The following is a 55,642-nucleotide window of genomic DNA, read 5'->3' as shown; positions in this document are numbered from 1 at the left end:
TATTTGATCGTGAGCATCCGGATACCTATGCTTGCCCGGTTGGCGAAAAATAAATGACTTGTAGTGAGGCTCTGATGAAGAAGTTAAAAGTTGTCACGGTAGTAGGTACGCGCCCCGAGATCATTCGCCTCTCTCGTGTAATGGCGAAGCTCGACGAGTATTGTGACCATGTTCTCGTCCATACCGGGCAGAATTATGACTATGAGCTCAACGAGATATTCTTTCAAGACCTGGGCATTCGAAAGCCAGATCATTTCCTGAATGCTGCTGGTGCATCCGGAGCGGAAACCATTGGTAATGTAATTATTGCTGTCGATCGAGTGCTCTCGGTAGAGCAGCCAGACGCCTTGCTGGTACTGGGAGATACGAATAGCTGTATGGCGGTACTACCCGCTAAGCGTCGAAAGATCCCAACTTTCCATATGGAAGCTGGCAATCGTTGCTTTGATATGCGTGTTCCCGAAGAAATAAATCGACGAATTGTGGATCACACTGCTGATATCAACCTCACTTATAGCACCATCGCTCGGGATTACTTGCTGCGGGAAGGTTTACCGCCCGACATGGTTATCAAAACCGGTAGTCCTATGTTTGAGGTTTTGAACTACTATAGGGACGGTATTGAGAGTTCTGATGTGCTGGCGCGGCTGGGCCTGGAAGAGAATAGGTTCTTTGTGGTGAGTGCGCATCGGGAAGAGAATGTCGACTCTGAAAGAAACTTCCTTTCGTTGGTCGAGACCCTGAATGAAATTTCGGAAAAGTATGACTTTCCTGTAATTGTTTCCACGCATCCGAGAACGATGAAGCGTGTGGAAGCAATGGGTGTCAAGTTTCATGCCAATGTGCGCTTGCTAAAGCCGTTGGGTTTCAAGGACTACAATAAGCTGCAATTGTCGGCCAAGGCGGTTCTTTCCGACAGCGGTACGATCAACGAAGAATCCTCGATCCTGAACTTCCCCGCCTTGAATATACGTCAGGCTCATGAGCGGCCGGAAGGCATGGAGGAAGCAGCGGTGATGATGGTCGGGCTCGGTCGCGAGCGCGTGATGCAGGGGCTAGAGATTCTCGAGAGCCAGTCTCGTGGAGCTAACCGGCTGCTTTATCTTGTGCATGACTATAGCTGTGATAACGTTTCGGAGAAGGTAGTGCGGATTCTCGTAAGCTATCGAGACTACGTTATGCGTACCGTTTGGAAAAAGTACTAAGTTCTCGTTATGGATAAGGCGAAGCTCAAGGTTCTAGTTGTTACGCAGTATTTTTGGCCAGAAAATATGCGTATTAACGACTTGGTCTCCGACTTTGTCGGGAGAGGGCACGAAGTTACGGTTTTGACGGGGTGCCCAAACTATCCCGAGGGTCGGGTCTTTTCCGGTTTCAAAGAGAACCCGGCCAGCTATTCCTGCTATCTTGGCGCTTCGGTGATCAGAGTTCCCATGCTCCCACGCGGGCTGCGTAGTATACAGCTTGCCTTGAACTACTTGTCGTTCTTCATGAGTGCGTCTTTTTTCGGGGCGTTCAGGCTAAGAAGAAGGAAGTTTGATGTAGTCTTTGTTTACGCTGTTTCACCAATAATGGTAGCCATACCTGCGATTATCATTGGACGTCTAAAAAGAGCGCCAGTATTTGTCTGGGTGCTGGACCTGTGGCCAGAGACATTAAGGGCCGTGGGCGTCCTCAACAGTGATCGGGCTCTTTCTATAGTAGGTAAGATGGTATCTTGGATCTACAACAGAACGGACTATGTATTGGTACAGTCAAAAGCCTTCATGGATAGTGTGGCGAAGTATTGTACCAGGACCATACCCGAAGGCAGGATTATCTACTTCCCGAGTTGGGCCGAGGATGATTTCTCCAATAGTGAATCGGCGAACTCTGCCCTTTTGGAAAGAGATGATTCCGTTTTTACCCTTCTGTTTGCGGGAAATGTTGGAGAGGCGCAGGACTTTCCCTCCATTCTAGATGCCGCGGAGCGTCTACGCCAAGATGTTCCCATGCGTTGGGTGATCGTTGGCGATGGCCGCGCAAGTGCATGGCTTAAGGCCGAGGTTGCAGCCAGGGGATTGGATAATGTCCTGCTGCTGGGCCGGCATCCTCTTGAGGAGATGCCGCCGCTCTTTGCCTTGGCGGACGCTCTATTTGTGTCGCTGAAGACTAATGAAGTATTCGAAAAGACCATCCCTGGGAAGGTTCAAGCCTACCTGGCTTCCGGCAAACCGGTGATCGCGATGATAGATGGAGAGGCATCCAGGGTGATCTCCGAGGCTGGTGCTGGCTACGCATGCGCTTCCGGCGACGTGGAGGCTCTGGTGGACATCATTCGTCGAGCCGCGGCGCTAACTGGGGAGCAGCGAGAAGGGCTTGGTAGAGCCGGGCGAGAATACTATGAATGCAATTTTTCGAAGCAAGCACTTTTGAGTCGCCTGGAGGGGCTCTTCATTGACGCACGCTTGAGAAGGGATGAAAAATGAACAAGGTTTTATTGACCGGTGCCTCAGGGTTCGTGGGTAAAGCATTGGCAGGTGAGCTTCTTCGGCAGGGATATGCATTGAACATGGCTTTCCGACAGATTCCTTCAAAGGTGCTAGATGGGGCTGTCGCTATTCCGGTAGGGAATATCGAGGGTGGCACCCTTTGGAGTGACGCTCTTGCAGGCGTCGATACCGTCATTCATAGCGCTGCTCGTGTTCATGTGATGAATGACCAGGCTCTCGATCCTTTGGCTGAGTTCAGAAAAGTGAATGTCGAGGGAACACTGAATCTCGCTCGGCAGGCGGCAGCAGCGGGGGTCAAACGTTTCGTTTTCGTCAGCTCTATCAAGGTGAACGGCGAGTCTACGACCACGGGTAGTCCATTCAAGCCCGACGATGTTCCAGCTCCTTCCGATCCCTATGGGATCTCCAAGCTCGAAGCTGAAACCGGTCTGCGGCAGGTGTGTGAAGAGGCAGGGATGGAATATGCTATTGTTCGTCCTGTTCTGGTCTACGGCCCTGGAGTGAAAGCCAATTTCCTCAATATGATGAAGTGGTTGGACAAAGGTATTCCTTTGCCTCTGGGGGCCATAAACAATCGCCGTAGTCTGGTGTCGCTGACAAACTTGGTGGATATGCTGGTTACCGTAGCGAGCCATCCTGCTGCTGCTAATCAGGTATTTCTTGTAAGTGATGGAGAGGACCTGTCTACCACTGGTCTTTTGCGAAGAATGGCGGTAGCAATGGGAAAAAGAGCGAATCTGCTGCCAGTCCCTGAATCGTTGCTGAAGACTGCTGCTCTCTTGTTAGGGAAGAAGTCTGTAGGTCAGAGACTCTGCGGGTCTTTGCAGGTCGACATCTCTAAGAATAAGCAGTTGTTGGATTGGAATCCGCCGCTTTCTGTGGACCAAGGACTGCAACGGGCCGCTGAATATTATTTGGAATATCGCTGAAATGTCGATCTGGTGGATTTTATTTCCTGTGGTTTTAGTATCGGCAGGACTTACAGGATTATTGAGATTCTACGCCATCTCAAAAAAAGTCATGGATGTTCCTAACGCCCGCAGTTCTCACACCGTGCCTACGCCGAGAGGCGGTGGGGTGGCTATCGTTCTGACTTTTCTCCTAGTGGCTTTTCTTCTACCCCTATTTTCCATTCTGGAGTGGCGCCAGGCGTTACTTTTCCTACTGGGAGGAGGCGGTGTCGCTCTGCTTGGTTTCCTTGACGACCATGGTCACGTGGCTGCTCGTTGGCGCCTGCTTGGGCATTTCATGGCTGCACTGGTTTCACTCTTTCTTCTGGCTGGTGTGCCGCCGTTCAAGCTACTGGGTTATCAATGGGATTTGGGCTGGGTTGGGGTCGTACTTTTTGCTTTCTATCTCGTCTGGTTGCTCAATCTTTATAATTTCATGGATGGCATAGACGGCCTTGCATGTCTTGAAGCTATCTTTGTCTGTTTGGGAGGAGCACTGGTGTATTGGATGAATGGCAAGACAGCGCTTTCCTTGATCCCCCTGTTGCTGGCTTTTGCTGTTCTCGGTTTCTTGTTTTGGAACTTTCCTCCCGCGAAGATCTTCATGGGTGATGCTGGTAGTGGGTTCCTTGGACTGACTCTGGGAGTCCTATCGATTCAGGCAATGTGGGTCGAGCCAGAGTTCTTCTGGGCATGGCTGATTCTGCTGGGGGTCTTCATCGTGGATGCGACCTACACGCTGGCACGACGCTTGTTGCGTGGCGACAAGGTGTATGAAGCCCATCGGAGCCATGCCTATCAGTATGCCTCCAGGCATTTCGGCAAGCATGCTCCTGTTACACTCGGCGTAACCGGACTGAATTTGGTTTGGCTTCTACCCATGGCGCTTTGGGTGGCAAGTGGCCATCTTGAGCCTGCTCTGGGTATCCTCATAGCTTATACCCCCCTCGTTTTCCTGGCTGTGAAGTTCAAGGCTGGTAAGCTAGAGTCGGTTGGATAGAGCTCTTCAGCTATAGCTATTGAGGGAGTAGGGAATGCTAGATCGCTTTAGAGTAAAACTGTTGTCGATGCCTCGTCGGTGGAAGCGCTTGCTTCAAGTGGCGACAGATATCCTGCTGGTGTGGTTATCGCTGTGGTTGGCATTTGTCGTGCGTCTTGGTACGGACGACATGATTGATATTTTCGGCGAGCATGCGTGGCTCTTCATTGCCGCTCCGCTTATCGCCATTCCATTGTTCATTCGCTTCGGCATGTATCGCGCGGTGATGCGCTATCTCGGTAACGACGCATTGATCGCCATCGCCAAGGCGGTGACCATCTCGGCTCTGGTGCTGTCGCTGGTGGTGTACTGGTATCGTGGCGCGCCGGCGCCGGTGCCGCGTTCCCTGGTGTTCAACTACTGGTGGTTGAGCATGCTGCTGATCGGCGGCTTGCGTCTGGCCATGCGCCAGTATTTCATGGGCGACTGGTACTCTGCTGTGCAGTCGGTACCATTTCTCAATCGCCAGGATGGCCTGCCCAGGGTGGCCATCTATGGCGCGGGGGCGGCCGGCAACCAGTTGGTTGCGGCATTGCGTCTCGGTCGGGCGATGCGTCCGGTGGCGTTCATCGATGACGACAAGCAGATCGCCAACCGGGTCATCGCCGGTCTGCGGGTCTATACCGCCAAGCATATCCGCCAGATGATCGACGAGACGGGCGCGCAGGAGGTTCTCCTGGCGATTCCTTCCGCCACTCGGGCCCGGCGCCGAGAGATTCTCGAGTCCCTGGAGCCGTTCCCGCTGCACGTGCGTAGCATGCCTGGCTTCATGGACCTGGCCAGCGGTCGGGTCAAGGTGGACGACCTGCAGGAGGTGGACATCGCTGACCTGCTGGGGCGCGACAGCGTCGCACCGCGCAAGGAGCTGCTGGAACGGTGCATCCGCGGTCAGGTGGTGATGGTGACCGGGGCGGGCGGTTCTATCGGTTCGGAACTCTGTCGGCAGATCATGAGTTGTTCGCCTAGCGTGCTGATCCTGTTCGAGCACAGCGAATACAACCTCTACAGCATCCATCAGGAACTGGAGCGTCGGATCAAGCGCGAGTCGCTTTCGGTGAACCTGTTGCCGATCCTCGGTTCGGTGCGCAATCCCGAGCGCCTGGTGGACGTGATGCGTACCTGGAAGGTCAATACCGTCTACCATGCGGCGGCCTACAAGCATGTGCCGATCGTCGAGCACAACATCGCCGAGGGCGTTCTCAACAACGTGATAGGCACCTTGCATGCGGTGCAGGCCGCGGTGCAGGTCGGCGTGCAGAACTTCGTGCTGATTTCCACCGACAAGGCGGTGCGGCCGACCAATGTGATGGGCAGCACCAAGCGCCTGGCGGAGATGGTCCTTCAGGCGCTCAGCAACGAATCGGCACCGGTGCTGTTCGGCGATCGGAAGGACGTGCATCACGTCAACAAGACCCGTTTCACCATGGTCCGCTTCGGCAACGTCCTCGGTTCGTCCGGCTCGGTCATTCCGCTGTTCCGCGAGCAGATCAAGCGCGGCGGCCCGGTGACGGTCACCCACCCGAGCATCACCCGTTACTTCATGACCATTCCCGAGGCGGCGCAGTTGGTCATCCAGGCCGGTTCGATGGGGCAGGGCGGAGATGTATTCGTGCTGGACATGGGGCCGCCGGTGAAGATCCTGGAGCTCGCCGAGAAGATGATCCACCTGTCCGGCCTGAGCGTGCGTTCCGAGCGTTCGCCCCATGGTGACATCGCCATCGAGTTCAGTGGCCTGCGTCCTGGCGAGAAGCTCTACGAAGAGCTGCTGATCGGTGACAACGTGAATCCCACCGACCATCCGATGATCATGCGGGCCAACGAGGAACACCTGAGCTGGGAGGCCTTCAAGGTCGTGCTGGAGCAGTTGCTGGCCGCCGTGGAGAAGGACGACTACTCGCGGGTTCGCCAGTTGCTGCGGGAAACCGTCAGCGGCTATGCGCCTGACGGTGAAATCGTCGACTGGATCTATCGCCAGAGGCGGCGAGAACCCTGAGTCATCGTTCTCCGGAAAAGGCCGCCTAGCGGCCTTTTTTGTTTTCTCCGTACGATGTTTCCGGTGCCGGACCAGGAAGCGACTGCTTTGCTGGGGCTGTCGATCCAGGTGCGTTCCACGGCGATAAGGTGGTTTCGTGGATGGGCATGAAGCCCTCTACGTGGTCATTCATCTCTGAAGGAGTGCACCCATGCACCTAATCAAATCCGCTCTGCTTCTCATCCTGTTCGCCTGTCTTCCGTTTTCGGCTTCCGCCGCACCGGTCGCCGTCGCCAAGAATCCGCTGGCCGCAACGACACCTGCGACGACCGTGTCGCCGGGGGAGCAGGTCAATATCAATACGGTCGATGAGGCCGCCCTGATACGGGGGCTCAACGGTGTCGGCGAGGCCAAGGCCAGGGCGATCCTCGAGTATCGTGCGGCCCATGGTCCGTTCGTCTCGGTGGATCAACTGCTGGAAGTGAAAGGGGTAGGCCCGGCGTTGCTGGAGAAGAACCGGTCGCGGATCGTCATCGAGTGAGGTGCGACTGAAGGGGCGAACTTTCGTCACGATAACGAAAAAGCCCCCGGCATGTGCCGAGGGCTTTGAATTTGGCTCCGCGACCTGGACTCGAACCAGGGACCCAATGATTAACAGTCATTTGCTCTACCGACTGAGCTATCGCGGAACAGCGAGGCGTATGTTACTGATTAAAAAGGGGAAGTCAAGCCTCTCCAGATGACTTCCCCTTTTTCCCTACAGGACCTGGACGATGGCCTTGGTGATGGTCTCCAGGTTCGATTTGTTCAGCGCGGCGACGCAGATACGGCCGGTGCTGACGGCATAGATACCGAACTCGGTCTTCAGGCGCTCGACCTGGTCGGCGGTCAGGCCGGAATAGGAGAACATGCCACGCTGGCGACCGACGAAGCTGAAGTCGCGCTTGGCGCCGTGGGCTGCCAGTTGCTCGACCAACGCCAGGCGCATGTCGCGGATGCGGTCGCGCATCTCGCCCAGTTCCTGCTCCCAGAGGGCCCGCAGTTCCGGGCTGTTGAGCACGGAGGAGACGACGCTGGCGCCGTGGGTCGGTGGGTTCGAATAGTTGGTGCGGATCACCCGCTTCACCTGGGACAGCACGCGGGCCGATTCATCGCGGCTTTCGGTCACGATCGAGAGGGCGCCGACGCGTTCGCCATAGAGCGAGAAGGATTTGGAGAACGAGCTGGAAACGAAGAAGCTCAGGCCCGACTGGGCGAACAGGCGCACCGCGGCGGCGTCTTCCTCGATGCCGTTGCCGAAGCCCTGGTAGGCGATGTCGAGGAACGGCACGTGGCCCTTGGCCTTGAGCACGTCCAGCACCTGTCTCCAGTCGTCCAGCTCGAGATCGACGCCGGTCGGATTATGGCAGCAGGCGTGCAGGACCACGATCGAACGGGCCGGCAGGGCATTCAGGTCTTCCAGCAGGCCGGCGCGGTTCACGCCATTGCTGGTGGCGTCGTAATAGCGGTAGTTCTGCACCGGGAAGCCGGCGGCTTCGAACAGTGCGCGGTGGTTTTCCCAGCTCGGGTCGCTGATGGCCACGGTGGCGTCGGGCAGCAGGCGCTTGAGGAAGTCGGCGCCGAGCTTGAGGGCGCCGGTGCCGCCGACGGCCTGGGTCGTGACCACGCGGCCGGCGGCCAGCAGCTCGGATTCGTTACCGAACAGCAGTTTCTGTACGCCCTGGTCGTAGGCGGCGATCCCTTCGATCGGCAGGTAGCCGCGCGGCGCGTGGGCCTCGATGCGGGCCTTCTCGGCAGCCTGCACGGCACGCAACAGCGGAATGCGCCCCTCCTCGTTGTAGTACACGCCCACGCCCAGGTTGATCTTGCCCGGACGGGTATCGGCGTTGAAGGCTTCGTTCAGGCCAAGGATGGGATCACGCGGTGCCATTTCGACGGCAGAAAACAGACTCATTTTGCGGCTGCTCGGAGTGTGAAGAGAGGAGGGCAACGCAACCCGTTATGCGGGGGCGCAAAGGGTTGCGCAAACGGGGGGTTATTATAGACACCCCTTGATGCATGCGGCGACATTTAGGTGCATGCTTTCAGCTATTTCTGACGCCGGATTTTCCTTGGCGTCACAGCTCCCTGCGAGGTTTTTCATGGATACGTTCCAACTCGACTCGCGCTTCAAGCCCGCCGGCGACCAGCCGGAAGCCATCCGGCAGATGGTCGAGGGGCTGGAGGCGGGGCTTTCGCACCAGACCCTGTTGGGGGTGACGGGCTCTGGCAAGACTTTCAGCATCGCCAACGTGATTGCCCAGGTGCAGCGCCCGACCCTGGTCCTGGCGCCAAACAAGACCCTGGCGGCCCAGCTCTACGGGGAGTTCAAGACGTTCTTCCCGCACAATTCCGTGGAGTACTTCGTTTCCTACTACGACTACTACCAGCCGGAGGCCTACGTACCGTCTTCCGATACCTATATCGAGAAGGACTCCTCGATCAACGACCATATCGAGCAGATGCGCCTGTCGGCGACCAAGGCGCTGCTCGAGCGTCCGGATGCGATCATCGTCGCCACCGTGTCGTCCATCTACGGCCTCGGTGATCCCGCGTCCTACCTGAAGATGGTCCTGCACCTGGACCGCGGCGACCGCATCGACCAGCGCGAACTGCTGCGGCGACTGACCAGCCTGCAGTACACCCGCAACGACATGGATTTCGCCCGTGCGACTTTCCGTGTGCGTGGCGATGTGATCGACATCTTCCCGGCCGAATCCGATCTCGAGGCGATTCGTGTCGAGTTGTTCGACGACGAGGTGGAAAGCCTCTCGGCCTTCGATCCGCTCACCGGCGAGGTGATCCGCAAGCTGCCGCGCTTCACCTTCTACCCCAAGAGCCACTACGTGACTCCGCGCGAGACGCTGCTGGAGGCGGTCGACCAGATCAAGGCCGAACTCAAGGAACGCCTGGACTACCTGCGCAACAGCAACAAGCTGGTGGAAGCGCAGCGCCTGGAGCAGCGCACCCGTTTCGACCTGGAGATGATCCTCGAACTGGGCTACTGCAACGGCATCGAGAACTACTCGCGCTATCTTTCCGGGCGGGCCCCCGGCGAGCCGCCGCCGACGCTCTACGACTACCTGCCGGCCAACTCGCTGCTGGTTATCGACGAATCGCACGTCAGCGTTCCGCAGGTCGGTGCGATGTTCAAGGGCGACCGCTCGCGCAAGGAGACCCTGGTGGAATACGGTTTCCGCCTGCCTTCGGCGCTGGACAACCGGCCGCTGCGCTTCGAAGAGTGGGAGGCGGTGAGTCCGCAGACCATCTTCGTCTCCGCCACCCCGGGCCCCTACGAGGCGGAACATGCCGGGCGGATCATCGAGCAGGTGGTGCGTCCCACCGGGCTGGTCGATCCGGAGATCGAGGTACGCCCGGCGATGACCCAGGTGGATGACCTGCTCTCGCAGATCCGCCAGCGGGTGGCCAAGGACGAGCGGGTGCTGGTGACTACCCTGACCAAGCGCATGGCCGAGGACCTCACCGATTATCTCGGCGATCACGACGTGCGGGTGCGCTACCTGCACTCGGACATCGATACCGTCGAGCGAGTGGAGATCATCCGCGACCTGCGCGCCGGTGCGTTCGACGTGCTGGTGGGGATCAACCTGCTGCGCGAAGGCCTGGACATGCCCGAGGTGTCGCTGGTGGCGATCCTCGACGCGGACAAGGAAGGCTTCCTGCGCTCGGAGCGCTCGCTGATCCAGACCATCGGTCGTGCCGCGCGCAACCTGCACGGCAAGGCGATCCTCTACGCCGACAACGTCACCGGCTCGATGCAGCGTGCGATCGACGAGACCGAGCGGCGTCGGGCCAAGCAGATCGCGTTCAACCAAGCCCATGGCATCGTGCCCAAGGGGGTGCGCAAGGATATCAAGGACATTCTCGAAGGCGCCGTGGTGCCCGGCGCGCGCGGCAAGCGCAAGGGCGTGGCCAAGGTGGCGGAGGAGAGCGGGCGCTACGAGAACGAACTGCGCTCGCCGAGCGAGATCAGCAAGCGCATCCGCCAACTGGAGGAAAAGATGTACCAGTTGGCCCGCGACCTGGAGTTCGAGGCGGCGGCGCAACTGCGCGACGAGATCCAGACGCTGCGCGAGCGCCTGGTCAACGTCTGATCCTCAGTGAGCCCCGGCGTCGGCGCGGGTGCCGATGCCGGCCGGCAGCGAGCGGGTCAGCAGCACCGCGAGCATGCTCACTGCGAGCACCATGCCGATGACATGGAAAGCATCGTTGTAGGCCATGATCATCGCCTGCTGGTGGGTGATCTCGCTGAGTTTGCCCAGCGCCGCCTGCTGGCTGCCCAGTTGCGCGGCGAGTTGCGCGAGGCGTTCGTCGACCTGCGGGTTGGTCGGCACCAGGGCTTCGCGCAGATAGTCGAAGTACACCTTGGCGCGACTGTCGAGCAGGGTCGCGAGCAGGGCGATGCCGATGGCGCCGCCGAGGTTGCGCAGGATGTTGAACAGGCTCGAGGCCGAGCCGGCATCCTGTGGCTGCAGGTAGGCGGTGGCGATCAGCGAAATGGTCACCATGATCATCGGCTGGCCGAGGGCGCGCAGTAGCTGGATCTGGTTGAACTGCGGTCCGGCGAAGTCCGGGTTGAGCACCCCGGAGAAGAAGCTGGCAAGGCCGAACAGGCCGAAGCCGGCGGCGCAGAGCAGGCGCGGCGAGACCAGCTTCATCAACTTCGGGACCAGCGGGATCAGGAACAGCTGGGGAATGCCCATCCACATGATCACCTCGCCGATCTGCATGGCGTTGTAGCCCTGGATTTGTGCCAGGTACAGCGGCAGTACGTAGATCGAGCCGTACAGGCCCATGCCCAGACCGATGCTGGAAATGCTCGCGAGGCCGAAGCTGCGGTTGCGCAGGATGCCCAGGTCGATCAGCGGGTTTGGCCGCGACAGTTGCAGGATGACGAACAGGACCAGGCTGAACAGGGCGACGCTGCCGAGGCTGACGATCAGTTGCGACTCCAGCCAGTCCTTGCGGTGACCTTCCTCGAGGAAAACCTGCAGGCAGCCCAGGCCGATGCCGAGGGTGACGATGCCGGCGTAGTCGGTACTCTTCAGCAGTTCCCAATGCGGCGCCTTTTTCTCCAGGCCGTAGAGCAGCCCGGCGATCATCAACAGGCCCGGCGGCACGTTGATATAGAAGATGTATTCCCAGCCGAAGTTTTCCGTCAGCCAGCCTCCCAGGGTCGGTCCGATGGAGGGCGCGAAGGTGGCGGTGATGGCGAACAGCGCCATGCCCTTCGGACGGTGGTGTTCCGGCAACTTGACCAGGGCCAGGGTGAACGCCAGCGGAATCAGCGCGCCGCCGGTGAAACCCTGCATGGCGCGGAACACGATCATGCTTTCCAGGTTCCAGGCGAACGAGCAGAGCAGCGAGGACACCAGGAAGCCCACCGAGATCATCACCGCCAGGCGGCGTGCCGAGAGCAGCTGCACCAGCCAGGCGGTCATCGGGATCATGATGATCTCCGCCACCAGGTAGGAGGTGGAGATCCACGAGCCTTCCTCGAGGGTCGCCGCCAGCGCGCCCTGGATGTCCTTCAGCGAGGAGTTGGTGATCTGGATGTCGAGCACCGCCATGAATGCGCCGAGCATGGCGCTGAGCACCGCGATCCAGTCGCGCCGGGTCGGTTCGCCAAGCGGCCGGGCCAGCGCCTCAGCGGTCACGGAGCTCGACCTCGGCTTCGACGGACATGCCGGGGCGGATGCGGCCATGCAGCGGGTTGTCGGCCTCGAACACGATCTTCACCGGGATGCGTTGCACCACCTTGGTGAAGTTTCCGGTGGCGTTGTCCGGTGGCAGCAGGCTGAACTGCGCGCCGGAAGCGGCGAACAGGCTATCGATGCGGCCGTCGATAGGCGTGTCGGGGAAGGCGTCGAAGGTCAGGCGCGCCTTCTGCCCGTCGCGCATGCGGCCTACCTGGGTCTCCTTGAAGTTGGCCTGGACCCAGATGTCTTCGTCCGGCACCAGCGACAGCAAATGGGTGCCGACCTGCACGTACTGGCCGTTGCGTGCGCTGCGCTGGCCGACCAGGCCGCTGATCGGCGAATGGATCAGGGTGCGTGACAGGTTGATTTCGGCTTGCGCCAGTTCGGTGCGGGCGCTGGCGATCTGCGCTTCCAGGCGCTTGATCTCGGCGCCCAGGGTGTCGCGCTGGACGCGTTGTGCCTCGAGGTCGGCGCGGGCCTTGGCCAGTTGCGAGCGAGCCACATGGTTGTCGGCGGTGAGGGTGGTGACCCGTTCCTCGGAAACGTAGCCGGGCTTGCGCAGGGCTTCGGCGCGGTTCAGGTCGATCTGTGCGCGACCGAGGGTTGCCTGGCTGGCGTTGACGTCGGCGGCGCTGGCGGCGATCAGGCTGCCCTGCTGCACCAGCTTGCTGCGCGCCTGGGCCAGTTCCGCCTCGCGGGTGGCCAGCGCGGCCTGGGCGCGCTCGACGGCGAGCTTGAAGTCGGCGTCTTCCAGGCGTACCAGTAGCTGCCCCTTGTCCACGTGCTGGTTGTCGCGCACCAGGACTTCCTCGACCCGCGCGCCCAACTGGCTGGCCACCCGCGTGATCTCGCCCTGGACGTAGGCGTTGTCGGTGCTTTCCACGTGGCGGCCGATGAACCACCAGTGCAGGAAGAAGGCCAGGGCGATCAGGCCGACGGCCACCAGGAAGACGGTCAGGCGACGTTTGAGTTGGGCGGGCATGGGTGGAGTGTTCCGTCGGCAAAATTCGGCCAATCTAGCAGTGTTCCGCCGGACGTTATAGGCGCTACACTTCGGACTCTTTGTTGCTTATAGGGAACAATAATGGGGCTTGATGATGCGCTGATCTTCACCCGCGTGGTGGAGTACCACAGCTTCACCCAGGCCGCGCAGAGCCTGGGCATGCAGAAGTCCACGGTGAGCCGGCGCATCGCCCTGCTGGAGGAGCGCCTGGGCGTGCGCCTGCTCAATCGCACTACCCGCAAGTTGCGCCTGACCGAAGTAGGGCAGGCCTACTACGAGCGCTGCCGGCAGATCATGCACGATTTCGCCGAGGCCGAGCAGGCGGTCATGCAGTTGCAACAGGCGCCGTCGGGATTGCTGCGGATCACCTCGCCGATAGAGTTCGGCCAGATGTTCCTCGCCAGCCTGCTGGGCGACTTCATGCGCCAGTACCCGCAGATCACCGCCGAGGTCGAGCTGGCCTCGCGCAGCGTCGATCCGCTGCAGGAGGGCGTCGACATCGTGATCATGGTCGGCCAGCCGGAGGATTCCACCCTGGTGGCCCGTCGCCTGCTCTCTACCAGCCGCTGGCTCTGCGCCAGCCCCGACTACCTGGCGGCGCACGGCACGCCGACATCGGTGGCCGAGCTTGCCGGGCATCGCGCGGTCCTTCTGTCCACCGACTCCCAGCGCTACTGGCCGCTTTCCGGAGACAGCCTGCCCTGCCAGCGGGTGCTGTCCTGCAACAACATCACCTTCGCCCGCGAGGCGGTGGTCGCCGGTGCCGGCATTGCCGCGCTACCGGCGCTGATCTGTGCGGAGAGCGTGCACAGCGGGCGTCTGGTGCGTTTGCTGGCGGACGTGCCGTTGCCGGTCGGCGAACTGTATGCGGTCTATCCTTCGCGGCGTTTCCAGGCGATGAAGGTCAAGGCCTTCCTCGATTTCCTGATCAGCCGCCTGCCGGCCGACACCGGTCGTTTACTGGAGCCGGAGGCGGCCCGCCTGATAACATCGCGCCCCTGAATTTCCGTTTTAACTTCCGCTTGGCAAGAGAGTCTCCATGACCACTGTTCGTACTCGCATCGCCCCGTCGCCGACGGGCGACCCGCACGTCGGTACCGCATACATCGCGCTGTTCAACCTGTGCTTCGCGCGTCAGCACGGCGGTCAGTTCATCCTGCGCATCGAGGACACCGACCAGCTGCGTTCGACGCGGGAGTCCGAGCAGCAGATCTACGACGCCCTGCGCTGGCTCGGCATCGAATGGGACGAGGGCCCGGACGTCGGCGGCCCGCATGGCCCGTACCGGCAGAGCGAGCGCGGGCATATCTACAAGAAGTATTCGGACGAGCTGGTCGAGAAGGGCCATGCCTTCACCTGCTTCTGCACGCCCGAGCGCCTCGATGCGGTTCGCGCCGAGCAGATGGCGCGCAAGGAAACCCCGCGCTACGACGGCCACTGCATGCATCTGCCGAAGGATGAGGTGCAGCGCCGCCTCGCCGCCGGCGAGTCCCACGTCACCCGCATGAAGGTGCCGACTGAGGGCGTCTGCGTGGTGCCGGACATGCTCCGCGGCGATGTCGAGATTCCGTGGGATCGCATGGACATGCAGGTGCTGATGAAGGCCGACGGCCTGCCCACCTACTTCCTCGCCAACGTGGTCGACGACCACCTGATGGGCATCACCCACGTCCTGCGCGGCGAAGAGTGGCTGCCGTCGGCGCCCAAGCTGATCAAGCTCTACGAGTATTTCGGCTGGGAGCAGCCGCAGCTGTGCTACATGCCACTGCTGCGCAACCCGGACAAGAGCAAGCTGTCCAAGCGCAAGAACCCGACCTCTATAACCTTCTACGAGCGCATGGGCTACCTGCCGCAGGCGCTGCTCAACTACCTCGGGCGGATGGGCTGGTCGATGCCGGACGAGCGCGAGAAATTCACCCTCGCCGAGATGATCGAGCATTTCGACCTGTCGCGCGTCTCCCTGGGCGGACCGATCTTCGACCTGGAGAAGCTCTCCTGGCTGAACGGGCAGTGGATCCGCGAGCAGTCCGTGGAGGAGTTCGCCCGTGAGGTGCAGAAGTGGGCGTTGAATCCCGAATACCTGATGAAGATCGCTCCGCACGTGCAGGGACGGGTGGAGAACTTCAGCCAGATCGCGCCGCTGGCCGGATTCTTCTTCAGCGGCGGGGTGCCGCTGGACGCTTCGCTGTTCGAACACAAGAAGCTCGATCCGACCCAGGTCCGCCAGGTCCTGCAACTGGTGCTGTGGAAACTCGAATCCCTGCGCCAGTGGGAGAAGGAACGCATCACCGGCTGCATCCAGGCTGTCGCCGAACACCTCCAGCTCAAGCTGCGCGACGTGATGCCGCTGATGTTCCCGGCCATCACCGGGCATGCCAGCTCGGTTTCGGTGCTGGACGCCATGGAGATCCTTGGCGCCGACCTGTCGCGTTATCGCTTGCGCCAGGCCCTGGAGCTGCTGGGCGGGGCGTCGAAAAAGGAAACCAAGGAGTGGGAGAAGATCCGCGACGCCATTCCCGGCTGACCGGCTTTCTTCCACAGTCGATGACGAGGCTCGCCCAGTTGCGGGCCTCGTTTTTGGGGGAGGGGAGGTAAGTGATTGTTCTTCCGGTAAAATTTTTTAGGTTTCGATGAAAAATAATGTTGACAGCCTCAAGCCTCGCCCTTAGTATGCGCCCCGTCTTCACGACGAACTCAACGAAGTGAAGCGATCCAGCGGTACTTTGGGGCTATAGCTCAGCTGGGAGAGCGCTTGCATGGCATGCAAGAGGTCGACGGTTCGATCCCGTCTAGCTCCACCAAATTGCCGGGAATACGCGGTTGGTTTTGCGGATTCCTACGAAGGTTTCGTCCCCTTCGTCTAGTGGCCTAGGACACCGCCCTTTCACGGCGGTAACAGGGGTTCGAGTCCCCTAGGGGACGCCACTTCATGTTCATCCGTCCCAGCAATGGATGAACGTGTCGACGACCGGAAGGTTGTCGAAGCGATCGGAAGATCGCCCGCCTGATGGCGAATTCGGGGCTATAGCTCAGCTGGGAGAGCGCTTGCATGGCATGCAAGAGGTCGACGGTTCGATCCCGTCTAGCTCCACCACATTCCAAGGCCAGCATCGCTGGCCTTACTTTTCGAAGGTTTCATTGTCCCCTTCGTCTAGTGGCCTAGGACACCGCCCTTTCACGGCGGTAACAGGGGTTCGAGTCCCCTAGGGGACGCCACTTTTTCCCGCTCTGCGGGGCTCTATAGGGCCATTCCGAATTGGAATGGCCCTTTTGTTTTTTCCCTTTTCGAATTTCCTGACAGACGGCCCGGCCGTACGCTTGCCGATTTTTATTATGAATATAATATTTCATCCATAATATTTTCGGAGGTCGTCATGAGCGACAAGAAAACCCAGACCCGTGCCCGCATCCTCGGTGCCGCCACCCAGGCCCTGCTCGAGCGGGGCGCCGTCGAACCTAGCGTCGGGGAAGTGATGGGCGCGGCGGGGCTCACCGTCGGCGGCTTCTATGCCCACTTCCAGAGCAAGGATGCGCTGATGCTCGAGGCGTTCGAGCAATTGCTCGGCAAGCGCCGCGAACTGCTCGGCGAACTCGATCCCGGATTGTCGGGAAAGGAGCGTCGTGCCTTGGCGGCCGCCTTCTACCTGTCGCGCAAGCATCGGGACGCACAGGTCGACGCCGGTTGTCCGCTGCCGGCGACCCTAGCCGAGGTGGCGCGCCTGCCGGAGGGGTTTCGCGAGGTCTTGAGCAGACATGTCGAGATCATGGTCGCCAGCCTGGCGGAAAGTCCCGAGGAAACCGACGTCGCCCTGGCCGACCTGGTGTTGATGATTGGCGGTTTGGCGCTGGCCCGGGCATTGGGGCCGGGGGAGCTGTCCGACCGGGTTCTGCGTGCCGCCAAGCAGGCGGTGAACTGAGGAGGTGCGAGATGAGCAGCCTGACCTGGATTCGCGGTTTCAACGGGACGATCGGCCGCATCGCGCCGCGTTGGACGGCCGAGCGTATGCGTCGGACGTTCATGGTGCCTGGCGAGTGGCCGCCGAAGGATTGGGAGCTGCCGCTGCTGGCCAGTTCGGAGCGCGTCACTCTGCGCTTCGGGCTGTCGGTGTTGCGCTGGGGCGAGGGGCCGGCAGTCCTGCTGCTGCATGGCTGGGCCGGCAGGCCGACACAGTTCGCCCATCTGATCGAGCAACTGGTCGGCGCGGGTTATTCGGTGTATGCCCTCGATGCGCCGGCCCATGGCCGCTCGCCGGGCAGGGAGGCGAACGTGGTGCTGTTCGCCCATGCCTTGCTGGAGGCCGCTGGCGAGTTGCCGCCGCTGCGTGCGGTGGTCGGTCATTCCCTGGGTGGCGCGGCGGCGTTGCTGGCGGCCCAGATGGGGCTGCGCAGCGAAGCGCTGGTGACGGTCTCGGCGCCGTCGCGGATTCTCGAACAGTTGCGCCTGTTCGCTCGTTTCGTCGGTTTGCCGGCCCTGGCTCGCTCGCATTTCATCCGCCTGGTCGAGCGTCAGGCTGGCATATCCGCGGCGTGCCTGGATGTGGCGCGCTACCGTCTGGAAATGCCCGGGCTGGTGGTGCATGCCGACGACGACACGCGCGTAGCGGTGGAAAATGCCGAGCGCATCCATGCCGCCTGGCCGGCCAGTCGCTTGCTGCGTCTGCCGGGCGGCGGCCACCACCGACTGCTCGGCGAGCGCAGGCTGAGCGAGTCGCTGCTGGCGCTGCTCGAGGAGCGCCCGGCGATGCGCGCTTGCCGGCGCGTGGAAAAGACGGCGAGCGCTTCCTGAGGCGCGTAGCAGAGGGGTTGTCGTTGTCCTGACCTCGGTTCTTCGGTAAAAAGCGCTGTGGCCCGCGCGGAGCGATCCGGCGGGGCGAACCGTTTCGAATCGAGGAGTGCCCATGACATTGCCGCTGGATCGGGTCCTGCAGCAGGCCAGCCCGGTATTGCCGGTGCTGGTGATCGAGGACGTGGCGCTGGCGCCCGACCTGGCGCGCGCGTTGTATGCGGGCGGCGTCACGGTGCTGGAAGTGACGCTGCGCACGCCGCAGGCGCTGGACGCGATCGCCGCCATCCATCGCGAGGTGCCCGAGGTCCTGCTGGGGGCGGGTACCCTGATCCACACCGAGCAGTTTCTCGAGGCGCGCGACGCAGGCGCACAGTTCGCCGTCAGCCCCGGATGCACGCCGCGTCTTGCCGCCGCCGCGGAGGATGCCGGCTTGCCATACCTACCCGGGGTGATGACGCCTTCGGAAGTGTTGCTGGCGCTGGAGTACGGTTATCGCTCGCTGAAGCTGTTCCCGGCCGATGGCACTGCCAGCGTGAAAATGCTGAAAAGCCTGAAGGGGCCGTTCACCGGCATCCGCTTCTGCCCGACCGGCGGGGTGAACCTGGACAACCTGCTGAATTTCCTCCGCCTGCCCAATGTCGCCTGTGTCGGCGGCACCTGGTTGGCGCCGCCGAGCCTGATCCGGGCGCGGGCCTGGGATCAGATCACACAACTGGCCAGGGAAGCGCGCGAACTGGCCGGCAGCCTGGAGCAGCATTGATGAATTGGGACTACGCCGATCCGTTCGTGATCGACCTCAGGGTCCTCACCGAGGACATCGACGGGCTCGGCCACGCGAACAACGCCGTCTACGTCAGTTGGTTGGAGCGCTGCGCCTGGCGCCACTCGCAGCGGCTGGGCCTGGACCTGGCCGAGTACCGCCGGCTGGACCGGGCGATGGCGGTGCTGCGCCACGAGATCGACTACCTGGCCGCGGCCTACGAGGGCGACGAACTGCAACTGGCGACCTGGATCGTCGAGTCCGACCAGCGCCTGCGGATGAACCGGCGCTTCCAGTTGGTACGCCCGGCGGATGGTGCCACGCTGCTGCGGGCGCAGACCACCTTCGTCTGCATCGAACTGTCCAGCGGCAAGCCGAAGCGGATGCCGGCGGAGTTCATCGACGGCTACGGCCAGGCTCTGCTCGCCGGGGCCTGACCCGTCGCGCGTCGGCCGGCAGGCATTCGCACTTTGTTCCGGGCGGCGGATTCTCTAGAATCCGCCGCCTGTCATTTTCGAGGTAGTGGTTCGTGCAAATCGCCCTGGCGCCGATGGAAGGTCTGGTGGATGAAATCCTCCGCGACGTGCTGACCCGCGTCGGCGGCATCGATTGGTGCGTCACCGAATTCATCCGCATCACCGATCGCCTGCTGCCGGCCACGGCTTTCCACAAGCTGGCGCCGGAGCTGCGCGACGGCAGCCGGACCTGCGCCGGGACGCCGATGCGTGTGCAGTTGCTCGGCTCCGATCCTGCGTGCCTGGCGGATAACGCCGCGTTCGCCTGTGAGCTGGGTGCCCCGGTGATCGACCTGAACTTCGGTTGTCCGGCCAAGACCGTGAACCGCTCGCGCGGCGGCGCGGTATTGCTCAAGGAGCCGGAGCTGATGCACGACATCGTCGCCGCCGTGCGTCGCGCGGTGCCGAGCGAGATTGCGGTGACCTCGAAGATGCGCCTGGGCTACGACAGTCCCGACGGCGCCCTGGATTGTGCGCGGGCCCTGGCCGACGGCGGCTCGGCCCATGTAGTGGTGCATGCCCGGACCAAGGTCGATGGCTACAGGCCGCCGGCGCACTGGGAATGGGTGGCGCGGGTGGCCGAGGCGGTGCGCGTGCCGGTGTTCGCCAACGGCGAAGTGTGGACGCTCGACGACTACCTGCGTTGTCGCGAGGTCAGCGGGGTGGAGGACATCATGCTCGGTCGCGGCCTGGTCTCGCGTCCTGGCCTGGCTCGGCAGATCGCCGCCTGGCGCGATGGCGGCGAAATCCGCGAGATGCCCTGGAGCGAGCTGTTGCCGCTGCTGCGCGACTTCTGGCTACAGGCCCGGCGCAAGCTCGCCCCGCGCTATGCCCCGGGCCGTCTCAAGCAGTGGCTGGGCATGCTCACCCGCACCTATCCCGAAGCCGTCGAGCTGTTCGCACGGATACGCCGGGAAAGCGATTGCGAAACCATCGACCGGCTGTTGCAGGTGTCGTTCAGCCAGGCGGCCTAGCTTGCGTACCAGGCCTAGCGGCCGCCGCTGACATCGATGAAGGTGCCGGTGCTGTAGCTGGCTTCGTCCGACGCCAGCCAGAGAATCGCCCGCGCGACTTCCTCCGCCGTACCGCCGCGTCCTAGCGGTATGCCGCCCTTCAGGCGTTCGATACGGCCTGGCTCGCCGCCGCTGGCGTGGATCTCGGTATCGATCAGTCCGGGCCGCACCGCGTTGACCCGGATACCCTCCGCCGCCACTTCCCTGGCCAGACCGATGGTCATGCTGTCGATGGCGCCCTTGGCGGCGGCATAGTCGATGTATTCGTTGGGCGATCCCAGCCGCGAGGCCATCGAGGACACGTTGACGATGCTGCCGCCGCGCCCGCCGTGGCGGGTCGACAGGCGCTTCACCGCCTCGCGGGCGCAGAGGAAGCTGCCGGTCACGTTGGTCGCGAATACCCTGTGCAGGCGCGCCGCGTCGATGTTTTCCAGGCGCGTCTGCGCTTCCAGCATGCCGGCGTTGTTGACCAGCACGTCGAGGCGGCCGAAACGTTCGTCGATGGCGGCGAACAGCCGCTCGACATCGCCTTCCTCGGCTACGTCGGCCGCCACCGCCAGGGCTTCGCCGCCCTGGCGCTCGATGCGCTGGCGCAGCGCTTCGGCGGCCTCGCGGTTGCGCAGATAGTTGAGGACGACCGCATAGCCGCGTTCGGCGGCGAGCAGAGCGGTGGCGGCGCCGATGCCGCGGCTGGCTCCGGTGATCAGCATGACGTTGCGCATGATGATGCTCCCCAGGTCAGTAGCGAGTGAAGGTCAGGTAGTCGGCGTCCCAGCCCAGGCCCTGCCAGAACAGGTTGGACAGCGGCGCGTCAAGGGCCGATTGCGCGCGGATCAGGCCGGCGCCGCGCGAGCGCAGGGCCTCCTCGGCGCTGCCCACCAGTTCCCGGGCCAGGCCCTGGCGGCGGGCCTGCGGCAATACGTAGAGCTCTGCGATCTCTCCGACCCGTGCCTGACCGTCCTCGATCTGCCACAAGTGGGCGAGGACGAAACCGCGGGGATGCTGCTGGGCCTCCGCCAGCCAGAGCAAGCGGTTGCGCGAGGCGGCCAGGAGCAGTGCCTGGATCGCCTGTTGGTCGCCGGCATCCAGGGTTTCCCCGGCTTCGCGGACATTGGCTTGCCAGAGCGCGGCCACTGCGGGGACGTCGTCGGCGCTGGCCAGGCGAACCCGGTGCTGCTCTGGCGTCGCATCGAGCTCCTGGCCGACCCGCAGCAGGTTGCCATCGGGATCGATCAGGGCGAATTCGCGCATGCCCCAGGGCTGGTCTTCCAGGGCCGTGATGCGTGGAATCCCCTGGCCGCCCAGGCCGAGGGCCGCGGCCTGGCGATGCAGCGCCTGGGCGTCCTCCAGGCGCAGGTAGGCAGCGCTGCAATTGGTCTTCGGTTCGAGCGCCTCGAACAGCGACAGGTGCAGCTCCAGGGCGCCGCGCTGGAGGATGGCGTAGGTCGGATAGCGAGCGCCAAGGTGGAAGCCGAGGGACTGGTAGAAGGCGCTGGCGCTGTCCAGATCGCGGCAGGGGAAGGTCGGGATTGCGCGTTCCATGGCGACGGTTCTCGAAAGGATGAGTTTCGATCTGAGCACGACGAACGGTCGTTCTCAAGGCTCTTGAAATACTTCCGACGATCCCTATCTAGTTCGTGCGGGATGCCGAAGACGGGTTCCGCACCAGAGTACTTGCTGATAATTCAGGAGATTCGCAATGAGCAACGCTTTTTCCCTCGCCCCGCTGTTCCGTCATTCCGTAGGCTTCGATCGCTTCAACGATCTGTTCGAGTCGGCCCTGCGCAATGAGGCCGGGAGCACCTACCCGCCCTACAACGTCGAAAAGCACGGTGACGACGAGTATCGCATCGTCATCGCCGCCGCCGGCTTCCAAGAAGAAGACCTGGACCTGCAGGTCGAGCGCGGCGTGCTGACCGTCAGTGGCGGCAAGCGCGAGAAGTCCACGGACAACGTGACCTACCTGCACCAGGGCATCGCCCAGCGCGCCTTCAAGCTGTCGTTCCGCCTCGCCGATCATATCGAGGTCAAGGCGGCTTCGCTGGCCAACGGCCTGCTGAACATCGACCTGGTGCGGCTGGTTCCGGAAGAAGCCAAGCCGAAGCGTATCGCCATCAATGGCCAGCGCCCGGCACTGGACAACCAGTAACCGTCAGCGGTGATCGAAAAAAGGCGCCTTCGGGCGCCTTTTTTCATTTCGTTGCGCTATCGGCCCGGGGCTCTGCCGGTGTGCCGTCAGGCACCTCGTCCAGCAGGACGTCGAGGTCGACGGCGGCCGCCATCGCCCGGTTGCCTTCGTCGCTGGGGTGCAGATGGTCGCCGGAGTCGTAGCGCGCGGCGAGCCGCGACGGCTGCTCCGGATCGCGCAATGCCGCGTCGAAGTCGATCACCGCATCGAAGGCGCCGGCATGACGGATCCACTCGTTAACCTGCCTGCGCAGGGCTTCCTTGGCGGGATGGTAATAATCGCTCAACGGCGTGCCGGGCAGTGCGCCCTCGAACGGCGTGAGGGTCGCGCCGACGACCCGGATACCCCGGTTGTGCGCCCGTTCGATCAATTGCCGGTAGCCGGCGATCAGCGCTTCCAGGGTGGGCGGTGCGGCATTCCGGGCGAAAGCGGTACCGGGCCAGGCAATGTCGTTGATGCCGAGCATCACCACCATGCTGCTTGCGCCTGGCTGGGCCAGTACGTCGCGGTCCAGACGTGCCAGCGCGCTCGCGCCCATGCCGTCGCTCAGCAGACGGGCGCCGGAAATCCCCGCATTGACCACGGCGACGCCATGCGGGGCCAGGCGTTCGGCGAGGAAGTCCGGCCAACGGCTGTTCCGGTCGAGGCTGGCGCTGGCTCCGTCGGTGATCGAGTCGCCGAGCGTCACCAGCGTCCGCGTTGCCGTTTCGGTTTCGACCAGGATACCTGTCAACAGCAGGCGCGCGCTGGTGCTCTGGCTGTCCGCCGCGTCCAGCTGCAATGCGTGGCTTTGGGTCTGCTCGCCGGCGACGATCCAGCCCGTCTGGCGGCCGTCCCAGTGGAAGGTTTCCATGGGCGTGGCGGCCGGCAGGTAGAGACTCACCAGCACCTGCGAGAGCGCGGCCACCGGCATCGCCACCGGATCGCTGAGTAGCGTGGCGCCGGGCGCGATGGTCGCCGTCCGGCGTCCGCCAAAGGTCACGTCATGCAGGCTGCCGGTGGCGACCGCGGCGCGCTCGGAACCCGGTTTGGCCAGGGTGGCCCGGCCGATCCGGATCGGGCGCCTTCCATAGGTATTTGCCAGGACGATGCGCACGCGCGTTCCTCCCAGGCTGATTCGCACCAGTTGCCGCACCGTCTGGTCGTGCAGTTCGGCCGGCACGTTGCTGGGAAACAGGAAGTCCTCAGCCCAGACCGGCTGCGGGCTGGCCTGCCAGCTGGCGGTCCAGGAAGCGGCCGGCGCGGCGCAGGCGTACAACAGGCTCGTCGTGAGCGCGAAGGCCCGGGTTGCGCTGGAGGTCGCGGCGGGAAGTCTTTCGATGGGTCGTTTCATGTCGTTGAATTCAGTGGTTATCCTGTAGCTGATGATGAATTCAAAGATTTAAGGGGAAAAGGCCGTAGCGGGGAACATCATTTATGAAGCGAAATCATCAGGCAGGGCGCCATGGCCCGGCTTGAAGTCAACCGTTCCGGCGAACTGGAGGTGTTTGCCCGGGTCGTCGAGTCGGGGGGCTTTTCCGCCGCCGCTCGACGTTGCGGCATGACGCCCTCGGCAGTCAGCAAGCTGATCACCCGGCTCGAACAGCGCCTGGGAACCCGCTTGCTGAACCGCTCCACCCGTCAATTGCAACTGACGCCCGAGGGATGCACGTTCTACGAGCGCGGGGTGCGTATCCTGGCCGACCTGGAGGAAGCCGAGCGGTGTGCGAGCGAAAACGCGGCGCCGCGCGGGCGCTTGCGAGTCAACGCCAACGTGCCTTTCGGACATCACTTCCTGCTGCCGCTGGTGCCCGAGTTCCTCGCGCAGCATCCCGAGGTGACGCTGGATATCGTGCTGACCGATGAGGTCGTCGACATCCTCGAGCAGCGCACCGACGTGGCCGTGCGCGCGGGGCCGCTGAAAAGCTCGAGCCTGGTGGCGCGCAAGCTGGGGAGCACGCGCATGCTGATCGTCGGTGCGCCGGCCTACCTGGCCCGACATGGCATGCCGGCCACGCCGCAGGCGCTGCTGGGGCACAACCGCCTCGGCGCCAACTATGTGCGAACGCGCTCCGGCTGGCCGCTGCGGGACGCCGGCGAGGAACTCGTGGTGCCGTTGTCGGGCAACGCCCAGGCCAGCGATGGCGAGGCGCTGCGCCGTCTGGCCGTGGCCGGCCTGGGCCTGGCGCGGCTGGCCGCGTTCCAGGTACGCGAGGACATAGCCGCCGGCCGCCTGATTCCCGTGCTCGAGGCATACAACCCGGGCGACCTGGAGGAAGTCCACGCCGTCTACGTCGGCCAGGGCGGCTATCTGCCGCTGCGCGTGCGGGCGTTCCTGGACTTTCTGGCGGAGCGCGTCGATATGAGCCAGGTTGATCGCAGTGCTACATGAATACGCCGATTCCGCGGCCGAAAGCTTTTCTTCCTAGCGCTTCATCCACAGGAGGCAATCCAGATGAGCGATGACATCCAGCGTTACCCCAGCAGCCTGCCGTTTCCCTTTTCCCGCGCGGTGCGGGCCGGCGGCTTCCTGTTTCTTTCCGGGCAGGTGCCGATGAGTCCGAGCGGCGAGGTGGTGCGTGGCGATATCCAGACCCAGACCGAAGCGGTGATGGCACGCATCGGCGAGACGCTGGAGAACTGTGGCGCGCGTTTCGACCAACTGGTGAAGGTCACCGTCTGGCTGTCGGACATGGCCCACTTCGCCGGTTTCAACGAGGTCTACCAGCGTCATGTGCAGGGGGCCTTGCCGGTACGCTCGACGGTGACCGCCGGGCTGGCGCTGGGGGTCGACGTGGAGGTCGAGGTGCAGGCGTGGGTCGGCGAGGGCTGAGTCGCGAGGGCATTGGCATGCAGGTCGGGTGAGCGCTGGCCGCGGACGGCGAAGAGGGGAGGGCCTACCCGTGGCGTCCGACCTGAATCGCTTCAGGCCGCTGGAGTGCCGTTGCCGAATGCCTGTTCGTCGAGCAGGCGCATGAAGGCGCGCGCGGCGTTCGACAGGGTCCGCTCGGTGTGCAGGATATAGCCGAGCTGGCGGCTGAGCTGGATGTCCTGCAGCGGCAGGCGCACCACCTGGTCGTCGAGCATGGTCCGCGGCAGCACGCTCCAGGCCAGGCCGATGGAGACCATCATCTTGATGGTCTCCAGGTAGTTGGTGCTCATGGCGATGTTCGGCGTCAGCCCTTCGGCTTCGAACATGCGCCGCACGATGTGGTGGGTGAAGGTGTTGCCGCCGGGGAATACCGCGGGGTGCTTGGCGACGTCGGCGAGGAACACCGTGCCCTGTCGGGCCAGCGGGTGCTCCGGGGCGGCGACGAAGTCCAGCGGGTCGTCCCACACCGGGACTGCGCGCACCGGTTCGGCGGTTTCCGGGGCCAGGGTGATCACCGCCAGTTCCGCACGACCATGAAGGATCTCCTCGTAGGCCACTTCCGAATCCAGGAACTGGATATCCAGCGCCACCTGCGGATGCGCCCGGGTGAAGGCGCGCAGCAGCGGCGGCAGGCGATGCAGGCCGATGTGGTGGCTGGTGGCCAGGACCAGCCGGCCGCTGACCTCGCCGGTGAGGTTGTTCAGCGCCCGGCGGGTGTCGTCGAGCACGTTGAGCAACTGGTAGGCGCGCGGCAGCAGGGCGCGGCCGGCCTCGGTGAGGTTGACCTCGCGGCCGACCCGGTCGAACAGCCGGGCATTGAGCTGCTGTTCGAGGGCGGCGATGCGCTTGCTCACCGCCGGTTGGGTCAGGTGCAGGCGCTCGCCGGCTTCGGAGAAGCTGCCGGTCTCGGCAATGGCGATGAAGGTGTTGAGGCTGTTCAGGTCCATTGCGGGCCTCCGCTGGTTTCGGCTGCCCGGAGCTTAGCGCCAATGGATTCCTGTTGGGAATGCTTTGGATGAAAAATATGAATTTGAGTTATTCGTAGACAAGCCATAGGATCATCCTCACAAGCCCTGTGGGCATAGAAATGAGCTGATGAGGAAATCCCGATGGCCGGCAAGACCCTCTACGACAAACTCTGGGACATGCACCTGGTCAAGCAGCGCGACGACGGTTCGGCGCTGATCTACATCGACCGCCATATCCTGCACGAAGTGACCTCGCCGCAGGCCTTCGAGGGTCTTCGCCTGGCCGGGCGCAAGCCGTGGCGGATCGACGCCAACATCGCCACCCCGGACCACAACGTGCCGACCACCCGCACCGAGCGCAAGGGCGGCATCGCCGCCATCGCCGACGAGGTCTCGCGCCTGCAGGTGCAGACCCTCGACGAGAACTGCGACGACTTCGGCATCACCGAATTCAAGATGAACGACGTGCGCCAGGGCATCGTCCATGTGGTCGGTCCGGAGCAGGGCGCGACCCTCCCGGGGATGACCGTGGTCTGCGGCGACTCGCACACTTCCACCCACGGCGCCTTCGGCGCGCTGGCCCACGGCATCGGCACTTCCGAGGTAGAGCATGTGCTGGCGACCCAGTGCCTGGTGGCGAAGAAGATGAAGAACATGCTGGTCAAGGTCGAAGGCAGGCTGCCGGCCGGCGTCACGGCGAAGGATATCGTCCTCGCGGTGATCGGCAGGATCGGCACCGCCGGCGGCAACGGCCACGCCATCGAGTTCGCCGGCAGCGCCATCCGCGACCTGTCCATCGAAGGGCGGATGACCATCTGCAACATGTCGATCGAGGCGGGCGCCCGCGTCGGCCTGGTCGCCGTCGACCAGAAGACCATCGACTACGTGAAGGGCCGGCCCTTCGCGCCGAGCGCCGAGCAATGGGACCAGGCCGTCGCCTGCTGGCAGGGGCTGGTGTCGGACGCCGATGCCCGCTTCGATACCGTGGTCGAGCTGGACGCCGCGCAGATCAAGCCGCAGGTCAGCTGGGGCACGTCGCCGGAAATGGTCCTGGCGGTGGACCAGAACGTGCCGGACCCGGCCCGCGAGAGCGACCCGATCAAGCGCGGTTCGATCGAGCGCGCCTTGAAGTACATGGGCCTGCGGCCGAACCAGGCGATCACCGACATCCAGCTGGACCGGGTATTCATCGGTTCCTGCACCAACTCGCGGATCGAGGACCTGCGCGCTGCCGCCGAAGTGGCCAGGGGCCGCAAGGTCGCCGCGACCATCAAGCAGGCGCTGGTGGTGCCGGGTTCCGGGTTGGTCAAGGAGCAGGCCGAGAAGGAAGGCCTGGACCGGATCTTCATCGAGGCCGGCTTCGAATGGCGCGAGCCGGGCTGTTCCATGTGCCTGGCGATGAACCCGGACCGGCTAGAGAGCGGCGAACACTGCGCCTCGACCTCCAACCGCAACTTCGAGGGCCGTCAGGGCGCCGGTGGCCGTACCCACCTGGTCAGCCCGGCGATGGCCGCCGCCGCGGCCGTCAACGGCCGCTTCATCGATGTCCGCGAATTGCTCGCCTGAGGAGAACCGAGATGAAACCCTATACCCAGACGACCGGTCTCGTCGCTCCGCTGGATCGCGCCAACGTCGATACCGATCAGATCATTCCCAAGCAATTCCTCAAGTCGATCAAGCGCACCGGCTTCGGCCCCAACCTGTTCGACGAATGGCGCTACCTGGATGTCGGGCAGCCGGGACAGGACAACTCGAAGCGTCCGCTGAACCCGGACTTCGTCCTCAACCAGCCGCGCTACCAGGGTGCCAGCGTACTGCTGGCGCGGGAGAACTTCGGCTGCGGCTCGTCCCGCGAGCACGCGCCCTGGGCGCTGGACGAGTACGGTTTCCGCACGGTGATCGCACCGAGCTATGCCGACATCTTCTTCAACAACAGTTTCAAGAACGGCTTGCTGCCGATCATCCTGCCCGAGGCCGAGGTGGACGAACTGTTCCGCCAGGTCGAGGCGAACGAAGGCTACCAGTTGTCCATCGACCTGGCGGCGCAGACCGTTACCCGTCCTGATGGCAAGGTGCTGGGTTTCGAGGTCGACCCGTTCCGCAAGCATTGCCTGCTCAACGGCCTCGACGACATCGGCCTGACGCTGCAGGACGCCGATGCGATCCGTGCCTTCGAGGACGGCTACCGCCAGCAGCAGCCCTGGCTGTTCCGCTGAGCGCCACGTGAGTCCCCTTGCCGGGCGCATCCTGGGTAGGGTGCGCCCGGTTTTTCTCCCGGAGTAGGTTCATGAGCGACCACGATGACGTTGTCCAGCGCCAGTTCGGCGCCCAGGCTTCGGCCTACCTGAGCAGCGCCGTGCATGCCCAGGGCGAGGAATTCGCCTTGCTGCGCGACGCCCTGGCCGGGCGCCCGGAAGCGCGGGTCCTCGACCTGGGCTGCGGCGCCGGCCACGTGAGCTTCCAGGTCGCCGCCCTGGCAGGGGAGGTGGTGGCCTACGATCTTTCCGCCGAGATGCTCGCCGTGGTGGCGCAGAGCGCCGCGGAACGGGGCATGGCGAACATCCGTACCGAACAGGGCAAGGCGGAGAGCCTGCCCTTCGCCGACGGCGAGTTCGATTTCGTCTTCAGTCGCTATTCCACCCATCACTGGCGCGATGTCGGCCTGGCCCTGCGCGAGGTGCGGCGGGTGCTCAAGCCCGGCGGGGTGGCGATCTTCGTCGACGTGGCGGCGCCCGGGCAGGCCTTGCCGGACACCTTCCTGCAGACCGTCGAGCTGCTCCGCGACACCAGCCATGTGCGCAACTACTCGCCGGCCGAGTGGGCGCGCCTGAGCGGCGAGGCGGGCCTGCTGGTAACCGGAAGCCGGCGCCAGCGCCTGCGCCTGGAGTTCCAGTCGTGGGTCGAGCGGATGCGTACGCCGGAGGTGTTCCGCCAGGCGATCCGCACCCTGCAGCTGGCGGTGGGCGAGGAAGTCAGGGAGTATTTCGAGATTGCCGACGACGGCTCGTTCAGCACCGACGTGCTGGTGCTGTGGCTGCGTCGGGAGTGACGGTTCGATCGCGGCGGCGCATGCCCGCCGTTCAATGAATGAAGGACAAGAGGGTGTTATGAGCAAGCAGATCCTGGTTCTCCCCGGTGACGGTATCGGCCCGGAAATCATGGCGGAAGCGGTCAAGGTGCTGGAACTGGCCAACGACAGGTTCCAGCTCGGCTTCGAACTGGCCGAGGACGTCATCGGTGGCGCGGCCATCGACAAGCACGGCGTGCCGCTGGCCGACCAGACCCTGCAGCGCGCGCGCCAGGCCGATGCGGTGCTGCTGGGCGCGGTAGGGGGGCCGAAGTGGGACAGGATCGAACGCGATATCCGTCCCGAGCGCGGTCTGCTGAAGATTCGCTCGCAACTGGGCCTGTTCGCCAACCTGCGTCCGGCCATCCTCTATCCGCAACTGGCCGCGGCCTCCAGCCTGAAGCCGGAAGTGGTCGCCGGGCTGGACATCCTCATCGTCCGCGAACTGACCGGCGGCATCTACTTCGGCCAGCCCCGCGAGCAGCGCGTGCTGGAGAACGGCGAGCGCCAAGCCTACGACACCCTGCCGTACAGCGAGAGCGAAATCCGTCGTATCGCCCGCGTCGGTTTCGACATGGCCCGCGTACGCAACAACAGGCTCTGCTCGGTGGACAAGGCCAACGTCCTCGCCTCCAGCCAACTGTGGCGGGAAGTGGTGGAAGAGGTGGCGAAGGACTACCCGGACGTCGAGCTTTCCCATATGTACGTGGATAACGCCGCCATGCAACTGGTGCGCGCGCCCAAGCAGTTCGACGTGATGGTCACCGACAACATGTTCGGCGACATCCTGTCGGATGAGGCTTCCATGCTGACCGGTTCCATCGGCATGCTGCCTTCTGCCTCGCTCGACGCGAACAACAAGGGCATGTACGAACCCTGCCACGGTTCCGCCCCGGACATCGCCGGTCAGGGCATCGCCAACCCGTTGGCGACCATCCTCTCGGTCTCGATGATGTTGCGCTACAGCTTCAGCCAGGCGACCGCCGCCGACGCCATCGAGCAGGCGGTGAGCAAGGTCCTCGACCAGGGGCTGCGCACCGGCGACATCTGGTCCGAAGGCTGCCGCAAGGTCGGCACCCGGGAAATGGGCGATGCCGTAGTCGCGGCACTCAAGAATCTGTAATCTGACGGGCTTGGCCGGCGCCATGATGGCTGCCGGCCAGCTCACTTCTCTCATATAGGTGTAGTTGCGATGAAGCGTGTAGGTCTGATCGGTTGGCGCGGGATGGTGGGTTCCGTACTCATGCAGCGGATGCTGGAAGAGCGGGACTTCGACCTGATCGAGCCGGTGTTCTTCACCACGTCGAACGTCGGTGGCCAGGGCCCGGAAGTGGGCAAGGACATCGCTCCGCTGAAGGACGCCTACAGCATCGACGAGCTGAAGACCCTCGACGTGATCCTGACCTGCCAGGGCGGCGACTACACCAGCGAAGTATTCCCCAAGCTGCGCGAGGCCGGCTGGCAGGGCTACTGGATCGATGCCGCCTCCAGCCTGCGCATGGAAGACGACGCGGTGATCGTCCTCGACCCGGTCAACCGCAAGGTCATCGACCAGGCTCTGGACGCCGGCACCCGCAACTACATCGGCGGCAACTGCACCGTCAGCCTGATGCTGATGGCCCTGGGTGGGCTGTTCGACGCCGGCCTGGTCGAGTGGATGAGTGCCATGACCTACCAGGCCGCCTCCGGCGCCGGCGCGCAGAACATGCGTGAACTGCTCAAGCAGATGGGCGCCGCCCATGCATCGGTGGCGGATGACCTGGCCAACCCGGCCAGCGCGATCCTCGACATCGACCGCAAGGTGGCGGAGACCCTGCGCAGCGAAGCCTTCCCCACCGAGCATTTCGGCGCGCCGCTGGGCGGCAGCCTGATCCCCTGGATCGACAAGGAACTGCCCAACGGGCAGAGCCGCGAAGAGTGGAAGGCCCAGGCGGAGACCAACAAGATCCTCGCCCGCTTCAAGAACCCGATCCCGGTCGACGGTATCTGCGTGCGCGTCGGCGCCATGCGTTGCCACAGCCAGGCGCTGACCATCAAGTTGAACAAGGATGTGCCGCTGACCGACATCGAGGGCCTGATCAGCCAGCACAATCCCTGGGTCAAGCTGGTGCCGAACCACCGCGAGGTAAGCGTGCGCGAGCTGACCCCGGCCGCCGTCACCGGCACCCTGAGCGTTCCGGTCGGGCGCCTGCGCAAGCTGAACATGGGCTCCCAGTATCTCGGCGCCTTCACCGTCGGCGACCAGTTGCTGTGGGGCGCTGCCGAGCCGCTGCGGCGCATGCTGCGCATCCTGCTGGAGCGCTGATCGATCCGGTGCCGCCCGCAATGGGCGGCGCCTCGATTGCCTGGGCGAAGGTGGGCAAGTAAAGTGCCACGCCTATTTCGCAGACCGCCGAGGCTTTTCCCATGTCCCAGCCCCTCAATGTCGCAGTCGTAGGCGCCACCGGATCGGTTGGCGAGGCTCTGGTCGGTCTCCTCGACGAACGCGACTTCCCGCTTCATCGTCTGCACCTGCTGGCCAGCGCCGAGTCGGCCGGGCAGCGCATGGGTTTCGCCGAAAGCAGCCTGCGCGTCGGCGATGTCGATAGCTTCGATTTTTCCAGTGTCGGCCTGGCCTTCTTCGCCGCGGCAGCCGAGGTGTCGCGTGCCCATGCCGAGCGCGCCCGCGCGGCGGGTTGTTCGGTGATCGACCTGAGCGGCGCCCTGGAACCGAGCGTCGCACCGCCGGTCATGGTTTCGGTGAATGCCGAACGCCTGGCCTCCCAAGCGGCGCCGTTCCTTTTGTCCAGTCCTTGCGCCGTAGCCGCCGAACTGTGCGAAGTGCTGGCGCCACTCCTGGCCACGCTGGATTGCCGGCAACTGAACCTGACAGCCTGCCTCTCCGTCTCCAGCCTGGGGCGCGAAGGGGTCAAGGAACTCGCCCGGCAGACCGCCGAACTGCTCAATGCGCGCCCCCTGGAGCCGCGTCTCTTCGACCGCCAGATCGCCTTCAACCTGCTCGCGCAGGTCGGCGCGGTGGATGCCGAGGGGCACAGCGCGATCGAGCGGCGCATCTTCGCGGAGGTGCAGGCCTTGCTTGGCGAGCGTATCGGACCGTTGAACGTTACCTGCATCCAGGCGCCGGTATTCTTCGGCGATAGCCTCAGCGTGACCCTGCAGTGCGCGGAACCGGTGGACCTGGCCGCGGTGACGCGGGGCCTCGATGCGACGAAAGGTATCGAATGGGTCGGCGAGGGCGATTATCCGACGGTGGTCGGCGATGCCCTCGGCCAGGACGAGACCTATGTCGGCCGGGTGAGGGCGGGGCAGGCTGATCCCTGTCAGGTCAATTTGTGGATTGTGTCTGATAATGTGCGAAAAGGTGCCGCGCTGAATGCCGTGCTCCTGGGTGAGTTGTTGATAAAACACTATCTGTAAAAGATACTTACCCACAGATTTGTAGAATTATTCGAGCTTGTTAATACTGGTTCGATCCGCTGCTGCCGGGGAGCGTCCGTCCATGCATGGCTGGGCGAGCGGACAGCAAGCACCGACGCACTCCCTCTCGTGAAACGAGAAAAGATATTAAAACCAAGGGATTACACTATGGTTCGGCTTCGTACACTGGTTCGGGCAATCGCGGCGGCCTCGGTCCTGACTTCCGGCATGGCGCATGGATTGGGACTGGGGGAAATCACCCTGAAGTCGGCGTTGAACCAACCGTTGGATGCCGAGATCGAGCTGCTCGAAGTTCGTGACCTGGGTTCGGGCGAGGTGATCCCGAGCCTGGCGTCGCCGGAAGAGTTCAGCAAGGCGGGCGTCGATCGCCTGTACTACCTCACCGACCTGAAGTTCACGCCGGTGGTGAAGCCCAACGGCAAGAGCGTCATTCGCGTGACCTCGTCGAAGCCGGTGCAGGAGCCCTACCTGAACTTCCTGCTCCAGGTGCTCTGGCCGAACGGCCGCCTGCTGCGCGAGTACACCGTCCTGCTGGATCCGCCGCTGTACTCCCCGCAGGCCGCGGCAAGCGCTCCGCAAGCGCCGGTCAGCGCGCCGCGCGCGACCGGCGCCCCGCGAGCCCCGCAGGCTCCGGCTCCGGTGCGTACCACCGCGCCGGCAGGCAGCGACACCTATCGCACCGTTTCCAACGACACGCTCTGGGAGATCGCCCAGCGCAACCGTACCGATCGCGTTTCCGTACCCCAGGCGATGCTCGCGTTCCAGGAGCTGAATCCGGGCGCCTTCGTCGATGGCAACATCAACCGGCTGAAGAGCGGCCAGGTCCTGCGCATTCCCACCGAACAGCAGATGCTGGAGCGCTCGCCGCGCGAGGCGCTGTCCCAGGTGCAGGCGCAGAACCAGAGCTGGCGCGGCAGCCGCAATCCGGCTGCGGGCAGCGCTGGCGCCAGGCAGTTGGATGCGACCCAGCGCAATGCCGCCGGGTCGGCGCCATCCAAGGTCGACGCCACGGACAACCTGCGCCTGGTGTCTGGCGAGGGCAAGGCCAGCAAGGGTGCCGACAAGGGCGGGAAGGGCGACAGCAAGGCGATCGCCGATACCCTGGCGGTGACCAAGGAAAGCCTCGACAGCACTCGCCGCGAGAACGAAGAACTGCAGAGTCGCATGCAGGATCTGCAGAGCCAGCTGGACAAGCTGCAGAAGTTGATCCAGCTGAAGGACGCCCAGTTGGCCAAGCTGCAAGGGCAGTTGGGCGCCGAAGGCCAGGGCGCAGCCCAGCCGAACGCAGCCCTGCCGGATGCGTCCCAGCCCAATGCAGCCGCGCAGGCACCGGCTCAGCCCGGGACTCCCGCTGCGGCAGCGCCGACTCCTGCTCCGGCCGGAGACGCACCCGCCGCTCCGGCGCAACCTCCGGTGGCGCCGCCGCCCGCGCCAGCTGCCGAGAAGCCTCCGGCACCTGCCGTTCCGGCGCCCGCTCCGGTACAGGCGGCAGAGCAGCCGGCACCGAGCTTCCTCGACGAACTGCTGGCCAACCCGCTGTGGTTGGCGGTGATCGGCGGTAGCGCACTGCTGGCGTTGCTGGTGCTGCTGATGATCCTGTCGCGGCGCAATGCGCAGAAAGAGAAGGAAGAAGCCCAGGCTTTCGCCGCGGATGCCGGCGAGGAACAGGAGGATGCGCTGGACCTGGGAAAGGACGGCTTCGACGACCTGACCCTCGACGAGCCTGAGCCGCAGGTCGCAGCCGCTGCGCCGCAGGTCGAGAAGACCACCGCGCAGACTTCCGATGCTCTGGGCGAGGCCGACATCTATATCGCCTACGGGCGTTTCAACCAGGCCGCCGAACTGTTGCAGAACGCCATCTACGACGAGCCGCAGCGCACCGACCTGCGCCTCAAGCTGATGGAAGTCTATGCCGAGATGGGCGATCGCGAAGGTTTCGCTCGCCAGGAAAACGAGCTGCGCGAAATCGGCGGCGCACAGCCGCAGGTCGAGCAGCTCAAGTCGCGCTATCCGGCAATGGTCGCGGTCGCCGCGGTTGCCGGCCTGGCCGGCGCCAAGCTGGCGCAGGACGAGCTGGATAGCTTCAGCCTTGACGACCTGTCGCTCGACGACAGCGGTCACGCGGCCAAGCCGGATGCGGCAGGACAGGATCTCGACGACGCCTTCGACCTGAGCCTGGACGACCTGGGCGGCGACGACGTGCAGGCCGACCTCAAGTCCGACAGCGGGGCGCTGGACGACCTGACCCTGGACAGCGATCTGGACCTGGCGGCCTCGACCCCGGCGGACAAGCCTGTCGACGATCTCGACTTCGGCCTGGATTTCGCGGAGTTGGCAGAGACTCCGAGCCAACCCAAGCATGACGACCTGGGCGATTTCTCCCTGGATCTCGACGCGCCGGAAGACAAGCTTTCGGACGACGACTTCCTGCTTTCGCTGAACGACGAAGTGCCCGCCGCGGCGCCTGCCGACAACGAATTCACCCTCGATACCGAGGCTGCCGAAGAGCCGGCGTTGTCCCTGCCGGACGACTTCGACCTGTCGCTGGCCGACGAGCCGACGGAGCCGGCCGCTCCGGAGAAGGGCGAGGACAGTTTCGCCGCCCAGTTGGACGAGGTGAGTGCGCAGTTGGACGAGTTGGCCAGCAACCTTGACGAGCCGAAGAGCGCGACGCCGAGTTTCTCCGCCGAGGATGCAGCGGTCGCCTCCGCCCTGGACGGAGACGCCGACGATGACTTCGACTTCCTCTCCGGTGCCGACGAAGCGGCGACCAAGCTGGATCTGGCTCGCGCCTACATCGACATGGGCGATAGCGAAGGCGCGCGCGATATCCTCGACGAAGTCCTGGCCGAAGGTAACGACAGCCAGCAGGCGGAAGCCCGCGAGTTGCTGGAGCGCCTGGCCTGATCCGGAAATGAAGCGACCCTCATGAACGATGTTGTTCCGCCAGCGGCAGCCGAATCGGCTGCCGCTGGCGTTTCCAGAATCGCCCTCGGCATCGAGTACAAGGGCTCCCGCTATCGTGGCTGGCAGCGCCAGGAAGCCGGCGTGCCTTCCGTGCAGGAAGCGCTGGAGCGCGCCTTGTCGAAGGTTGCCGCCGAGCCGGTCGGGGTGATCTGCGCCGGCCGTACCGACGCTGCCGTTCATGCCAGCGGCCAGGTGGTGCATTTCGACACCGCGGTGGAGCGCCCGTTGAAAGCATGGGTGATGGGCACCAACGCCAACCTGCCCGCGGATATCAGTGTGACCTGGGCGAGGGTGATGCCGGCGCATTTCCACGCGCGCTTCTCGGCCATGGCCCGGCGCTATCGCTACGCCATCTACAACGATCCGATCCGCCCGGCGCACCTGGCCGAGGAGGTCACCTGGAACCATCGGCCGCTGGATATCGGGCGGATGCGCGAGGCGGCCCAGGTACTGGTCGGCACCCATGACTTCACCTCGTTCCGGGCGGTGCAGTGCCAGGCCAAGTCGCCGGTCAAGACCATGCATCACGTGCGCTTGCTGGAGCATGGTCGGTTGATCGTGCTGGACATCCGCGGTAACGCTTTCCTTCACCATATGGTGCGCAACATCGCTGGCGTCCTGATGACCATCGGTGCCGGCGAGCGGCCGATCGAATGGGCGAAGGAGGTGCTCGAGGCGCGCGACCGGCGCGCCGGTGGGGTCACCGCTCACCCCTACGGACTCTATCTGGTGCGGGTGGAGTACCCCGGGGAGTTCGAGTTGCCCGAGCGCTACCTGGGGCCGCATTTCCTTTCCGGATTGCCCGATATCGTCGGCTGACGTCGAATCGGGCTTTTGCTACCATCGAGAATTCCCGCCGGACCGGCCGTCCGGCGGTTCGTCGCTCACTCGCCGAGGATTCTCCGTCGTTGCCAGCCGTTCGCATCAAGATCTGCGGTATCACCCGAGTCGAGGACGCCCTGGCCGCTGCCGCGGCGGGCGCCGATGCCATCGGCCTGGTGTTCTATGCGAAGAGCCCGCGGGCGGTGGATATCCATCGGGCGCGGGAGATCGTTCGTGCCCTGCCGCCGTTCGTGACCAGCGTCGGCCTGTTCGTCAACGCCAGCCGCTGCGAACTGGGCGAGATTCTCGATGCGGTGCCGCTGGACCTGCTGCAATTCCATGGCGACGAGCGCGCCGAGGACTGCGAGGGACATCGGCGACCCTACCTGAAGGCCCTGCGAGTGAAGCCCGGCGACGACATCGTCGGGCGCGCGGCGGCATATCCGGGAGCTGCCGGGATTCTCCTGGATACCTATGTGGAAGGCGTGCCCGGCGGCACGGGGGCGGCGTTCGACTGGTCGCTGGTGCCGACCGACCTGGGCAAACCCCTGGTGCTGGCCGGCGGTCTGACGCCGGATAACGTCGGCAGGGCAGTCGAGCAGGTCAAGCCCTACGCGGTGGACGTCAGCGGTGGCGTCGAGGCGAGCAAGGGAATCAAGGATGCGGCGAGGGTCCGCGCGTTCGTGGACGCGGTGCGTTCGCGGCGCCGCGACGAGACATGATGTGACGACGGGCGGCCCGCCGCCGTCCACTAGCGTGTCGCCGTTTCCGCGACAACGCCCGGCCGCCGATAGGGAGGCCAGATATTTCGCGATAGCCGCTCGCCGGGTATCGCCCAGGTGACCGCGCAGGCGGGGGATGGGACAGGCCGCGAAACGTTTCGCAGCCGTGGGGCCCACCGCTGCCGGCGGTCACGAAGATGAATTTGCTCAGGGACGCCGTCACCGGATCGGTGCGGCCATCCCGACCTTGCACTGGAGAACAAAGAGCATGAGCAACTGGCTGGTAGACAAGCTGATCCCTTCCATCATGCGTTCCGAGTCCCAGAAGAGTTCGGTACCGGAAGGCCTGTGGCACAAATGCCCGTCCTGCGAAGCCGTGCTGTACCGTCCGGAGCTGGAAAAGACCCTGGATGTCTGCCCGAAGTGCGATCACCACATGCGCATCAACGCGCGTACCCGCCTGGACATCTTCCTCGATGAGGACGGTCGCGAGGAGCTGGGCGCCGACCTCGAGCCGGTGGACCGCCTGAAATTCCGCGACAGCAAGAAGTACAAGGATCGCCTCGCCGCGGCACAGAAGGACACCGGCGAGAAGGACGCGCTGATCGCCATGAGCGGCAAGCTGCAGGGCATGCCGGTGGTCGCCTGCGCCTTCGAGTTCTCCTTCATGGGCGGTTCGATGGGCGCCATCGTCGGCGAGCGCTTCGTTCGCGCAGCCAACGTCGCCCTTGAGAAGCGCTGCCCGCTGATCTGCTTCTCCGCCTCCGGCGGCGCGCGCATGCAGGAAGCGCTGATCTCGCTGATGCAGATGGCCAAGACCTCGGCGGTTCTGGCGCGCCTGCGCGAAGAAGGCATCCCGTTCGTCTCGGTATTGACCGACCCGGTCTACGGCGGCGTTTCCGCCAGCCTGGCGATGCTCGGCGACGTGATCGTCGGCGAACCCAAGGCGCTGATCGGCTTCGCCGGTCCTCGCGTGATCGAGCAGACCGTCCGCGAGAAGCTTCCGGAAGGCTTCCAGCGTAGCGAGTTCCTCCTTGAGCATGGCGCCATCGACATGATCGTGCATCGTGCCGAGTTGCGGCCGCGCCTGGCCAATCTGCTGTCGGCCTTCACTCATTCGCCGAGCCCCGTATCCGCATGACCCAGCGTTCCCTGGCCGATTGGCTGAGCTATCTCGAACAACTCCATCCGACGGCCATCGACATGGGCCTGGAGCGTTCCCGCGAGGTAGCGCGCCGGCTCGGCCTGGGAAGGCCGGCGAAACGCGTGGTCACCGTTACCGGGACCAACGGCAAGGGCTCCACCTGCGCCCTGCTCGCCGAACTGCTGCGTGAGCAGGGGTTGTCGGTCGGGGTCTACAGCTCGCCGCACCTGCTGCGCTACAACGAGCGGGTGCGGATCGACGGCATCGAGGCCGGCGATGCGCAACTGTGCGACGCCTTCTCCGCGGTGGAGGCCGCACGTGGCGAGATTTCCCTGACCTATTTCGAAATGGGCACGCTGGCCGCCTTCTGGCTGTTCGAGCGCGCCGGGCTGGACTTCGCGGTGCTGGAAGTCGGCCTTGGCGGGCGCCTGGATGCGGTCAACCTGATCGACGCCGACCTGGCGCTGATCACCAGCATCGGCCTGGACCATGCGGACTGGCTGGGCGATACCCGCGAAAGCGTGGCTTTCGAGAAAGCCGGTATCCTGCGCGCCGGCAAACCGGCCCTGTGCGGCGATCTCGATCCCCCGCAGCCATTGCTGGAGCAGGTGGCTGCGCTGGGGGCACCGCTTTACCTGCGCGGTCGCGACTACGACCTGGCGCTCGCCGATCATGGCTGGCACTGGCGCGGGCTGGCCGCGGACGGCCAGGCGCTGGCGCTGCACGATCTGCCGTTGCTCGGGTTGCCCATGGAAAACGCCGCGCTGGCCCTGCAGGCCTACGCGTTGCTCGAGTTGCCCTGGCAGGCGGAGCGCCTGGCCGAGGCGCTGCGGCGGACCCGGGTGACCGGTCGCCTCGATCGCCGCGACCTGTCCTGGAACGGCCAGCCACGCCAGCTCCTGCTGGACGTCGGGCACAATCCCCAGGCCGCCCAGTACCTGGCGCAACGCCTGCGTGCCGCAGCGCCACGAGGACGCTACCTGGCGGTCTTCGGCCTGCTGGCGGACAAAGACCTGGATGGCGTACTGGAACCCTTGACCGGCTTGGTGCAGGATTGGGCCGTTGCACCGTTGCCGACTCCGCGTTCGCGGCCGGCCGCGGAGCTGGAGGCGGCGCTGATCCTGCGCCAGGTTCCGGCGAGCAGTCATGCGGATATCGCCGCCGCCCTGGACGCGCAGTGCGCCAAGGCTACCGCGGATGATGTCATTCTGCTGTTCGGATCGTTCTATAGCGTGGCCGAAGGCCTGGAATGGCTGGCCCGTAGAACGGATAAGGGGGAGTAAATCATGGCCTTGCTGGAAAGAGGGCTGAAGCAGCGCATCGTCGGGGCGTTGGTGCTGATCGCCCTGGCGGTGATCTTCCTGCCGATGCTGTTCACCCGCGAAGACGAGTCGCGCCAGGTCGTGGTGGAAGCGCCGCCGCGCCCGCAATCGCCGGCCATGCCCAGTGTCGAGGTGCAGCCGACCGAGGTGCCGGAACTGCAGCCCGGCGAGGAAGGCATCGCTCCCGAGATCGTCGAGGAAGGCTCCCCGGCCGCCGCCGGCCAGCCCAGCCAGCCGATCGGCGGCCTGCCGGCGACCCCGCCGGCCACCCAGCCGCCCGCCCAGGCCCAGGCCCAGGCGCCGGCCGCCAGCCTGCCGCCAAGCCAGCCGCAACCGCCCGCTGCGCCGCCGAGCCCGCCGCCCGCGGAGAAGCGCCTGGACGCCAACAACCTGCCGCAGAGCTGGTCGGTACAGCTTGCCAGCCTGTCCAACCGGGCGCGCGCCGAGGAATTGCAGAAGACCCTGCGCTCCCAGGGCTACAACGCCTACATCCGCAGCTTCGACGGGATGAACCGGGTCTTCGTCGGGCCGGTGATCCAGCGCGCCGAGGCGGATCGCCTGCGCGACCAGTTGAGCAAGCAGCAGAAGCTCAACGGCTTCGTCGTGCGCTTCCAGCCGGAACGCGGTTGACCGCGACCCGCGGCTTACCGTCGCGGGCGCGCTCTGCTAAAATGCAGCGCCTTTTCTGCTTGTGGGCTGCATAGTGGCATTTACCTGGGTCGATTGGACGATGGTCGCCATCATCGTCGTTTCCAGCCTGATCAGTCTGAGTCGCGGCTTCGTCAAGGAAGCCTTGTCCCTGCTTACCTGGATAGTCGCCGGCGCGGTGGCCTGGATGTTCGGCGGGGCGCTGGCGCAGCACCTGGGCGAGTACATCCAGACCCCCTCGGCCCGCATCATCGCAGCCTGCGCGCTGCTGTTCATCGCGACCCTGCTGCTCGGGGCGCTGGTCAACTACCTCATCGGCGAACTGATCCGGGTCACCGGCCTCTCCGGCACCGACCGCTTCCTCGGCATGGTCTTCGGCGGTGCGCGCGGCGTACTGCTGGTCGTGCTGCTGGTCGGCCTGCTCAGCCTGGCCCCGGTACAGCAGGACCCTTGGTGGCAGCAGTCGGTGCTGATGCCGCATTTCCTGATGGTTGCCGACTGGTCGAAGAACTTCATTCTCGGTTTCGCCGGCCAGTGGTTGCCGGCCGCACCGATAACGCCGCCGAGCGGCATCGGCGGGCTGCTTCCCAGCCAGTGATTTTGGCGGGACACTGGCCGAGGCCGGGTCCCGCGGTTTTCCAGGGCGGCGCGTCGATGGCGCGGCGCCGGCGGCACAGGACGTGCCGCGAGCCAGTCGGCGGCGAAGGTCACCGATTCGCGGGAGCCAGCGGCCCACAGGCCCTGGTCAGCTCGATGGTCCGGGACGGACCGATCGCGCTTCCCATCTTTCCAGCTTGAGCCAAGTAGGGGTTGCGTCACATGTGTGGCATCGTCGGTATCGTGGGCAAGTCGAACGTCAATCAGGCGCTGTATGACGCGCTCACCGTCCTCCAACATCGCGGCCAGGACGCTGCCGGTATCGTCACCTGCCATGACGATAAGCTGTACCTGCGCAAGGACAACGGCCTGGTCCGCGACGTCTTCCAGCAGCGCCACATGCAGCGCCTGATCGGCAGCGTCGGCATCGGCCATGTGCGTTACCCGACCGCCGGCAGCTCCAGCTCGGCGGAAGCGCAGCCGTTCTACGTCAACTCGCCCTACGGCATCACCCTGGCGCACAACGGCAACCTGACCAATGTCGAGCAGTTGGCCAAGGAAATCTACGAATCCGACCTGCGCCACGTGAACACCAACTCCGATTCGGAAGTGCTGCTCAACGTGTTCGCCCACGAGCTGGCGGTGCGCAACAAGCTGCAGCCCACCGAGGAGGACATCTTCGCCGCGGTTTCCTGCGTGCACGACCGTTGCGTCGGCGGCTACGCGGTGGTGGCGATGATCACCGGCCATGGCATCGTCGGTTTCCGCGACCCCAATGCGATCCGTCCGATCGTCTTCGGCCAGCGGCATACCGAGAACGGCGTCGAATACATGATCGCCTCCGAGAGCGTGGCCCTGGACGTACTCGGCTTCACCCTGATCCGCGACCTGGCGCCGGGCGAGGCGGTGTACATCACCGAGGAAGGCAAGCTCTATACCCGCCAGTGCGCCAAGGCACCGAAGTACGCGCCGTGCATCTTCGAGCACGTCTACCTGGCGCGTCCGGATTCGATCATGGACGGCATCTCGGTGTACAAGGCGCGCCTGCGCATGGGCGAGAAGCTTGCCGACAAGATCCTCCGCGAGCGTCCCGACCACGACATCGACGTGGTCATCCCGATCCCGGACACCAGCCGCACCGCGGCGCTGGAACTGGCCAACCGGCTCGGCGTGAAGTTCCGCGAGGGCTTCGTCAAGAACCGCTACATCGGCCGCACCTTCATCATGCCCGGCCAGGCGGCGCGGAAGAAATCCGTGCGGCAGAAGCTCAACGCCATCGAGCTGGAGTTCCGCGGCAAGAACGTGATGCTGGTGGATGACTCCATCGTCCGCGGCACCACCTGCAAGCAGATCATCCAGATGGCCCGCGAGGCCGGGGCGAAGAACGTCTACTTCTGCTCCGCCGCGCCGGCCGTGCGCTACCCCAACGTCTACGGCATCGACATGCCGAGTGCGCACGAGCTGATCGCGCACAATCGCAGCACCGAGGACGTCAGCAAGCTGATCGGCGCCGACTGGCTGGTCTACCAGGACCTGCCCGACCTGATCGACGCGGTCGGCGGCGGCAAGATCAAGATCGATCACTTCGACTGCGCCGTGTTCGACGGCGAGTACGTGACCGGCGACGTCAACGAGGCCTACCTGAACCGGATCGAACAGGCGCGCAACGATGCGACCAAGGCCAAGAGCCAGGCGGTCAGCGCGATCATCGATCTGTACAACGACTGACAAAGGGGAGAGCGGCATGACTCAGGACTGGGATGCCGGGCGTCTCGACAGCGACCTGGAAGGCGCGGCCTTCGACACCCTGGCGGTTCGCGCCGGGCAACGGCGGACGCCGGAGGGCGAGCACGGCGAGGCGCTGTTCACCACTTCCAGCTACGTCTTCCGCACCGCCGCCGACGCGGCCGCGCGGTTCGCCGGCGAAGTGCCGGGCAACGTCTATTCGCGCTACACCAACCCCACGGTACGCACCTTCGAGGAGCGCATCGCCGCCCTCGAAGGAGCCGAGCAGGCGGTGGCCACGGCGTCGGGCATGTCGGCGATCCTCGCCCTGGTGATGAGCCTGTGCAGCTCCGGCGACCACGTGCTGGTCTCGCGCAGCGTGTTCGGCTCGACCATCAGCCTGTTCGACAAGTACTTCAAGCGCTTCGGTATCCAGGTCGACTATCCGCCGTTGAGCGATCTCGCGGCCTGGGAGGCGGCGTGCAAGCCGAATACCAAGCTGTTCTTCGTCGAGTCGCCATCCAACCCGCTGGCCGAGCTGGTGGATATCGCCGCGCTGGCCGAGATCGCCCACGCCAAGGGTGCGCTGCTGGCGGTGGACAACTGCTTCTGCACGCCGGCCCTGCAACAGCCGCTGAAGCTCGGTGCGGACGTGGTGATCCACTCCGCGACCAAGTACATCGACGGCCAGGGCCGGGGCATGGGCGGGGTGGTCGCCGGTCGCGGCGAGCAGATGAAGGAAGTGGTCGGCTTCCTCCGCACCGCCGGACCGACCCTCAGCCCGTTCAACGCCTGGCTGTTCCTCAAGGGCCTGGAAACCCTGCGTATCCGCATGCAGGCGCACAGCGCCAGTGCCCTGGCCCTGGCCGAATGGCTGGAGCGCCAGCCGGGCATCGAGCGGGTCTACTACGCGGGCCTGCCGAGCCATCCTCAGCATGAGTTGGCCCGGCGCCAGCAGAGCGGCTTCGGCGCGGTCGTCAGCTTCGACGTGAAGGGCGGGCGCGATGCCGCCTGGCGCTTCATCGACGCTACCCGGATGGTCTCGATCACCACCAACCTGGGCGACACCAAGACCACCATCGCCCACCCGGCGACCACCTCCCACGGTCGACTGTCCCCCGAGGACCGCGCGCGCGCCGGGATCGGCGACAGCCTGATCCGGGTCGCGGTCGGCCTGGAAGACCTCGACGACCTCAAGGCCGACATGGCCCGGGGGCTGGCCGCGCTGTGATCGAACCCAACCTGCGAGGCAACGGCAAGGTCGCCCTGGTCACCGGGGCGGCCCGGGGCATTGGCCTGGGCATCAGTGCCTGGCTGATCGCCGAGGGCTGGCAGGTAGTGCTTGCCGACAACGACCGTGAACGCGGGGCCAGGGTGGCCGAGGCGCTGGGCGAGCACGCCTGGTTCGTGGCCATGGACGTGGCCCAGGAGGGCCAGGTGGCGATGAGCGTGGCCGAGGTGCTCGGTCAGTTCGGCCGCCTCGACGGCCTGGTCTGCAACGCCGCCATCGCCAATCCGCGCAATACGCCGCTGGAGGCGCTGAGTCTCGGCGAGTGGACCCGGACCCTGGCGGTCAACCTGACCGGTCCGATGCTGCTGGCCAAGTACTGCACGCCTTATCTGCGCGCGCACAATGGCGCCATCGTCAACATCGCCTCGACTCGTGCCCACCAGTCGGAGCCTGACTCCGAGGCCTACGCCGCGAGCAAGGGCGGGTTGCTGGCGCTGACCCATGCCCTGGCCGCCAGCCTGGGCCCGGATATCCGTGTCAATGCGCTCAGCCCCGGCTGGATCGATACCCGCGAGGCCGCCGAGCGCGAGGCTGCGCCGCTGACCGAGCTGGACCACGACCAGCACCTGGTCGGCCGGGTCGGAACGGTGGAGGATGTCGCGTCGCTGGTGGCTTGGCTGCTCTCCGAGGACGCCGGTTTCGTCACCGGCCAGGAATTCCTGGTCGATGGCGGCATGACCCGGAAAATGATCTACCTCGACTGAGTTGGTGGGGAGATGCGGAAAAGGCGCTGTTCCGAAAGGAGCAGCGCTTTTTTTCGTATGAGGCCGCCTTGCCGGTATGGCGCCGTTATTCCGTCTTCAGTTCGCGCAGATCGACGGCCTGTCCATCGAACAACTGGTTGGCGTTGGTCGGCAGGATGCTGGGTCGTCCCTCCGGGCCGCGAGTGCCGTCGATGACCCGGATGTCGCTGTATTTCTTGCCCGAGAGCGCGGCGAGACCGGCGCTGTCGCGGACCACCGTAGGACGCAGGAAGACCATCAGGTTGCGCTTGGTGTGGGTGTCCTTGGTGGAACGGAACAGGCGACCGAGCAATGGGATGTCCCCGAGCAGGGGAACCTTCGACTCGGCTTGGGAAACGTCGTCCTGGATCAGGCCGCCGATCACGATCACCTGGCCGTTCTCGGCGAGGATGGTGCTCTTGATCGAGCGCTTGCTGGTGATCAGGTCGGTATTGTTGCGCTGCTGGGCGTTGGGCAGCAGGGCCGAGATCTCCTGCTCGATCTCCAGGCGCAGGGCCGCGCCGTCGTTGATGTGCGGAGTGACCTTGAGGCTGACGCCGATATCCTTGCGCTCCACGGTGGTGAACGGGTTGCTCGAACCTTCGCTGTTGGTGGTGTAGGAGCCGGTCTGGAACGGTACGTTCTGGCCGACCAGAATCTCCGCTTTCTGGTTGTCCAGGGTCAACAGGCTCGGGGTCGACAGCAGGTTGCTCTTGGTGTTGGCCGAGAGCGCGGTGACCAGCGCGCCGAAGCTGCTGCTGCCGATGCCGACGATGGCGCCGTCGGGGATGGATTCCGGTGCCTTGTTGCTCTCGAGCGATTGCAGCAGGGTGCCGATGGACAGTCCGGTATTGGCGAAGTTGGTCTTGGTTCCGCCCATGCCGCCCTTGTTGATCGCCCATTGCACGCCGACGGCATCCTGGATGTCGCCGGAGATCTCGACGATGGCCGCTTCCACCAATACCTGGGCACGCGGCACGTCGAGCTGGCGAACGATGTCTTCGAGAGCGTTGACCGTGTCCGGGTCGGCCAGCAGGACCAGGGCGTTGGTGCTTTCGTCGGCACGGATGAGGATGTTGCTCGGTCGGCCGCCGCCGGTCTGTTCGCCGCCCTGGCCGCCATTGTTCTTCATGCCTTCGGAAATCTGGCCGAGGGTTTCCGCGAGGGTCTTGGCGTCGTTGTGGCGCAGGCGGATCACCCGGGTGTTGGCTGAGCGCGCGGTCGGGGTGTCCAGCGATTGCGCCAGTTGCACCAGCTTGGCGCGCGCCTGCGGCGGGCCGAGGATGATCAGGCGGTTGGTGCGCGCGTCGGCGATCACCTGGGCGCCCGCCGCGCCCTTGGCCTGGCCGCGGCTCATGGCGTTGTTGAGCACCTCGGCGGCGTCCATCACCCAGCCGTAGCGCAGGTTGATCACGCTGTAGTCGTGGCTGCCCTTCTGGTCGAGCTGGCGGATCACGTCTTCGATTCGCGCGATATTGGCGCTGCGGTCGCTGATGATCAGCGCGTTGGCCGAGGGCACCGCGGCGAGGTGGCCATATTGTGGGACCAGCGGACGGATCAGCGGGATGAGTTCCGATACCGGGCTCTGCTGCACCTGGATCACCCGCGTCTCCAGGCGATCCGGCGCGCTCTGGCCGCCGCCGGCCTCGGTCTTGGCCTCGGCGTTGGGCACGATGCGCGCCTGGTCGCCCTGGGCAACCACGGTGAAGCCGTGGGTGCTCATCACCGAGAGGAACAACTGGTAGACCTCGCTCAACGAGAGCTGGGCCTTGGAGACCACGCTGACCTGGCCCTTGACCCGCGGGTCGACGACGAAGGTCTCGCCGGTGATTTCGGAAATCTGGTCGATGAATTCGCGGATGTCGGCATCCTTGAGGTTGATCGTCCAGTGCGCCTCCTGCTGGTTGCCGGCCGGGACGAAGGCGTTCCCGCCGCTGTTTTCGGCGTGCGCCGCCTGGATGCCGAGGGCCAGGCTGAGAAGGACGGCGGGAACGTACGAACGACTGGAAGGGGCAAACAGGGCGCGGAGCAAAGGCTGGGACATCGGGTCAGTCGCTTTCCGTAGGCGTGGTCGTGGGCTCGCTCGAGTCTTCTTCGGCGGGTTCTGCGATGGGCGTGGCTTCCATCTGCTGGCGCAAGGCGTCCAGGCGCTCGCGCAATGCTGCAGCGTTCTCATCCTGCAGGCTTTGCAGTTGTTCGATCGAGTCGTTCTCGCTTGTAATGTCGTCCGCGCTGGCCAGCAGTCCCCCGGAACGGTGCGGGAAGGGCAGGCTTTCCAGGCGCCCGCCGCGCTGCAGTTCGACGCGGTCGCGGTAGACCGCGTGCAGCTTCACGCCGTCGCTGATCTCGCCGCCGACCGCGTAGCGGTGCGGCTTGTCGCCCTGGCGCTGGATGATCGCGCTGGACAGCTTGGGATCGCTCTGGACGAAGCTGCCCTTGAGCACCAGGTCGAGGTTGGTGGCCGGTGGCGGGGCGTTGGGGTCCTGGGCGCTGGTGCCGAAGAGGCGCGCCAGGCGGGTCGGATCGCTGCGGATCGACTCGTGGCTGACCGGCGAGGCGGCGACGGCTACCGGGCTGCGTTGCAGGCGCAACCAGCCGGCCGCCTGCCAGGCGAGGCTGATGCTCATGGCGATGATCAGGGCAACAGCCAGAAGGGCCGGGGCGTACCGCTGCAGCCAGCGGGAAGAGGCGCCGGAGAAAGGCAATACATCACTCCTGGTCTTTATCGTTATGTCTGAAGATCGCCGAGGGATCATAGCAGTTCGTTGCCAGTAGGCTACCTACTTCTATCAATAGGTGTGACTGGCCGGGCCAGGCACGCTTGTGCTTAAGATAACGGCTCGCCAGGATACTTCTGCAAGAGGAACTCGGGATCAGCCGCACAAAACGACTAACAACTAACAATACTGACGGTAACCGTTCAGTGGTCATATACGACCAAGATACTTCTGTAAGGTTACCGCTATAAGGCATCCATGATGACAGCCCCATTACCCGACATCGCCGCGCCGGCCGCACCGCCACGGCGTCTGCCGTTCAGCTTCGCCAAGCGCCAGGGCCTGTTGTTCCTGTGCCTGGAGGAGCAGTACTGGCTGGCCTGCCGGCCGCAGGTGGAGCTGGCGGCGATCGCCGAGGCGCAGCGCTTCGCCGGCCGCCGCCTGCCGCTCAGGGCGCTCGGCGAGGACGCCTTCAACCAGGCCCTGGCGGCCTCCTACCAGCACGACTCCTCGGCGGCCATGCAGCTCGCCGAGGACCTCGGCGGCAGCCTGGACCTCGCCGCGCTGGCCGACCAGGTCCCGGAAACCGAGGACCTGATGGAGCAGGAGGACGACGCGCCGATCATTCGCCTGATCAACGCGATCCTCGGCGAGGCGATCCGCGAGAACGCCTCGGACATCCACCTGGAAACCTTCGAGAAGCGCCTGGTGGTGCGCTTCCGCGTCGACGGCGTGCTGCGCGAGGTGCTGGAGCCCAAGCGCGAGCTGGCGGCCCTGCTGGTATCGCGGATCAAGGTCATGGCGCGGCTGGACATCGCCGAGAAGCGTATTCCCCAGGATGGGCGGATTTCCCTGCGGGTCGGCGGGCGCGAGGTGGACATCCGCGTCTCGACCCTGCCCTCGGCCAACGGTGAACGGGTGGTGCTGCGTCTGCTCGACAAGCAGGCCGGGCGCCTGAACCTGCAGCACCTGGGCATGAGCGAGCGCGACCGCAAGCTGATGGACGAAACGGTGCGCAAGCCGCACGGCATCCTGCTGGTCACCGGCCCCACCGGCTCGGGCAAGACCACCACCCTGTACGCCAGCCTGACCACGCTCAACGACCGCACGCGGAACATCCTCACCGTCGAGGATCCGATCGAATACCACCTGGAGGGCATCGGCCAGACCCAGGTCAACGCCAAGGTCGACATGACCTTCGCCCGCGGCCTGCGGGCGATCCTCCGGCAGGACCCGGACGTGGTGATGGTCGGCGAGATCCGCGACCGGGAGACCGCCGAGATCGCGGTGCAGGCTTCGCTGACCGGCCACCTGGTGCTCTCGACCCTGCACACCAACAGCGCCATCGGTGCGATCACCCGCCTGGTGGACATGGGCATCGAGCCGTTCCTGCTGTCCTCCTCCATGCTTGGCGTGCTGGCCCAGCGCCTGGTGCGGGTGCTCTGCCCGGCGTGCAAGGAGCCCTACCGGGCCGACGAGGCCGAGTGCGCGCTGCTCGGCGTCGATCCCGCCGCGCCGCCGACCCTGCATCGCGCCCGCGGCTGCGGCGAGTGCCACCAGCATGGCTATCGCGGGCGTACCGGTATCTATGAGCTGGTGGTGTTCGACGACCACATGCGCTCGCTGATCCACAACGAATCCTCCGAGCAGGAAATGACCCGGCATGCCCGCACCAGCGGACCGAGCATCCGCGACGACGGTCGGCGCAAGGTGCTGGAAGGCGTCACCACGGTCGAGGAAGTCCTGCGCGTGACCCGGGAAGAATAATGGCCGCCTTCGAATACCTCGCCCTCGACCCCAGCGGTCGCCAGCAGAAGGGCGTGCTGGAGGCGGACAGCGCGCGCCAGGTCCGCCAGTTGCTGCGCGAGCGCCAATTGGCGCCGCTCGACGTGAAGCCCACCCGTACCCGCGAGCAGAGCGGGCAGGGCGGGCGCCTGACGTTCGCCCGCGGACTGTCCGCGCGCGACCTGGCATTGGTGACCCGGCAACTGGCGACCCTGGTCCAGGCCGCGTTGCCGATCGAGGAGGCGCTGCGCGCCGCCGCGGCGCAGTCCACCTCGCAGCGCATCCAGTCGATGCTTCTCGCGGTGCGCGCCAAGGTCCTCGAAGGCCATAGCCTGGCCGGCAGCCTGCGCGAGTTTCCCACCGCCTTTCCCGAGCTGTACCGGGCGACTGTGGCTGCCGGCGAGCATGCCGGGCACCTCGGCCCGGTGCTGGAGCAACTTGCCGACTACACCGAGCAGCGCCAGCAGTCGCGGCAGAAGATCCAGCTGGCGCTGCTCTATCCGGTGATCCTGATGGTCGCTTCGCTGGCCATCGTCGGCTTCCTGCTGGGCTACGTGGTGCCCGACGTGGTCCGGGTGTTCATCGACAGCGGGCAGACCCTGCCGCTGTTGACCCGCGTGCTGATCGGCGTCAGCGACTGGGTCAAGGCCTGGGGCGCGCTGGCCTTCGTCGCGGCGATCGGCGGCGTGATCGGCTTCCGCTACGCGCTGCGCAAGGATGCCTTTCGCGAGCGCTGGCATGGCTTCCTGCTGCGCGTGCCGCTGGTCGGTCGGCTGGTGCGTTCCACCGACACCGCGCGCTTCGCCTCGACCCTGGCGATCCTCACCCGCAGCGGCGTGCCGCTGGTGGAGGCGCTGGCGATCGCCGCCGAGGTGATCGCCAACCGGATCATCCGCAACGAAGTGGTCAAGGCCGCGCAGAAGGTCCGCGAGGGCGCTAGCCTGACCCGCTCGCTGGAAGCCACCGGACAGTTCCCGCCGATGATGCTGCACATGATCGCCAGCGGCGAGCGCTCCGGCGAGCTGGACCAGATGCTGGCGCGCACCGCGCGCAACCAGGAGAACGACCTGGCGGCGCAGATCGGCCTGATGGTCGGCCTGTTCGAACCGTTCATGCTGATATTCATGGGCGCGGTGGTGCTGGTCATCGTCCTTGCCATTCTTCTTCCGATCCTTTCTCTCAACCAACTCGTGGGGTAATCGCGTGAATCAGAGCCGCCCATTGCAGCGTCGCCAACAGTCGGGCTTCACCCTGATCGAAATCATGGTCGTGGTGGTCATCCTCGGCATCCTCGCCGCCCTGGTGGTGCCGCAGGTAATGAGCCGTCCCGACCAGGCCAAGGTCACCGTGGCCAAGGGCGACATCAAGGCCATCGCTGCCGCGCTGGACATGTACAAGCTGGACAACTTCGCCTATCCGAGCACCCAGCAGGGCCTCGAGGCGCTGGTGAAGAAGCCCACCGGCAATCCGCAGCCGAAGAACTGGAACAAGGACGGCTACCTGAAGAAGCTGCCGGTCGATCCGTGGGGCAATCCCTACCAGTACCTGGCGCCGGGCACCAAGGGCCCGTTCGACCTGTATTCGCTGGGCGCCGACGGCAAGGAAGGCGGCAGCGACAACGACGCCGACATCGGTAACTGGGACAACTGACCGGACATGCGGGCTTCGCGCGGCTTCACCCTCATCGAGCTGATGGTGGTGATGGTCATCATCAGCGTACTGATCGGCCTGGCGGTGCTCAGCACCGGCTTCGCCAGCACCTCGCGGGAGCTGGACAGCGAGGCCGAGCGGCTCGCCGGGCTGATCGGCGTGCTGACCGACGAGGCCGTGCTGGACAACCGCGAGTACGGCCTGCGCCTGGAGCGCGATGCCTACCAGGTACTGCGCTACGACGAAGCGAAGGCGCGCTGGTTGCCGGTGGCGCGCGACAGCCACCGCCTGCCGGAGTGGGCGGAGCTGACCTTCGAGCTGGACGGCCAGCCGCTGGTGCTGGCCGGCAGCAAGGGCGAGAAGGAGCAGAAGAAAGACACCGACCAGCCGCAATTGCTGATCCTCTCCAGTGGCGAACTCAGTCCGTTCCGCCTGCGCCTGGCCGAGCGCGGACCCGAGGGGCGGGCGTTGTCGCTGAGCAGCGACGGTTTCCGCCTGCCACGGGTCGAGGTGGCGCGGCGATGAGGCGCGCGCGCGGTTTCACCCTGCTGGAAGTGCTGGTGGCCCTGGCGATTTTCGCCATGGTCGCGGCCAGCGTGCTCAGTGCCAGCGCGCGCAGCCTGCAGAATGCCTCGCGGCTGGAAGACAAGACCCTGGCGATGTGGATCGCCGACAACCGTCTCAACGAATTGCAGCTGGAACAGACGCCGCCCTCCAGCGGCCGCAACCAGGGCGAGCTGGAGTTCGCCGGGCGCCGCTGGGAGTGGCGCACCCAGGTCGACAGCACCGCCGAGCAGGATATGCGGCGGGTGATCGTCTGGGTCGCGGCGAAGCCCCTTGGCCGCGAGCGTGGCAGCATCGAGGAACGCGCCGCGGCGCGCCTCGTCGGTTTCCTCGGGAGCCAGCCATGAGGCTACAGCGGGGCTTCACCCTGCTCGAGCTGCTGATCGCCATCGCCATCTTCGCCCTGCTGGCCCTGGCCACCTACCGCATGTTCGACAGCGTGATGCAGACCGACCAGGCGACTCGCGTGCAGGAGCAGCGCATGCGCGAGCTGGTGCGGGCGATGGGCGCGCTGGAGCGCGACCTGACCCAGGCGGTCGAACGTCCGGTACGCGACGAACTGGGCGATAACCGTGGCGCCTTCCTCAGCGAGGGCGAGAACGACCAGATCGTCGAATTCACCCGTGGCGGCTGGCGCAACCCGCTCGGCCAGGCGCGCTCGCGCCTGCAGCGGGTGCGCTGGTCGCTGTCCGGGGAGACCCTCGAACGCCGCTACTGGCTGGTTCTGGACCGCGCCCAGGACAGCAAGCCACGGGTGCAGCAGGTGCTGGACGGGGTTACCGCGCTGAGCTGGCGCTTCCTCGACAAGGAGCACAACTGGCAGGGCCACTGGCCGACCGACGAAGGCAGCGAGGAGGAGCGCCTGGAAAGCCTGCCGCTGGCGGTGGAGATGACTCTGGAGCACCGCCACTACGGCAAGCTGGTGCGCGTCTGGCGTCTGCTCGATCCGCCGCTCAAGCAGGACCAGCCGCAGGGCCAGCCGGGCGGCGAGAGTGGCGAGAACGGCGAGGGCGGAGTGCCGCAGCCGCCGGAAGGCATGCCGGGGGCGCCGGAATGAGGCGCGGGCAGAGCGGCGTCGCGCTGATTACCGTGCTGCTGGTGGTGGCGGTGGTGACCATCGTCTGCGCCGGGCTGATCATCCGCCAGCAGTTGGCGATACGCAGCAGCGCCAACCAGTTGCACGTGCGCCAGGCCTGGCACTATGCGCTGGGCGGCGAACGCCTGGCGGAAGCGGTGCTGCGCCGCGACCTGCGCCAGGGCGGCGAGAATACCCGCGAGCCGGTGGACCACCTGGGCGAGGCCTGGGCGCGACCGATGACGCCGTTCAAGCTGGACGACGGCGGTGAGCTGCGGGTGCGGATCGAGGACCCCAGCGGGCGTTTCAACCTCAACGGACTGGTGCGCAAGCGCAAGGTCAAGCCGGATTCGGTGAAGCAGTTCCGTCGCCTGCTGGCCACCCTGGGGATGAAGGAAGAGATCGTCCAGGGCTTGCCGGACCGGCTGGCCGACTGGCTCGACGCCGACCAGAATCCGCAGGGCGAGCAAGGCGCCGAGGACAACCAGTACCTGCTGGAGGCGCCGGCCTACCGCGCCGCCAACCGCAGTTTCAAGGACGTGTCCGAGCTGCGCCTGCTGAAATTGTCGGAAGCCGACTATCGACGCCTGCTGCCGTTCGTCAGCGCCTTGCCCGAAGATGCGCCGCTGAACGTGAACACTGCCAGCGTGCCGGTGCTGGCCGCCATGTTCGAGATCGATCCGGGACAGGCGGAAAACATCGTGGCGGCCCGTGGGCGAGAAGGCTTCCAGGAGAAGACTGAGTTCAGCAAGCACCTGAACGAGTTGGGATCAAAGGCAAGTAACGTCAACTTTGCCGTCGGCACCCGCTACTTCCAGGTGATCAGCGAGGTCAGCCTGGGCGACCGCCGGCAGGTGCTGGTGAGTACCTTGCAGCGGGGCAAGGACGGCAAGATACGCGTGATGGCCCGCGACATGGGGCAGGGCGGCCTGCCCATCCCGTCGACGGGCGGCGACGATTGGAAGAAGGACGAGCGATGAGTGGAGTGAGTGCGCTGTTCCTGCCGCCCGCCAGCACGGCGGGGGCCGATGGGGAACTGGCGGTATGGTGGGTGCAGGATGGCGAGTGCCGGCGCGCGCCGTTCGCCCAGGCGCTGGCGGAAATCCGTGCGCCCTGGCGGCTGTACCTGCCGGTGGAGGCGGTGACCGCCTGCGCGGTGAACCTGCCTACACAGAAGGCGCGCTGGTTGCGCCAGTCGCTGCCGTTCGCGGTGGAGGAACAACTGGCCGACGATGTCGAGCAGATGCATCTTGCCCTTGGTCCGGCGCTGGCCGACGGCCGCCACCGGGTATTCGCCGTGCAGCGCACCTGGCTTGCCGCCTGGCTGGCGCTGGCCGAGGGCGCGGGCAAGGCGCCGGCTTCGCTGCATGTCGATGCCGATTGCCTGCCGGGCGAGGGCAGTTGCCTGTTCTGGCTGGAAGAGCGCTGGTTGCTCGGCGGCAGCGGCGCCGTACGCCTGGCCTGCGGCAGCGAGGATTGGCCGGTACTGCGCGACAGTTGCCCGCCGCCGCAGCGGGCCTTCGCCGCGCAGGAGGTGGCGCCCCTGGAGGGGGTGGAAGTCCAGGCCCTGGCGGGCAATCCGCACGTCTGGCTGAGCGAGCAGCCGCTGGGCACCGACCTGGCCCAGGCCGAGTTCGCCGCGCGCCAGCAGAGCAGCCAGTGGCGCCGCTGGCGGCCGCTGCTGGGGTTGGTCGGGCTGTGGCTGGTATTGCAATGGGGCTTCACCCTGGTCCAGGCCTGGCAGTTGCAGCGCGAAGGCGACCGCTACGCGGCGCAGAGCGCAGAACTCTACCGCCAGTTGTTTCCCGAGGACCGCAAGCTGATCAACCTGCGCGCGCAGTTCGACCAGCACCTGGCCGACAGCGCCAGCAGCGGCGGCGAGGGCCAGTTGCTCGGCCTGCTTGGCCAGGCCGCCACGGTGATCGGCGGCGAGCCGACGGTGAGCGTCGAGCAACTGGACTTCAGCGCCGCTCGCGGCGACGTCGCCCTCCAGGTGCGGGCTCCCGGTTTCGACGTGCTGGAACGGCTGCGTTCGCGTCTCAGCGAGTCCGGGCTGGCGGTGCAGCTGGGTTCGGCCAGCCGCGATGGCTCGACGGTCAGCGCGCGCCTGGTGATAGGAGGTTGAGATGAAGGTGATGACGCAATTCCACGAGCGCCTCAGGGCCCAGGCGGAAACCTCGCAGCTGGCGATCCGCTGGCGCGGGCTGCCGGCGCGGGACCGCCTGGCGCTGCTCTGGCTCGGCGCGTTCCTCCTGCTGGTGGTGCTTTACCTGGCGCTGTGGCGCCCGGCCGAGCGCCATCTGCAGTCGGCGCGGCAGTACTTCACCGAACAGCGCGCGCTGCATGCCTACATCCAGCAGCAGGCGCCCAACGTGCGCCAGGCCGATGCCGCAGCGCCACAGGCGCAGATCGACCCGGCGGCGCTGCAGGGCATGGTCACGGCTTCGGCGGCCCAGGCCGGACTGAGTGTCGAGCGCCTCGACAACGAAGGCGAGGGCGCCGTGCAGGTGGCCCTGCAGCCGGCGCCATTCGCCAAGCTGCTGCCCTGGCTGGAGCAGTTGAACGGGCAGGGCGTGCAGGTGGCGGAGGCCGGCCTGGACCGCCAGGTCGACGGCCGGGTCTCGGCGCGCCTGAGCCTGCGGGTCGAGTGAGCGGCCCGTGGCTGGGGCCGGCCTGGGCCCCGGCGCCGACCGTGGCGACAGGCGATCGCCGAAATTTCAAAAAAAATTCAATCAGGGCATTGACTTAGGTTTTTCGGTCGGTAGAATGCGCCCCACTTCGAGAGTGAAGGGTGATTAGCTCAGCTGGGAGAGCATCTGCCTTACAAGCAGAGGGTCGGCGGTTCGATCCCGTCATCACCCACCAATCTCGCAAGTTACGCGCAGCGGTAGTTCAGTCGGTTAGAATACCGGCCTGTCACGCCGGGGGTCGCGGGTTCGAGTCCCGTCCGCTGCGCCATTCACTTCCCCTCCCGAGTTCACCACCCCGAACTCGCCGTCTTCCACCAGAAGGCGGGCAGCCTGGCTGCAACAAGAGGAAGTCGCTTTACCGGGCATCTTGCCCAGCCGACGCGCAGCGGTAGTTCAGTCG

Annotated in this window: 52 protein-coding genes and 7 tRNA genes (1 of these 59 cut by a window edge); 49 read left to right on the top strand and 10 right to left on the bottom strand. The window is 65.0% G+C overall.

What is annotated here, in order from left to right:
• The 7 genes from wbjC to JHD77_RS29950 form a co-directional block, all read left to right on the top strand.
• Positions 1 to 53: the 3' portion of a UDP-2-acetamido-2,6-beta-L-arabino-hexul-4-ose reductase gene (gene wbjC / locus JHD77_RS29980; protein ID WP_003104573.1), read on the top strand. The gene continues 1,063 nt to the left of window position 1, outside the view; only the last 53 of its 1,116 coding nucleotides appear in the window; the start codon falls outside the window, past its left edge; the stop codon is at positions 51 to 53.
• A 21-nt stretch (positions 54 to 74) separates the two neighbouring features.
• Positions 75 to 1,205, top strand: coding sequence for a non-hydrolyzing UDP-N-acetylglucosamine 2-epimerase (wecB, locus tag JHD77_RS29975; RefSeq protein ID WP_003104575.1), 1,131 nt, complete (start codon positions 75 to 77; stop codon positions 1,203 to 1,205).
• Between the two features lie 9 nt (positions 1,206 to 1,214).
• Complete coding sequence (locus JHD77_RS29970) at positions 1,215 to 2,468, top strand: glycosyltransferase family 4 protein (RefSeq protein ID WP_031754249.1); 1,254 nt, start codon at positions 1,215 to 1,217, stop codon at positions 2,466 to 2,468.
• Positions 2,465 to 3,421, top strand: coding sequence for a UDP-glucose 4-epimerase family protein (locus JHD77_RS29965; protein WP_003104579.1), 957 nt, complete (start codon positions 2,465 to 2,467; stop codon positions 3,419 to 3,421). The genes JHD77_RS29970 and JHD77_RS29965 overlap by 4 nt, the downstream gene beginning before the upstream one ends.
• A gap of 1 nt (position 3,422) precedes the next feature.
• Positions 3,423 to 4,442 carry an MraY family glycosyltransferase gene (locus tag JHD77_RS29960; protein ID WP_003158833.1) on the top strand — a complete coding sequence of 340 codons (1,020 nt, stop codon included), beginning with the start codon at positions 3,423 to 3,425 and terminating at the stop codon, positions 4,440 to 4,442.
• A gap of 34 nt (positions 4,443 to 4,476) precedes the next feature.
• Positions 4,477 to 6,474, top strand: a complete 1,998-nt coding sequence (locus JHD77_RS29955; protein ID WP_023088173.1) for a polysaccharide biosynthesis protein — start codon at positions 4,477 to 4,479, stop codon at positions 6,472 to 6,474.
• 190 nt (positions 6,475 to 6,664) lie between these two features.
• A complete protein-coding gene (locus JHD77_RS29950) occupies positions 6,665 to 6,994 on the top strand; it encodes a ComEA family DNA-binding protein (RefSeq protein WP_003091430.1) in 330 nt (109 codons plus the stop codon).
• Between the two features lie 72 nt (positions 6,995 to 7,066).
• Here JHD77_RS29950 and JHD77_RS29945 read toward each other — a convergent pair.
• Both JHD77_RS29945 and JHD77_RS29940 read right to left on the bottom strand, forming a co-directional pair.
• Positions 7,067 to 7,142 (bottom strand) — tRNA-Asn (locus JHD77_RS29945).
• A gap of 68 nt (positions 7,143 to 7,210) precedes the next feature.
• Positions 7,211 to 8,407, bottom strand: coding sequence for an amino acid aminotransferase (locus JHD77_RS29940; RefSeq protein WP_031755715.1), 1,197 nt, complete (start codon positions 8,405 to 8,407; stop codon positions 7,211 to 7,213).
• A 187-nt stretch (positions 8,408 to 8,594) separates the two neighbouring features.
• On the opposite strand from JHD77_RS29940, the gene uvrB reads away from it, so the two are divergent.
• Positions 8,595 to 10,607, top strand: a complete 2,013-nt coding sequence (gene uvrB / locus JHD77_RS29935; RefSeq protein WP_017149200.1) for an excinuclease ABC subunit UvrB — start codon at positions 8,595 to 8,597, stop codon at positions 10,605 to 10,607.
• Positions 10,608 to 10,610: 3 nt separating this feature from the next.
• Here uvrB and JHD77_RS29930 read toward each other — a convergent pair whose 3' ends face one another.
• On the bottom strand, positions 10,611 to 12,110 hold the full coding sequence (locus tag JHD77_RS29930) for an MDR family MFS transporter (protein ID WP_074231436.1): 1,500 nt from the start codon (positions 12,108 to 12,110) through the stop codon (positions 10,611 to 10,613).
• Positions 12,111 to 12,159: 49 nt separating this feature from the next.
• Positions 12,160 to 13,194, bottom strand: coding sequence for an HlyD family secretion protein (locus JHD77_RS29925; RefSeq protein WP_003104593.1), 1,035 nt, complete (start codon positions 13,192 to 13,194; stop codon positions 12,160 to 12,162).
• A 102-nt stretch (positions 13,195 to 13,296) separates the two neighbouring features.
• Here JHD77_RS29925 and JHD77_RS29920 point away from each other — a divergent pair, with 102 nt between their 5' ends.
• The 11 genes from JHD77_RS29920 (at position 13,297) to JHD77_RS29870 (ending at position 20,250) form a co-directional block, all read left to right on the top strand.
• Positions 13,297 to 14,217 (top strand): LysR family transcriptional regulator, encoded by a 921-nt coding sequence (locus JHD77_RS29920; protein ID WP_003091419.1) that lies wholly within the window; start codon positions 13,297 to 13,299, stop codon positions 14,215 to 14,217.
• A 37-nt stretch (positions 14,218 to 14,254) separates the two neighbouring features.
• Positions 14,255 to 15,739: a glutamate--tRNA ligase gene (gene gltX, locus JHD77_RS29915; RefSeq protein WP_003104596.1), complete on the top strand. Its 1,485-nt coding sequence runs from the start codon at positions 14,255 to 14,257 to the stop codon at positions 15,737 to 15,739.
• A 201-nt stretch (positions 15,740 to 15,940) separates the two neighbouring features.
• Positions 15,941 to 16,016 (top strand) — tRNA-Ala (locus JHD77_RS29910).
• A gap of 48 nt (positions 16,017 to 16,064) precedes the next feature.
• A tRNA-Glu gene (locus tag JHD77_RS29905) sits at positions 16,065 to 16,140 on the top strand.
• Positions 16,141 to 16,233: 93 nt separating this feature from the next.
• Positions 16,234 to 16,309 (top strand) — tRNA-Ala (locus tag JHD77_RS29900).
• A 46-nt stretch (positions 16,310 to 16,355) separates the two neighbouring features.
• Positions 16,356 to 16,431: transfer RNA gene (locus tag JHD77_RS29895), tRNA-Glu, on the top strand.
• Positions 16,432 to 16,589: 158 nt separating this feature from the next.
• Positions 16,590 to 17,132, top strand: coding sequence for a TetR/AcrR family transcriptional regulator (locus tag JHD77_RS29890; RefSeq protein ID WP_003091415.1), 543 nt, complete (start codon positions 16,590 to 16,592; stop codon positions 17,130 to 17,132).
• Between the two features lie 11 nt (positions 17,133 to 17,143).
• Positions 17,144 to 18,001: an alpha/beta fold hydrolase gene (locus JHD77_RS29885; protein ID WP_003115024.1), complete on the top strand. Its 858-nt coding sequence runs from the start codon at positions 17,144 to 17,146 to the stop codon at positions 17,999 to 18,001.
• A gap of 112 nt (positions 18,002 to 18,113) precedes the next feature.
• On the top strand, positions 18,114 to 18,761 hold the full coding sequence (locus JHD77_RS29880) for a bifunctional 4-hydroxy-2-oxoglutarate aldolase/2-dehydro-3-deoxy-phosphogluconate aldolase (RefSeq protein ID WP_003115023.1): 648 nt from the start codon (positions 18,114 to 18,116) through the stop codon (positions 18,759 to 18,761).
• On the top strand, positions 18,761 to 19,198 hold the full coding sequence (locus JHD77_RS29875; protein ID WP_003111181.1) for an acyl-CoA thioesterase: 438 nt from the start codon (positions 18,761 to 18,763) through the stop codon (positions 19,196 to 19,198). Before JHD77_RS29880 ends, JHD77_RS29875 begins: the two co-directional genes overlap by 1 nt.
• 92 nt (positions 19,199 to 19,290) lie before the next feature.
• Positions 19,291 to 20,250, top strand: coding sequence for a tRNA dihydrouridine synthase (locus JHD77_RS29870; protein ID WP_023084087.1), 960 nt, complete (start codon positions 19,291 to 19,293; stop codon positions 20,248 to 20,250).
• Positions 20,251 to 20,264: 14 nt separating this feature from the next.
• Here the strand turns inward: JHD77_RS29870 and JHD77_RS29865 are convergent, their stop codons facing one another.
• Positions 20,265 to 21,011 carry an SDR family oxidoreductase gene (locus JHD77_RS29865; protein ID WP_003104218.1) on the bottom strand — a complete coding sequence of 249 codons (747 nt, stop codon included), beginning with the start codon at positions 21,009 to 21,011 and terminating at the stop codon, positions 20,265 to 20,267.
• 16 nt (positions 21,012 to 21,027) lie between these two features.
• Positions 21,028 to 21,831, bottom strand: coding sequence for a glyoxalase/bleomycin resistance/extradiol dioxygenase family protein (locus tag JHD77_RS29860; protein WP_031643044.1), 804 nt, complete (start codon positions 21,829 to 21,831; stop codon positions 21,028 to 21,030).
• Positions 21,832 to 21,988: 157 nt separating this feature from the next.
• Between JHD77_RS29860 and JHD77_RS29855 the strand changes: the two genes are divergently transcribed.
• A complete protein-coding gene (locus tag JHD77_RS29855) occupies positions 21,989 to 22,438 on the top strand; it encodes an Hsp20 family protein (RefSeq protein ID WP_003091405.1) in 450 nt (149 codons plus the stop codon).
• Positions 22,439 to 22,481: 43 nt separating this feature from the next.
• On the opposite strand, the gene JHD77_RS29850 is transcribed toward JHD77_RS29855, so the two are convergent.
• A complete protein-coding gene (locus JHD77_RS29850; protein ID WP_031756133.1) occupies positions 22,482 to 23,810 on the bottom strand; it encodes an SGNH/GDSL hydrolase family protein in 1,329 nt (442 codons plus the stop codon).
• Positions 23,811 to 23,921: 111 nt separating this feature from the next.
• On the opposite strand from JHD77_RS29850, the gene JHD77_RS29845 reads away from it, so the two are divergent.
• The gene (locus JHD77_RS29845; protein ID WP_003104212.1) at positions 23,922 to 24,848 is read left to right on the top strand and encodes a LysR substrate-binding domain-containing protein; all 927 of its coding nucleotides are present in this window, start codon (positions 23,922 to 23,924) and stop codon (positions 24,846 to 24,848) included.
• Positions 24,849 to 24,911: 63 nt separating this feature from the next.
• The gene (locus JHD77_RS29840; RefSeq protein ID WP_003104210.1) at positions 24,912 to 25,289 is read left to right on the top strand and encodes a RidA family protein; all 378 of its coding nucleotides are present in this window, start codon (positions 24,912 to 24,914) and stop codon (positions 25,287 to 25,289) included.
• A 92-nt stretch (positions 25,290 to 25,381) separates the two neighbouring features.
• On the opposite strand, the gene JHD77_RS29835 is transcribed toward JHD77_RS29840, so the two are convergent.
• Positions 25,382 to 26,275, bottom strand: coding sequence for a LysR family transcriptional regulator (locus JHD77_RS29835; protein WP_003091401.1), 894 nt, complete (start codon positions 26,273 to 26,275; stop codon positions 25,382 to 25,384).
• 162 nt (positions 26,276 to 26,437) lie between these two features.
• Here JHD77_RS29835 and leuC point away from each other — a divergent pair, with 162 nt between their 5' ends.
• The 16 genes from leuC to JHD77_RS29755 all read left to right on the top strand — a co-directional run bounded on the left by leuC (position 26,438) and on the right by JHD77_RS29755 (position 44,743).
• The gene (leuC, locus tag JHD77_RS29830) at positions 26,438 to 27,862 is read left to right on the top strand and encodes a 3-isopropylmalate dehydratase large subunit (protein WP_003091399.1); all 1,425 of its coding nucleotides are present in this window, start codon (positions 26,438 to 26,440) and stop codon (positions 27,860 to 27,862) included.
• 11 nt (positions 27,863 to 27,873) lie between these two features.
• Entirely contained in the window at positions 27,874 to 28,512 is a 639-nt protein-coding gene (gene leuD, locus JHD77_RS29825) for a 3-isopropylmalate dehydratase small subunit (RefSeq protein ID WP_003091398.1), read from the top strand.
• Between the two features lie 71 nt (positions 28,513 to 28,583).
• Entirely contained in the window at positions 28,584 to 29,345 is a 762-nt protein-coding gene (locus JHD77_RS29820; protein WP_003452681.1) for a class I SAM-dependent methyltransferase, read from the top strand.
• Between the two features lie 58 nt (positions 29,346 to 29,403).
• The gene (gene leuB / locus JHD77_RS29815) at positions 29,404 to 30,486 is read left to right on the top strand and encodes a 3-isopropylmalate dehydrogenase (protein WP_003091395.1); all 1,083 of its coding nucleotides are present in this window, start codon (positions 29,404 to 29,406) and stop codon (positions 30,484 to 30,486) included.
• A gap of 69 nt (positions 30,487 to 30,555) precedes the next feature.
• Positions 30,556 to 31,668, top strand: coding sequence for an aspartate-semialdehyde dehydrogenase (gene asd, locus JHD77_RS29810; protein WP_003111187.1), 1,113 nt, complete (start codon positions 30,556 to 30,558; stop codon positions 31,666 to 31,668).
• A 101-nt stretch (positions 31,669 to 31,769) separates the two neighbouring features.
• Complete coding sequence (locus JHD77_RS29805) at positions 31,770 to 32,780, top strand: aspartate-semialdehyde dehydrogenase (protein ID WP_031756132.1); 1,011 nt, start codon at positions 31,770 to 31,772, stop codon at positions 32,778 to 32,780.
• Between the two features lie 168 nt (positions 32,781 to 32,948).
• The gene (gene fimV, locus JHD77_RS29800; RefSeq protein WP_031756129.1) at positions 32,949 to 35,708 is read left to right on the top strand and encodes a motility hub landmark protein FimV; all 2,760 of its coding nucleotides are present in this window, start codon (positions 32,949 to 32,951) and stop codon (positions 35,706 to 35,708) included.
• A 21-nt stretch (positions 35,709 to 35,729) separates the two neighbouring features.
• A complete protein-coding gene (truA, locus tag JHD77_RS29795; protein WP_003091390.1) occupies positions 35,730 to 36,587 on the top strand; it encodes a tRNA pseudouridine(38-40) synthase TruA in 858 nt (285 codons plus the stop codon).
• A gap of 89 nt (positions 36,588 to 36,676) precedes the next feature.
• The gene (locus JHD77_RS29790; RefSeq protein WP_003116445.1) at positions 36,677 to 37,312 is read left to right on the top strand and encodes a phosphoribosylanthranilate isomerase; all 636 of its coding nucleotides are present in this window, start codon (positions 36,677 to 36,679) and stop codon (positions 37,310 to 37,312) included.
• A gap of 268 nt (positions 37,313 to 37,580) precedes the next feature.
• Positions 37,581 to 38,453, top strand: coding sequence for an acetyl-CoA carboxylase, carboxyltransferase subunit beta (gene accD / locus JHD77_RS29785; protein WP_003104199.1), 873 nt, complete (start codon positions 37,581 to 37,583; stop codon positions 38,451 to 38,453).
• Positions 38,450 to 39,739, top strand: coding sequence for a bifunctional tetrahydrofolate synthase/dihydrofolate synthase (gene folC / locus JHD77_RS29780; protein WP_003115014.1), 1,290 nt, complete (start codon positions 38,450 to 38,452; stop codon positions 39,737 to 39,739). The genes accD and folC overlap by 4 nt, the downstream gene beginning before the upstream one ends.
• Before the next feature lie 3 nt (positions 39,740 to 39,742).
• A complete protein-coding gene (locus tag JHD77_RS29775) occupies positions 39,743 to 40,408 on the top strand; it encodes an SPOR domain-containing protein (RefSeq protein WP_016253172.1) in 666 nt (221 codons plus the stop codon).
• Between the two features lie 73 nt (positions 40,409 to 40,481).
• Positions 40,482 to 41,024: a CvpA family protein gene (locus JHD77_RS29770; protein ID WP_003113932.1), complete on the top strand. Its 543-nt coding sequence runs from the start codon at positions 40,482 to 40,484 to the stop codon at positions 41,022 to 41,024.
• Between the two features lie 221 nt (positions 41,025 to 41,245).
• On the top strand, positions 41,246 to 42,751 hold the full coding sequence (gene purF / locus JHD77_RS29765) for an amidophosphoribosyltransferase (RefSeq protein ID WP_003091383.1): 1,506 nt from the start codon (positions 41,246 to 41,248) through the stop codon (positions 42,749 to 42,751).
• A gap of 16 nt (positions 42,752 to 42,767) precedes the next feature.
• On the top strand, positions 42,768 to 43,979 hold the full coding sequence (locus JHD77_RS29760; RefSeq protein WP_003113933.1) for an O-succinylhomoserine sulfhydrylase: 1,212 nt from the start codon (positions 42,768 to 42,770) through the stop codon (positions 43,977 to 43,979).
• The gene (locus JHD77_RS29755) at positions 43,976 to 44,743 is read left to right on the top strand and encodes an SDR family oxidoreductase (protein ID WP_003103539.1); all 768 of its coding nucleotides are present in this window, start codon (positions 43,976 to 43,978) and stop codon (positions 44,741 to 44,743) included. Before JHD77_RS29760 ends, JHD77_RS29755 begins: the two co-directional genes overlap by 4 nt.
• 85 nt (positions 44,744 to 44,828) lie before the next feature.
• On the opposite strand, the gene xcpQ is transcribed toward JHD77_RS29755, so the two are convergent.
• Together xcpQ and xcpP are read right to left on the bottom strand one after the other, a co-directional pair.
• Positions 44,829 to 46,805, bottom strand: coding sequence for a GspD family T2SS secretin variant XcpQ (gene xcpQ, locus JHD77_RS29750; protein ID WP_003103536.1), 1,977 nt, complete (start codon positions 46,803 to 46,805; stop codon positions 44,829 to 44,831).
• Between the two features lie 4 nt (positions 46,806 to 46,809).
• Complete coding sequence (gene xcpP / locus JHD77_RS29745) at positions 46,810 to 47,517, bottom strand: type II secretion system protein N (RefSeq protein WP_003119750.1); 708 nt, start codon at positions 47,515 to 47,517, stop codon at positions 46,810 to 46,812.
• A gap of 219 nt (positions 47,518 to 47,736) precedes the next feature.
• Here xcpP and xcpR point away from each other — a divergent pair, with 219 nt between their 5' ends.
• The 11 genes from xcpR (at position 47,737) to JHD77_RS29690 (ending at position 55,510) form a co-directional block, all read left to right on the top strand.
• On the top strand, positions 47,737 to 49,245 hold the full coding sequence (xcpR, locus tag JHD77_RS29740; protein ID WP_003158838.1) for a GspE family T2SS ATPase variant XcpR: 1,509 nt from the start codon (positions 47,737 to 47,739) through the stop codon (positions 49,243 to 49,245).
• On the top strand, positions 49,245 to 50,462 hold the full coding sequence (gene xcpS, locus JHD77_RS29735) for a GspF family T2SS innner membrane protein variant XcpS (RefSeq protein ID WP_003091376.1): 1,218 nt from the start codon (positions 49,245 to 49,247) through the stop codon (positions 50,460 to 50,462). The genes xcpR and xcpS overlap by 1 nt, the downstream gene beginning before the upstream one ends.
• A gap of 4 nt (positions 50,463 to 50,466) precedes the next feature.
• Positions 50,467 to 50,913 (top strand): GspG family T2SS major pseudopilin variant XcpT, encoded by a 447-nt coding sequence (gene xcpT / locus JHD77_RS29730; RefSeq protein ID WP_003119751.1) that lies wholly within the window; start codon positions 50,467 to 50,469, stop codon positions 50,911 to 50,913.
• A 6-nt stretch (positions 50,914 to 50,919) separates the two neighbouring features.
• Complete coding sequence (gene xcpU / locus JHD77_RS29725) at positions 50,920 to 51,438, top strand: GspH family T2SS minor pseudopilin variant XcpU (RefSeq protein ID WP_031756066.1); 519 nt, start codon at positions 50,920 to 50,922, stop codon at positions 51,436 to 51,438.
• The gene (gene xcpV / locus JHD77_RS29720; RefSeq protein WP_003091373.1) at positions 51,435 to 51,824 is read left to right on the top strand and encodes a GspI family T2SS minor pseudopilin variant XcpV; all 390 of its coding nucleotides are present in this window, start codon (positions 51,435 to 51,437) and stop codon (positions 51,822 to 51,824) included. Before xcpU ends, xcpV begins: the two co-directional genes overlap by 4 nt.
• Positions 51,821 to 52,534 (top strand): GspJ family T2SS minor pseudopilin variant XcpW, encoded by a 714-nt coding sequence (gene xcpW / locus JHD77_RS29715; RefSeq protein ID WP_031756068.1) that lies wholly within the window; start codon positions 51,821 to 51,823, stop codon positions 52,532 to 52,534. The genes xcpV and xcpW overlap by 4 nt, the downstream gene beginning before the upstream one ends.
• A complete protein-coding gene (xcpX, locus tag JHD77_RS29710; RefSeq protein ID WP_003138522.1) occupies positions 52,531 to 53,532 on the top strand; it encodes a GspK family T2SS minor pseudopilin variant XcpX in 1,002 nt (333 codons plus the stop codon). Before xcpW ends, xcpX begins: the two co-directional genes overlap by 4 nt.
• Entirely contained in the window at positions 53,529 to 54,677 is a 1,149-nt protein-coding gene (xcpY, locus tag JHD77_RS29705; protein ID WP_003103522.1) for a GspL family type II secretion system protein XcpY, read from the top strand. Before xcpX ends, xcpY begins: the two co-directional genes overlap by 4 nt.
• A 1-nt stretch (position 54,678) precedes the next feature.
• Complete coding sequence (gene xcpZ, locus JHD77_RS29700) at positions 54,679 to 55,203, top strand: GspM family type II secretion system protein XcpZ (protein ID WP_003091369.1); 525 nt, start codon at positions 54,679 to 54,681, stop codon at positions 55,201 to 55,203.
• Between the two features lie 138 nt (positions 55,204 to 55,341).
• A tRNA-Val gene (locus JHD77_RS29695) sits at positions 55,342 to 55,417 on the top strand.
• Positions 55,418 to 55,433: 16 nt separating this feature from the next.
• Positions 55,434 to 55,510, top strand: a tRNA-Asp gene (locus JHD77_RS29690).
• Positions 55,511 to 55,642: the final 132 nt, after the last annotated feature.

This window comes from Pseudomonas sp. P20 (assembly GCF_016463925.1).
Classification (GTDB): Bacteria; Pseudomonadota; Gammaproteobacteria; order Pseudomonadales; family Pseudomonadaceae; genus Pseudomonas; species Pseudomonas aeruginosa.
This window is presented reverse-complemented; position numbering and strand designations above follow the sequence as displayed.

Excerpts from the sequence above, each read along its gene's own strand:
- wecB (WP_003104575.1), top strand. The coding sequence starts at position 75 with ATGAAGAAGTTAAAAGTTGTCACGGTAGTAGGTACGCGCCCCGAGATC.
- JHD77_RS29970 (WP_031754249.1), top strand. The coding sequence starts at position 1,215 with ATGGATAAGGCGAAGCTCAAGGTTCTAGTTGTTACGCAGTATTTTTGG.
- JHD77_RS29965 (WP_003104579.1), top strand. The coding sequence starts at position 2,465 with ATGAACAAGGTTTTATTGACCGGTGCCTCAGGGTTCGTGGGTAAAGCA.
- JHD77_RS29960 (WP_003158833.1), top strand. The coding sequence starts at position 3,423 with ATGTCGATCTGGTGGATTTTATTTCCTGTGGTTTTAGTATCGGCAGGA.
- JHD77_RS29955 (WP_023088173.1), top strand. The coding sequence starts at position 4,477 with ATGCTAGATCGCTTTAGAGTAAAACTGTTGTCGATGCCTCGTCGGTGG.
- JHD77_RS29950 (WP_003091430.1), top strand. The coding sequence starts at position 6,665 with ATGCACCTAATCAAATCCGCTCTGCTTCTCATCCTGTTCGCCTGTCTT.
- JHD77_RS29940 (WP_031755715.1), bottom strand. The coding sequence starts at position 8,407 with ATGAGTCTGTTTTCTGCCGTCGAAATGGCACCGCGTGATCCCATCCTT.
- uvrB (WP_017149200.1), top strand. The coding sequence starts at position 8,595 with ATGGATACGTTCCAACTCGACTCGCGCTTCAAGCCCGCCGGCGACCAG.
- JHD77_RS29925 (WP_003104593.1), bottom strand. The coding sequence starts at position 13,194 with ATGCCCGCCCAACTCAAACGTCGCCTGACCGTCTTCCTGGTGGCCGTC.
- JHD77_RS29920 (WP_003091419.1), top strand. The coding sequence starts at position 13,297 with ATGGGGCTTGATGATGCGCTGATCTTCACCCGCGTGGTGGAGTACCAC.
- gltX (WP_003104596.1), top strand. The coding sequence starts at position 14,255 with ATGACCACTGTTCGTACTCGCATCGCCCCGTCGCCGACGGGCGACCCG.
- JHD77_RS29890 (WP_003091415.1), top strand. The coding sequence starts at position 16,590 with ATGAGCGACAAGAAAACCCAGACCCGTGCCCGCATCCTCGGTGCCGCC.
- JHD77_RS29885 (WP_003115024.1), top strand. The coding sequence starts at position 17,144 with ATGAGCAGCCTGACCTGGATTCGCGGTTTCAACGGGACGATCGGCCGC.
- JHD77_RS29880 (WP_003115023.1), top strand. The coding sequence starts at position 18,114 with ATGACATTGCCGCTGGATCGGGTCCTGCAGCAGGCCAGCCCGGTATTG.
- JHD77_RS29875 (WP_003111181.1), top strand. The coding sequence starts at position 18,761 with ATGAATTGGGACTACGCCGATCCGTTCGTGATCGACCTCAGGGTCCTC.
- JHD77_RS29865 (WP_003104218.1), bottom strand. The coding sequence starts at position 21,011 with ATGCGCAACGTCATGCTGATCACCGGAGCCAGCCGCGGCATCGGCGCC.
- JHD77_RS29860 (WP_031643044.1), bottom strand. The coding sequence starts at position 21,831 with ATGGAACGCGCAATCCCGACCTTCCCCTGCCGCGATCTGGACAGCGCC.
- JHD77_RS29855 (WP_003091405.1), top strand. The coding sequence starts at position 21,989 with ATGAGCAACGCTTTTTCCCTCGCCCCGCTGTTCCGTCATTCCGTAGGC.
- JHD77_RS29850 (WP_031756133.1), bottom strand. The coding sequence starts at position 23,810 with ATGAAACGACCCATCGAAAGACTTCCCGCCGCGACCTCCAGCGCAACC.
- JHD77_RS29845 (WP_003104212.1), top strand. The coding sequence starts at position 23,922 with ATGGCCCGGCTTGAAGTCAACCGTTCCGGCGAACTGGAGGTGTTTGCC.
- JHD77_RS29840 (WP_003104210.1), top strand. The coding sequence starts at position 24,912 with ATGAGCGATGACATCCAGCGTTACCCCAGCAGCCTGCCGTTTCCCTTT.
- JHD77_RS29835 (WP_003091401.1), bottom strand. The coding sequence starts at position 26,275 with ATGGACCTGAACAGCCTCAACACCTTCATCGCCATTGCCGAGACCGGC.
- leuC (WP_003091399.1), top strand. The coding sequence starts at position 26,438 with ATGGCCGGCAAGACCCTCTACGACAAACTCTGGGACATGCACCTGGTC.
- leuD (WP_003091398.1), top strand. The coding sequence starts at position 27,874 with ATGAAACCCTATACCCAGACGACCGGTCTCGTCGCTCCGCTGGATCGC.
- JHD77_RS29820 (WP_003452681.1), top strand. The coding sequence starts at position 28,584 with ATGAGCGACCACGATGACGTTGTCCAGCGCCAGTTCGGCGCCCAGGCT.
- leuB (WP_003091395.1), top strand. The coding sequence starts at position 29,404 with ATGAGCAAGCAGATCCTGGTTCTCCCCGGTGACGGTATCGGCCCGGAA.
- asd (WP_003111187.1), top strand. The coding sequence starts at position 30,556 with ATGAAGCGTGTAGGTCTGATCGGTTGGCGCGGGATGGTGGGTTCCGTA.
- JHD77_RS29805 (WP_031756132.1), top strand. The coding sequence starts at position 31,770 with ATGTCCCAGCCCCTCAATGTCGCAGTCGTAGGCGCCACCGGATCGGTT.
- fimV (WP_031756129.1), top strand. The coding sequence starts at position 32,949 with ATGGTTCGGCTTCGTACACTGGTTCGGGCAATCGCGGCGGCCTCGGTC.
- truA (WP_003091390.1), top strand. The coding sequence starts at position 35,730 with ATGAACGATGTTGTTCCGCCAGCGGCAGCCGAATCGGCTGCCGCTGGC.
- accD (WP_003104199.1), top strand. The coding sequence starts at position 37,581 with ATGAGCAACTGGCTGGTAGACAAGCTGATCCCTTCCATCATGCGTTCC.
- folC (WP_003115014.1), top strand. The coding sequence starts at position 38,450 with ATGACCCAGCGTTCCCTGGCCGATTGGCTGAGCTATCTCGAACAACTC.
- JHD77_RS29775 (WP_016253172.1), top strand. The coding sequence starts at position 39,743 with ATGGCCTTGCTGGAAAGAGGGCTGAAGCAGCGCATCGTCGGGGCGTTG.
- purF (WP_003091383.1), top strand. The coding sequence starts at position 41,246 with ATGTGTGGCATCGTCGGTATCGTGGGCAAGTCGAACGTCAATCAGGCG.
- JHD77_RS29760 (WP_003113933.1), top strand. The coding sequence starts at position 42,768 with ATGACTCAGGACTGGGATGCCGGGCGTCTCGACAGCGACCTGGAAGGC.
- xcpQ (WP_003103536.1), bottom strand. The coding sequence starts at position 46,805 with ATGTCCCAGCCTTTGCTCCGCGCCCTGTTTGCCCCTTCCAGTCGTTCG.
- xcpP (WP_003119750.1), bottom strand. The coding sequence starts at position 47,517 with ATGATCCCTCGGCGATCTTCAGACATAACGATAAAGACCAGGAGTGAT.
- xcpR (WP_003158838.1), top strand. The coding sequence starts at position 47,737 with ATGATGACAGCCCCATTACCCGACATCGCCGCGCCGGCCGCACCGCCA.
- xcpS (WP_003091376.1), top strand. The coding sequence starts at position 49,245 with ATGGCCGCCTTCGAATACCTCGCCCTCGACCCCAGCGGTCGCCAGCAG.
- xcpU (WP_031756066.1), top strand. The coding sequence starts at position 50,920 with ATGCGGGCTTCGCGCGGCTTCACCCTCATCGAGCTGATGGTGGTGATG.
- xcpV (WP_003091373.1), top strand. The coding sequence starts at position 51,435 with ATGAGGCGCGCGCGCGGTTTCACCCTGCTGGAAGTGCTGGTGGCCCTG.
- xcpW (WP_031756068.1), top strand. The coding sequence starts at position 51,821 with ATGAGGCTACAGCGGGGCTTCACCCTGCTCGAGCTGCTGATCGCCATC.
- xcpX (WP_003138522.1), top strand. The coding sequence starts at position 52,531 with ATGAGGCGCGGGCAGAGCGGCGTCGCGCTGATTACCGTGCTGCTGGTG.
- xcpY (WP_003103522.1), top strand. The coding sequence starts at position 53,529 with ATGAGTGGAGTGAGTGCGCTGTTCCTGCCGCCCGCCAGCACGGCGGGG.
- xcpZ (WP_003091369.1), top strand. The coding sequence starts at position 54,679 with ATGAAGGTGATGACGCAATTCCACGAGCGCCTCAGGGCCCAGGCGGAA.